Source organism: Acidithiobacillus albertensis (assembly GCF_001931655.1).
Classification (GTDB): Bacteria; Pseudomonadota; Gammaproteobacteria; order Acidithiobacillales; family Acidithiobacillaceae; genus Acidithiobacillus; species Acidithiobacillus thiooxidans.
The window spans coordinates 1,294,598-1,351,948 of record NZ_MOAD01000001.1 but is presented as its reverse complement, the minus strand read 5'-3'; the positions used below and the strand labels follow the sequence as shown (position 1 = coordinate 1,351,948).

General features: G+C 50.5%; 59 protein-coding genes and 1 tRNA gene (2 of these 60 only partly in view). 19 read left to right on the top strand and 41 right to left on the bottom strand.

Annotated features, from left to right (window positions below):
• The 3 genes from BLW97_RS06965 to BLW97_RS06955 all read right to left on the bottom strand — a co-directional run.
• Positions 1-1,037: the start of a YbcC family protein gene (locus BLW97_RS06965; RefSeq protein WP_075322760.1), read on the bottom strand. It extends 1,372 nt beyond the left edge of the window; the window shows 1,037 of its 2,409 coding nt (coding positions 1-1,037); it begins with the start codon at positions 1,035-1,037; its stop codon lies off the left edge, out of view.
• Positions 1,037-2,728: a proton-conducting transporter transmembrane domain-containing protein gene (locus tag BLW97_RS06960; RefSeq protein WP_075322759.1), complete on the bottom strand. Its 1,692-nt coding sequence runs from the start codon at positions 2,726-2,728 to the stop codon at positions 1,037-1,039. The genes BLW97_RS06965 and BLW97_RS06960 overlap by 1 nt, the downstream gene beginning before the upstream one ends.
• Positions 2,729-2,850: 122 nt before the next feature.
• Positions 2,851-3,849 (bottom strand): LysR family transcriptional regulator, encoded by a 999-nt coding sequence (locus tag BLW97_RS06955; protein ID WP_075322758.1) that lies wholly within the window; start codon positions 3,847-3,849, stop codon positions 2,851-2,853.
• Positions 3,850-4,561: 712 nt separating this feature from the next.
• Here BLW97_RS06955 and BLW97_RS06950 point away from each other — a divergent pair.
• Positions 4,562-4,831: a hypothetical protein gene (locus tag BLW97_RS06950; RefSeq protein WP_075322757.1), complete on the top strand. Its 270-nt coding sequence runs from the start codon at positions 4,562-4,564 to the stop codon at positions 4,829-4,831.
• A gap of 147 nt (positions 4,832-4,978) precedes the next feature.
• On the top strand, positions 4,979-5,233 hold the full coding sequence (locus BLW97_RS06945; protein ID WP_075322756.1) for a hypothetical protein: 255 nt from the start codon (positions 4,979-4,981) through the stop codon (positions 5,231-5,233).
• A gap of 63 nt (positions 5,234-5,296) precedes the next feature.
• Here the strand turns inward: BLW97_RS06945 and BLW97_RS19040 are convergent, their stop codons facing one another.
• The 7 genes from BLW97_RS19040 to BLW97_RS06910 all read right to left on the bottom strand — a co-directional run bounded on the left by BLW97_RS19040 (position 5,297) and on the right by BLW97_RS06910 (position 13,549).
• The gene (locus BLW97_RS19040; RefSeq protein WP_010639027.1) at positions 5,297-5,515 is read right to left on the bottom strand and encodes a phage integrase; all 219 of its coding nucleotides are present in this window, start codon (positions 5,513-5,515) and stop codon (positions 5,297-5,299) included.
• Between the two features lie 571 nt (positions 5,516-6,086).
• Positions 6,087-6,162: transfer RNA gene (locus BLW97_RS06935), tRNA-Lys, on the bottom strand.
• 55 nt (positions 6,163-6,217) lie between these two features.
• Complete coding sequence (locus BLW97_RS06930) at positions 6,218-6,643, bottom strand: Fur family transcriptional regulator (RefSeq protein WP_010639029.1); 426 nt, start codon at positions 6,641-6,643, stop codon at positions 6,218-6,220.
• A 69-nt stretch (positions 6,644-6,712) separates the two neighbouring features.
• Complete coding sequence (locus BLW97_RS06925) at positions 6,713-7,804, bottom strand: NAD(P)/FAD-dependent oxidoreductase (RefSeq protein WP_075323602.1); 1,092 nt, start codon at positions 7,802-7,804, stop codon at positions 6,713-6,715.
• 20 nt (positions 7,805-7,824) lie between these two features.
• Positions 7,825-11,376 (bottom strand): translocation/assembly module TamB domain-containing protein, encoded by a 3,552-nt coding sequence (locus BLW97_RS06920; protein WP_075322754.1) that lies wholly within the window; start codon positions 11,374-11,376, stop codon positions 7,825-7,827.
• Complete coding sequence (locus BLW97_RS06915; RefSeq protein WP_341465659.1) at positions 11,376-13,103, bottom strand: autotransporter assembly complex protein TamA; 1,728 nt, start codon at positions 13,101-13,103, stop codon at positions 11,376-11,378. Before BLW97_RS06915 ends, BLW97_RS06920 begins: the two co-directional genes overlap by 1 nt.
• 185 nt (positions 13,104-13,288) lie before the next feature.
• Positions 13,289-13,549 carry a hypothetical protein gene (locus BLW97_RS06910; protein WP_075322753.1) on the bottom strand — a complete coding sequence of 87 codons (261 nt, stop codon included), beginning with the start codon at positions 13,547-13,549 and terminating at the stop codon, positions 13,289-13,291.
• Between the two features lie 167 nt (positions 13,550-13,716).
• Between BLW97_RS06910 and BLW97_RS06905 the strand changes: the two genes are divergently transcribed.
• Positions 13,717-14,124 (top strand): hypothetical protein, encoded by a 408-nt coding sequence (locus tag BLW97_RS06905; RefSeq protein WP_075322752.1) that lies wholly within the window; start codon positions 13,717-13,719, stop codon positions 14,122-14,124.
• 499 nt (positions 14,125-14,623) lie between these two features.
• Positions 14,624-14,767: a hypothetical protein gene (locus BLW97_RS19765; RefSeq protein WP_207650567.1), complete on the top strand. Its 144-nt coding sequence runs from the start codon at positions 14,624-14,626 to the stop codon at positions 14,765-14,767.
• A 249-nt stretch (positions 14,768-15,016) separates the two neighbouring features.
• On the opposite strand, the gene BLW97_RS06895 is transcribed toward BLW97_RS19765, so the two are convergent.
• From BLW97_RS06895 to BLW97_RS06845, 12 genes are all read right to left on the bottom strand, one after another.
• On the bottom strand, positions 15,017-16,012 hold the full coding sequence (locus BLW97_RS06895) for a glycosyltransferase family protein (RefSeq protein ID WP_075322750.1): 996 nt from the start codon (positions 16,010-16,012) through the stop codon (positions 15,017-15,019).
• A gap of 266 nt (positions 16,013-16,278) precedes the next feature.
• Entirely contained in the window at positions 16,279-16,482 is a 204-nt protein-coding gene (locus tag BLW97_RS06890; RefSeq protein WP_075322749.1) for a hypothetical protein, read from the bottom strand.
• 5 nt (positions 16,483-16,487) lie between these two features.
• On the bottom strand, positions 16,488-17,681 hold the full coding sequence (locus tag BLW97_RS06885) for a zonular occludens toxin domain-containing protein (RefSeq protein WP_075322748.1): 1,194 nt from the start codon (positions 17,679-17,681) through the stop codon (positions 16,488-16,490).
• Positions 17,682-17,687: 6 nt separating this feature from the next.
• Positions 17,688-17,999 carry a hypothetical protein gene (locus tag BLW97_RS06880; RefSeq protein ID WP_075322747.1) on the bottom strand — a complete coding sequence of 104 codons (312 nt, stop codon included), beginning with the start codon at positions 17,997-17,999 and terminating at the stop codon, positions 17,688-17,690.
• Positions 18,000-18,008: 9 nt separating this feature from the next.
• Entirely contained in the window at positions 18,009-19,322 is a 1,314-nt protein-coding gene (locus BLW97_RS19400) for a virulence factor TspB C-terminal domain-related protein (protein WP_158025140.1), read from the bottom strand.
• Between the two features lie 95 nt (positions 19,323-19,417).
• Positions 19,418-19,714, bottom strand: a complete 297-nt coding sequence (locus BLW97_RS06870) for a hypothetical protein (RefSeq protein WP_077218283.1) — start codon at positions 19,712-19,714, stop codon at positions 19,418-19,420.
• Between the two features lie 48 nt (positions 19,715-19,762).
• Positions 19,763-20,008 (bottom strand): hypothetical protein, encoded by a 246-nt coding sequence (locus tag BLW97_RS19035; protein WP_143214861.1) that lies wholly within the window; start codon positions 20,006-20,008, stop codon positions 19,763-19,765.
• Positions 20,009-20,333: 325 nt separating this feature from the next.
• Positions 20,334-20,624, bottom strand: a complete 291-nt coding sequence (locus tag BLW97_RS06860) for a hypothetical protein (protein ID WP_075322745.1) — start codon at positions 20,622-20,624, stop codon at positions 20,334-20,336.
• 149 nt (positions 20,625-20,773) lie between these two features.
• On the bottom strand, positions 20,774-22,039 hold the full coding sequence (locus BLW97_RS06855; RefSeq protein ID WP_075322744.1) for a phage/plasmid replication domain-containing protein: 1,266 nt from the start codon (positions 22,037-22,039) through the stop codon (positions 20,774-20,776).
• Positions 22,032-22,208: a hypothetical protein gene (locus BLW97_RS19395; RefSeq protein WP_158025138.1), complete on the bottom strand. Its 177-nt coding sequence runs from the start codon at positions 22,206-22,208 to the stop codon at positions 22,032-22,034. Before BLW97_RS19395 ends, BLW97_RS06855 begins: the two co-directional genes overlap by 8 nt.
• A complete protein-coding gene (locus BLW97_RS19030; protein ID WP_075322743.1) occupies positions 22,205-22,432 on the bottom strand; it encodes a hypothetical protein in 228 nt (75 codons plus the stop codon). The genes BLW97_RS19395 and BLW97_RS19030 overlap by 4 nt, the downstream gene beginning before the upstream one ends.
• A 207-nt stretch (positions 22,433-22,639) precedes the next feature.
• On the bottom strand, positions 22,640-22,912 hold the full coding sequence (locus tag BLW97_RS06845) for a hypothetical protein (RefSeq protein ID WP_075322742.1): 273 nt from the start codon (positions 22,910-22,912) through the stop codon (positions 22,640-22,642).
• Positions 22,913-23,098: 186 nt separating this feature from the next.
• Between BLW97_RS06845 and BLW97_RS06840 the strand changes: the two genes are divergently transcribed.
• Positions 23,099-23,560 carry a helix-turn-helix domain-containing protein gene (locus tag BLW97_RS06840; RefSeq protein ID WP_075322741.1) on the top strand — a complete coding sequence of 154 codons (462 nt, stop codon included), beginning with the start codon at positions 23,099-23,101 and terminating at the stop codon, positions 23,558-23,560.
• Here the strand turns inward: BLW97_RS06840 and BLW97_RS20405 are convergent.
• The 5 genes from BLW97_RS20405 to BLW97_RS06815 form a co-directional block, all read right to left on the bottom strand.
• Positions 23,474-23,743 (bottom strand): DUF3293 domain-containing protein, encoded by a 270-nt coding sequence (locus tag BLW97_RS20405; protein ID WP_077273104.1) that lies wholly within the window; start codon positions 23,741-23,743, stop codon positions 23,474-23,476. The genes BLW97_RS06840 and BLW97_RS20405 overlap by 87 nt on opposite strands.
• 94 nt (positions 23,744-23,837) lie before the next feature.
• Positions 23,838-25,364: a D-alanyl-D-alanine carboxypeptidase/D-alanyl-D-alanine endopeptidase gene (gene dacB / locus BLW97_RS06830; RefSeq protein ID WP_075322740.1), complete on the bottom strand. Its 1,527-nt coding sequence runs from the start codon at positions 25,362-25,364 to the stop codon at positions 23,838-23,840.
• A 24-nt stretch (positions 25,365-25,388) separates the two neighbouring features.
• Complete coding sequence (locus BLW97_RS06825) at positions 25,389-26,600, bottom strand: MFS transporter (protein WP_235180042.1); 1,212 nt, start codon at positions 26,598-26,600, stop codon at positions 25,389-25,391.
• A gap of 58 nt (positions 26,601-26,658) precedes the next feature.
• A complete protein-coding gene (locus BLW97_RS19990; RefSeq protein WP_010642850.1) occupies positions 26,659-27,213 on the bottom strand; it encodes a c-type cytochrome in 555 nt (184 codons plus the stop codon).
• Positions 27,214-27,260: 47 nt separating this feature from the next.
• The gene (locus BLW97_RS06815) at positions 27,261-27,551 is read right to left on the bottom strand and encodes a hypothetical protein (RefSeq protein ID WP_010642852.1); all 291 of its coding nucleotides are present in this window, start codon (positions 27,549-27,551) and stop codon (positions 27,261-27,263) included.
• Between the two features lie 233 nt (positions 27,552-27,784).
• Here BLW97_RS06815 and BLW97_RS06810 point away from each other — a divergent pair, with 233 nt between their 5' ends.
• Positions 27,785-28,897, top strand: coding sequence for a fatty acid desaturase (locus BLW97_RS06810; RefSeq protein WP_075322739.1), 1,113 nt, complete (start codon positions 27,785-27,787; stop codon positions 28,895-28,897).
• On the opposite strand, the gene BLW97_RS06805 is transcribed toward BLW97_RS06810, so the two are convergent.
• From BLW97_RS06805 to rfaD, 3 genes are read right to left on the bottom strand one after another with little or no spacing between them, the layout of a single operon-like run.
• Complete coding sequence (locus tag BLW97_RS06805) at positions 28,898-29,311, bottom strand: hypothetical protein (protein ID WP_075323599.1); 414 nt, start codon at positions 29,309-29,311, stop codon at positions 28,898-28,900. It lies immediately after the preceding gene.
• Entirely contained in the window at positions 29,301-30,311 is a 1,011-nt protein-coding gene (locus BLW97_RS06800; RefSeq protein WP_010642857.1) for an NAD-dependent epimerase, read from the bottom strand. The genes BLW97_RS06805 and BLW97_RS06800 overlap by 11 nt, the downstream gene beginning before the upstream one ends.
• Positions 30,311-31,300, bottom strand: coding sequence for an ADP-glyceromanno-heptose 6-epimerase (gene rfaD / locus BLW97_RS06795; RefSeq protein WP_075322738.1), 990 nt, complete (start codon positions 31,298-31,300; stop codon positions 30,311-30,313). Before rfaD ends, BLW97_RS06800 begins: the two co-directional genes overlap by 1 nt.
• A 157-nt stretch (positions 31,301-31,457) precedes the next feature.
• Between rfaD and BLW97_RS06790 the strand changes: the two genes are divergently transcribed.
• Positions 31,458-33,446, top strand: coding sequence for a monovalent cation:proton antiporter family protein (locus BLW97_RS06790; protein WP_075322737.1), 1,989 nt, complete (start codon positions 31,458-31,460; stop codon positions 33,444-33,446).
• Positions 33,447-33,552: 106 nt separating this feature from the next.
• Positions 33,553-35,523 (top strand): acetate--CoA ligase, encoded by a 1,971-nt coding sequence (gene acs, locus BLW97_RS06785; RefSeq protein WP_075322736.1) that lies wholly within the window; start codon positions 33,553-33,555, stop codon positions 35,521-35,523.
• Positions 35,524-35,738: 215 nt separating this feature from the next.
• Here the strand turns inward: acs and clpB are convergent, their stop codons facing one another.
• From clpB to xseB, 7 genes are read right to left on the bottom strand one after another with little or no spacing between them, the layout of a single operon-like run.
• Positions 35,739-38,336 (bottom strand): ATP-dependent chaperone ClpB, encoded by a 2,598-nt coding sequence (gene clpB, locus BLW97_RS06780; protein WP_075322735.1) that lies wholly within the window; start codon positions 38,334-38,336, stop codon positions 35,739-35,741.
• Positions 38,337-38,376: 40 nt separating this feature from the next.
• Complete coding sequence (locus BLW97_RS06775; RefSeq protein ID WP_075322734.1) at positions 38,377-39,543, bottom strand: MFS transporter; 1,167 nt, start codon at positions 39,541-39,543, stop codon at positions 38,377-38,379.
• Between the two features lie 3 nt (positions 39,544-39,546).
• A complete protein-coding gene (aroC, locus tag BLW97_RS06770) occupies positions 39,547-40,638 on the bottom strand; it encodes a chorismate synthase (protein WP_024893760.1) in 1,092 nt (363 codons plus the stop codon).
• Between the two features lie 3 nt (positions 40,639-40,641).
• The gene (gene folE2 / locus BLW97_RS06765) at positions 40,642-41,436 is read right to left on the bottom strand and encodes a GTP cyclohydrolase FolE2 (protein WP_024893759.1); all 795 of its coding nucleotides are present in this window, start codon (positions 41,434-41,436) and stop codon (positions 40,642-40,644) included.
• Between the two features lie 40 nt (positions 41,437-41,476).
• Positions 41,477-43,351 carry a 1-deoxy-D-xylulose-5-phosphate synthase gene (gene dxs / locus BLW97_RS06760; RefSeq protein WP_075322733.1) on the bottom strand — a complete coding sequence of 625 codons (1,875 nt, stop codon included), beginning with the start codon at positions 43,349-43,351 and terminating at the stop codon, positions 41,477-41,479.
• Positions 43,348-44,268, bottom strand: a complete 921-nt coding sequence (locus BLW97_RS06755) for a farnesyl diphosphate synthase (protein ID WP_075322732.1) — start codon at positions 44,266-44,268, stop codon at positions 43,348-43,350. The genes dxs and BLW97_RS06755 overlap by 4 nt, the downstream gene beginning before the upstream one ends.
• Before the next feature lie 3 nt (positions 44,269-44,271).
• Positions 44,272-44,508 (bottom strand): exodeoxyribonuclease VII small subunit, encoded by a 237-nt coding sequence (gene xseB, locus BLW97_RS06750; RefSeq protein WP_024893757.1) that lies wholly within the window; start codon positions 44,506-44,508, stop codon positions 44,272-44,274.
• 138 nt (positions 44,509-44,646) lie between these two features.
• Between xseB and BLW97_RS06745 the strand changes: the two genes are divergently transcribed.
• From BLW97_RS06745 to BLW97_RS06735, 4 genes are all read left to right on the top strand, one after another.
• Positions 44,647-45,867, top strand: a complete 1,221-nt coding sequence (locus BLW97_RS06745; RefSeq protein WP_075322731.1) for an MFS transporter — start codon at positions 44,647-44,649, stop codon at positions 45,865-45,867.
• A gap of 68 nt (positions 45,868-45,935) precedes the next feature.
• Positions 45,936-46,805: an energy transducer TonB family protein gene (locus BLW97_RS06740; RefSeq protein ID WP_242947727.1), complete on the top strand. Its 870-nt coding sequence runs from the start codon at positions 45,936-45,938 to the stop codon at positions 46,803-46,805.
• A 17-nt stretch (positions 46,806-46,822) separates the two neighbouring features.
• A complete protein-coding gene (locus BLW97_RS19630; protein WP_010639056.1) occupies positions 46,823-46,996 on the top strand; it encodes a hypothetical protein in 174 nt (57 codons plus the stop codon).
• The gene (locus BLW97_RS06735) at positions 46,989-47,423 is read left to right on the top strand and encodes a DUF3429 domain-containing protein (protein WP_010639058.1); all 435 of its coding nucleotides are present in this window, start codon (positions 46,989-46,991) and stop codon (positions 47,421-47,423) included. Before BLW97_RS19630 ends, BLW97_RS06735 begins: the two co-directional genes overlap by 8 nt.
• A 15-nt stretch (positions 47,424-47,438) precedes the next feature.
• On the opposite strand, the gene trxA is transcribed toward BLW97_RS06735, so the two are convergent.
• Entirely contained in the window at positions 47,439-47,816 is a 378-nt protein-coding gene (gene trxA / locus BLW97_RS06730; RefSeq protein WP_010639060.1) for a thioredoxin, read from the bottom strand.
• 130 nt (positions 47,817-47,946) lie between these two features.
• Between trxA and xseA the strand changes: the two genes are divergently transcribed.
• A complete protein-coding gene (gene xseA / locus BLW97_RS06725) occupies positions 47,947-49,296 on the top strand; it encodes an exodeoxyribonuclease VII large subunit (protein ID WP_075322729.1) in 1,350 nt (449 codons plus the stop codon).
• Between the two features lie 50 nt (positions 49,297-49,346).
• On the opposite strand, the gene BLW97_RS06720 is transcribed toward xseA, so the two are convergent.
• Positions 49,347-49,640 (bottom strand): hypothetical protein, encoded by a 294-nt coding sequence (locus tag BLW97_RS06720; RefSeq protein WP_010639063.1) that lies wholly within the window; start codon positions 49,638-49,640, stop codon positions 49,347-49,349.
• On the bottom strand, positions 49,627-49,926 hold the full coding sequence (locus BLW97_RS06715) for a BrnT family toxin (RefSeq protein WP_010639066.1): 300 nt from the start codon (positions 49,924-49,926) through the stop codon (positions 49,627-49,629). The genes BLW97_RS06720 and BLW97_RS06715 overlap by 14 nt, the downstream gene beginning before the upstream one ends.
• 194 nt (positions 49,927-50,120) lie before the next feature.
• Between BLW97_RS06715 and BLW97_RS06710 the strand changes: the two genes are divergently transcribed.
• The 6 genes from BLW97_RS06710 (at position 50,121) to BLW97_RS06685 (ending at position 55,812) form a co-directional block, all read left to right on the top strand.
• Entirely contained in the window at positions 50,121-50,633 is a 513-nt protein-coding gene (locus BLW97_RS06710) for a peptidylprolyl isomerase (protein WP_024893752.1), read from the top strand.
• Positions 50,602-51,411 (top strand): UDP-2,3-diacylglucosamine diphosphatase, encoded by an 810-nt coding sequence (locus tag BLW97_RS06705; RefSeq protein ID WP_242947725.1) that lies wholly within the window; start codon positions 50,602-50,604, stop codon positions 51,409-51,411. The genes BLW97_RS06710 and BLW97_RS06705 overlap by 32 nt, the downstream gene beginning before the upstream one ends.
• 33 nt (positions 51,412-51,444) lie before the next feature.
• Positions 51,445-53,904, top strand: a complete 2,460-nt coding sequence (locus tag BLW97_RS06700) for a cation-translocating P-type ATPase (protein WP_024893750.1) — start codon at positions 51,445-51,447, stop codon at positions 53,902-53,904.
• A gap of 65 nt (positions 53,905-53,969) precedes the next feature.
• Positions 53,970-54,188, top strand: a complete 219-nt coding sequence (locus tag BLW97_RS06695; protein WP_024893749.1) for a hypothetical protein — start codon at positions 53,970-53,972, stop codon at positions 54,186-54,188.
• A complete protein-coding gene (locus BLW97_RS06690; RefSeq protein ID WP_075322727.1) occupies positions 54,172-55,005 on the top strand; it encodes a hypothetical protein in 834 nt (277 codons plus the stop codon). Before BLW97_RS06695 ends, BLW97_RS06690 begins: the two co-directional genes overlap by 17 nt.
• Before the next feature lie 33 nt (positions 55,006-55,038).
• Positions 55,039-55,812: a sulfite exporter TauE/SafE family protein gene (locus BLW97_RS06685; RefSeq protein ID WP_031572846.1), complete on the top strand. Its 774-nt coding sequence runs from the start codon at positions 55,039-55,041 to the stop codon at positions 55,810-55,812.
• 26 nt (positions 55,813-55,838) lie between these two features.
• Here BLW97_RS06685 and BLW97_RS06680 read toward each other — a convergent pair whose 3' ends face one another.
• Positions 55,839-57,351, bottom strand: partial view of a 2-isopropylmalate synthase gene (locus tag BLW97_RS06680; RefSeq protein ID WP_024893747.1) — the 3' portion only. It continues 188 nt past the right edge of the window; the window shows 1,513 of its 1,701 coding nt (coding positions 189-1,701); the start codon falls outside the window, past its right edge; it ends in the stop codon at positions 55,839-55,841.

Here is a 57,351-nt window from a genome sequence, read left to right as displayed (position 1 = left end):
GGCAAAACACCCTCAAGATGCCGCCGAAACACTTCCGAACGGACATCAATACAAAAGGCAGCCTGTACCTGAGCTTTGCTCTGGGATTTTTGCGCCGGTGAGCGACGAATTTTCGTTGCCACCTGTCGACGGTAGGCTATTTCCGTTGCGCGCAGCAGCACTTCTCCCCGCTCGGCATTGGCATTATCCGCAGTTTTGTTGTCAACAATCCATCCCTCAATCTGTTTCCGCCAACGCTCGATGATCTTGGGTTGCGCTACCTGACGCAGAAGCGCTTCCCAAACCATGCGGATGGTGAGTAAATCAGCGAGATCCTCTTGCTGATCGCCTTGCAATTCTGCCTGCCAAAGCAGATAACGACACCAGCTGGCCCAGCCTCCAACGGATTTCAGGAGTACCAGTAAATAGGCCTCTTCTGCAGTTGTTGGAATGGCCAGATGTTGCAAGGCCCATATTCTCGCCTGTGCCGCATCGGCTGGCATAGCGAGCAGCCCGGGACGAATTTTTTTGAGTCCTAAAGGACCCAGGCTACGATCCGTAAGGGTGTATTGCCGCCAAGTCGCATAGAGTCCCAGCCGGTTGTCCTTGGGAAAACTCCACAAGGATTGCCCCCGATCATAATAGGCCGCCAAAAAGTGACTGATCTGCTCTACCACGTACTGTGAAATGGAAGCATGTCCCCGACGATCCATTAATTCCGGCAATCGCGGCAGGCGCATGGGTAATTCGGGATCTTCCCGGAGATAGGCTCTCCAGTCTCCTTCGTCTGTGGACTGGCCCAGATCTTCTGCGGCCTGAAGAATATCGGCCATATCCAGCTTGCCCGTTTGCAGAAGATCTGCATACCAGCGTCGATCCATCAATACCCGCTCGCCAACCGTCTCCTGAAGCTGTGCGGCTACCTGCGAAAAAGGTTGGTCGGCGAACCCCCAATAAGGATTGACGGCTACAAAACTGTCCAGGGGCCAGACCGGAGCAATCCGGCGCATCACTCGATCAAAAAGTTGTTCGGTATTTACTGTATTGCTTGTATTCATTAGATGCCTCCAGACTTTTCAGGAATATTCTGGTTTTGTGCGATGGTTTGTAAGGATTCCACGGCAAGATTTTTGCGCGGGAGTTGCACTCTGACGCGTTCGGACCAAAAGCGATGCGAAATCTGCTCTACCCAGTAATCTGTATATAACCCATTGTAAAGATGGGTAAACAGGATCATCTGCAGATTTTGAGGCAACAATCTGCGTCCGGGACCCTGTAACCAGCTCAGTATCAGAAACCCTATGGCCGTCAAGGCAACCAGTGCGAGGTAGGAAACCGATACAACGGGCAAGGAGCGGGTCAGATTTGAAGTGAAACCCCACACAAAAAGTGTATGCAGAACCAGATAGGTAAACCCCATGCTTATGGCAACGATTAAGGACGTAACCCGATCAGGCATCGTGCTGAACAGAAAGCCCCTGATCATGATCTGCGAGATAGCTATGGCGACAATCATCACCAATGCGAACCAGGTCGGATTTTGGAGTGGATTTTCTCCGAAAAGCCATGCACCTCCCCCGGCAATCAGCGCTCCCAGCACCGTCGCCAATAGCCATGAACCCATGCCGGGTATTTTCTTGCCCCCGGTTGGTACTTGCCGCAATTGATCGGTGACACTGCCCGAAGACAGAAACGCATGCGCCTTGTAAAGCGAGTGACCCGTCAAGTGCAGCAATGCCAGAGGGAACAGGCCAAGACCCAATTCCAGTGACATGAATCCCAGTTGCGCCGTAGTTGACCAAGCCAGCATGGATTTGATGGAAGTCTGGGTAGTCATGACCAGCGAGGCAATAATCACCGAAGCAAGGCCCATGAAACCCAGTAAAATCAGTGCATCAGGAACGCGTATCAAGAGCGAACTGGTGCGAAGGGCTATAATGGCACCACTATATACCACGCCCGCGTGCATCAAAGCGGATACCGGGGTCGGTGCCTCCATGACCTGAATCAACCAGCCTTGAAAAGGAAAATGAGCGCTTTTCAGAATCACTGCCATCACAATCAACCAGGCAGCCAGCTGCAAAGCCCAGGGAATACTTTCCGAGTGCTCCACAAAGTAACGGATGGAAGCAAACTCGAGGCTGCCAACTTGCTGCCCGATGAGCAGGGTAGCCGCCGCCAGGGCCATATCGGCGGCTCTGGCAAAAAGCGACTTTTTATGGGCGGCCATGATCGCTTTGGGCCGGTCAGCGTAAAACTTCAAGAGCTTGTTCAGGCTGAACCCCATGATGATAATGCCCAGGGTAAACAGGCCGATATTTCCTGAAACCACAGCGATCAGAAAAAAACCGCCCGTAAGTGCAAGCAGGCGAAAAAAACGGGCTTGATGAGGATCGCCATCCAGATAGCCGACGCTGTACTGCGCAATCATGACAATCACGAAAGACACCAGAGTGGCCAGGAGCAAGGTCAAACCATTGACGGCAATTGACAAGGGAAAATCAAAATGCAGAACGGCAAGAGGAATTTCCGTGATGATCAGATCACTTCGTGCGCCCCAAAAAAAACCAATATCTGCAGCTATTGCTATCGCCAAGGCGGAGATCGCCGCCCAACGTACGCGGTAACGATAAGACAGAGCGGATTGTCTTGTCGTCCGCGCATTGGGAATGGCGGCTACAATCAGTCCGGCAGGCAATGCTGCCAGCAACGCTCCTGTAAGCCAGGGAATGGAACCTATTGAAAACATACTTACCTCCAGGGTTCAAATAACCGAGGAAGACAGTAATAAAATTTTAATATTTATTCTAATTTAATATATAAATTATATATATTTACTTTTATAAATATATCAAGTCCGCGCGGAAATTGTTAGAGATATCGAGCCAGTTCAGGCCATAACTGCACGAGACGATTAGTAATGAAGGGTTCCTGAGAAACAGAGAAGTCCAAAAATTTTCCTGCTGTTAGGGAGAGTTGCCGGTTTCGGGGATAGACCAAAAACCATTTACGCATGATGGGAAACTGTTCCGTCTCGAGGACCTCAATGGGGCCACTGGTTCCTTCCAGTGCCAGTGAATGAATGGAGAGAATGGATATTCCCAGACTGCTTGCTACAGCATGCTTGATCGCTTCATTGCTGCTGAGCTCCATAGTGATCCGGGGCCGCAAGCCTTGTTCCTCAAATAGGCGCAAGTAAGCATGCCGCGTTCCTGATCCCGGTTCCCGGATGAGAAAGGGAGTTTCTGCAACAGCGTGCAGTGGGACAGGTTTTTTTTGACGGGTAAGAGGGTGTCCTCGCGGTACCATGACCGTCAGGGGATTCAATGCAAAAGGAATAGCCTCTACATCAACCTCGTTGTCGGGTACCTGTCCCATGACATAGAGATCATCTTCCCCATTCTGGATGCGTTGAATGATTTCATCGCGATTGCTGACTGTCATGGCAAACTCGATCCCGGGAAATTGCTGACCGAAAGCCGCCAGTAGCTCCGGAGCAATATATTTGGCAGTAGTCACCACGCCCAAGCGTAATTTTCCCCGACGTATTCCCTTGCGATCAGCAAGTTGTGTTTCCAGGTTTTCAAAAGTACGAAATAGCTCCCGGCAGGCTGCATACAGATCCTGACCGGCATCAGTGGGTCGAATTTCTTTTCCGCTTGATTCAAATAAAGGAAGCCCTATCGCTTCTCCTAGTTTTTTCATTTGCAAGGAGATGGTTGGCTGTGCCAGAAAGAGCTCATCCGCTGCCTTGGTAAAACTTTTCATGCGAATAACCGTAGAAAAAATCTGCAATTGCCGAAAAGTCACATGGCGCAAAAGCGAATGAAAGGATCGCGATTTTTCTTCTTGATTTTGCTTGTTATTCATAAATAAACCTATGCGCTCCCTAGATGGATTCTACCTTGATATATTAGCTTCTTTCAATGCGAATGTTGTGAGACTTTTTTGATGTAATGTAGGCTTCCAAGACCGCAAGCCAAAATTTTCAGAAAGAATTTCAAGGGGATCAGCTTAGTGAAGTCGTGCTATACTCTCCACGGGAACCGCATCAAACCGTGCAGAATCCTTTCTGCGTATGCTCAATATAATCCATATAAGAAAAAAACTACCTGTTTAAATACCTCTGGCAGATTCTGATACGGTCATATTGTAATAAATATTACTATGCTATCGAGCAAACATCAGCAAGCAGTTGATTAAAATTTTTATGTACGGCAATCCTCCTGATACGAACGACTGCTTTCAGTCTGGGCCTGCCCTTGGTTGGAAGAACTGCAGAGCAGCCCAATCAGGCCCTGTCCAGCTAAAAGTTTCACAAAGCTTTTACCATTTCACTCCCAACCCGAAAAGTATCAGCACACACTCCCTGCAGAAATTCATCGTCCAGACCAGACTATGGCGCAACAAATGCAGTCAGCGTTGTAGACATTGATGACAGAAGGAGGAGGGAGCTTTCGATCTGATTTTTTGTATAACCAAAAAAACAAAACCGCATGCTGCCATAGTACAGGACATCTGAAAAGAATGTATATATTTGATATGCTACAGACTACTGTCATTCCACAAAAAGGAGGCTGACATGACCGCATCCCACAAAGATCAACTCCTCGCACTTGGCGAAAAACTCAAACAGGACGTGGAAGCCGCTGGTAATAAGCGTTCAGATGTTTTTCTGTCCATCTGGAATGGCATTGAACAAAATCTGCTGGACAAAGATTTCGACCCGATGTCCGCGCGTGATCCAAAAACGCCCGTCGAACTGAGCCTGCGCGAAGGCTTGGTGGATATCGGACGTTGCTATCTGGCAGAGGATGACCGTCTGCCCAATGACGTGCAGGTTTCCGAATAAACAGCGCTGCGGCATTGGATCTGTTGGATGCGCCCTGGTTTTATCCAGTGCTGGGCAATCACGATGCCATGCTACGTCCACCGGAATGGAGCGCGTAACGCTGGGAAATGTGCCCGTGCTCTAAAGAAATAAGGGGAGAAAATACACATGGATATTGCCTTGGAACAGGCCTTGCGGCGGGATTATCCCGCACTGTACAGCCACTACCGGGAAAATCATTTCTGGTGCGAAGACGGCTGGTATCCATTGCTTTGTGCTTTGTCACAGACGCTGGAAATCCACGCTCAAGAGCATGGCATCCGTATTCACGTCCATGAAGTCAAACAGAAATTCGGGACAATGCGTTATTATTACGGCTATGATGGCGTGTTGACAGACCGGCAGAAACATGCCCTGTTTTAGATCGTCGAAGAATATGAGAATCGCTCCCGCCGAATTTGTGAGCACTGCGGTTTGCCGGGCACCTTATTGGTCCGTGACGGTTACTGGTATGTGGCCTGCCCGGAACATGCCAGGGGTGGACTCACGCCCGCAGGCAAACCGGACAATCGACGCCAGCTCTGGATTGATGGACTGACAGGCGGATAGTGGGCGGGATTCTTCGTCATCCACTAAGCGACGGTCACGGCCTTGGGGCAATTTGGGCTTGCGCACTAGTTCAACAGGATTGATGAGGGATGCCATGCGCCACTCATTATGGGCAACCTCAAACAAATGAGAGAGTAGGGCAAGGTGCAGCCGTATCGTATTCGCCGCTTTACCCTCGGATTCCATTTCTTTAATGGATGCCGAGACATCTTGACCAACAATGGAAGCCATAAAGCGACAAGCAATTGGTCGGGCCTGCCATTGTCGAGCAAACCCTCGTTCACGGCGACCGTCGCCATTTTTCGTCGGTATGATGTCTTGCGCGTATCGCTCAAGACACTCCTTGAGCGTGGTGCTTTCCGCTTCGCTACGGTCTCTCCAAACCCCACGCACCATTTCGGATTCGGTGATGGTGGCCCATCCTTCCGCTTCTTTCCGTGTCCGAAAGGTTTTGTACTGAGCAGGGAACCCCTTTTTACGGACAGCAACCTACCAGCCGATATGCTCACCTTCTCTGTCATAACTTGGAATGATAGATGCCATATAGCCTCCCGCAATGAGTATCTAACGAGAGGTTAAACCAGACTGGACTGTGGTGCAATTACGGTGCAAATTCGATATGGCAAAGAAAAAAGGCTTAGATAAAAGTCTAAGACTTTGTTTTATTTGGTGGGTTGTGAGGGGATCGAACCCACGACCCGCTGATTAAGAGTCAGCTGCTCTACCAACTGAGCTAACAACCCAAGGAAAACGCATTATAAGGATTTAGAAAAGGAAGGCAAGAGGCGGCTAATCAATCTAATGGGCCACGCGTTGACGGAGACGGATGACGACCTCGACATTTTCCACTTCGGTTTCAGCGGGTATGTCAGGAAGCTTACTGATTTGCAAGGAGCTTGCAGGAATATCCTGTAATTGGCCGGTATCCACATGATAGAAGTGGTGGTGCATGGACACATTGGGATCGTAGAAGACCTTACCTGGTTCTACAATGACTTCACGAACCAAGGAGTGGTCTGCAAATAAACCTAATGTATTGTACACTGTAGCCTTGGAGACCACGGGATAATCTGCGTTGACCCGCTGCATGATTTCTTCAGCAGAAAGATGGGCACAAGAAGAGAAGAGGGCATAGCCAATCTCCACACGCTGGCTGGTGGGATTAACACCTGCATCTCGTAACGTTTCCAAAACACGCTGCTTATTCCAATCCTGATTGTCCATGTATGGTCCCTCTATAATTCTAAACTGGGTATAATTGTAGCTTTATCTAGTTACCAGGGGAAGACCTGATCAAGTCCCTTTCTGATAATGTGTTGCTGGAGCATAAGGGGTGGCATCAATGGGAGGGGCCTTGTCGGTGAGCAGGCAAGTAAGTATTTCTGCTGTTGCGGGTGCATTGGTGAGGCCATAACGAAAATGACCCGCAGCAACATACAGGCCGTTCCAGCCGGGTAGGGGGCCTATATAGGGAACACTCTCAGGGCTGCCGGGTCGCAGTCCCGACCATTGTCTGATGATGCTGGAACTAGTTAGGCCAGAAAGCTGATCACGCGCAAAATTCCACAAGGTTTGCCGTGCTAGCGGCGTAACAGACTTGTCAAATTGCACGTTCTCACTGGTGCTGCCAGCTAGAATGAGACCATCCTGTCTTTGTACCAGGTAGTGATTATCTTGCATCAACATGGAATCAAGCATACCTGGAGACCCCTGCAGCAACAGCATTTGGCCACGTACCGGATAAATTTGCAGATGAATATCAATTTGTTCAAGTAATTTTCCGGTCCATGCTCCAGCTGTCACTATAGCCTTGTCTGAAGCGATAAATCCCTGATTGCTTTCCACGCCGAGTAGTTGTTCATTTTTGCGTTTAAAGCCCGTAATTTCAGTTTGTTCAATGAGTTTGATATCAAGCTGTCGACAGCGTTCAGCCAGGGCAGATAGCAAGCGAGGATTCCGAACCTGTGCCACCTCAGGGCACCAGAGGTTTTTTTTGGTTGTAGCTTTGCCGCCAGAGACTTGCCAGTTCAGGCCCCAATTTTGTCCCCAGTGGCTGACATCAACTGGAAAAACTTCATTTTCTCCCTCAATAATGCGTAACCCGGACAAGGCCCACTGCGGATCAATATTGGTGAGAGAAGCTAACTCCGAAGAAAGAGCACGTTGAAGTGACATACTATAAAACGACAGTCGAAGAAGTTCCGGGGGATAATGCCAAGGATAAAGAGGACTGAGAATGCCACCGCCAGCCCAGGATGCCTCCCTGCCAATTTGTCCCTGATCCACAATGGTTATGGCAAAACCTTCCTCAGCAAGCCGAACGGCGACAAGCATGCCAATGACTCCAGCCCCGATCAGGACGATGCTTTCTCGTTTTTTCAGCACCAAAAAGGCTCCATGGTGAGTTAAAAATCTATCCGATAAAATATGTTTGCACCATTCTGGGTGCCATTTTCAGTTTGTAATTCTATATGCTTACTAACTCGATAACGCAATCTGGCAACCGTTCCGTTTCCCATCACCGATTGGCCTACGCTCAGATATAAATCTGGCGTCAAATAATGGCCCAAGGTAACCATGGCTCCAGACAAACCTTGTTGACCATTAGAGGTTACGCCAACATCAATACCACTATTACTCAGACTATTTCCGAAAAGCGCTGCACGACTGGCAGAAAAGAGAGTGCCTGCCGCAGCCGAAAGTAATTCATCCTGATTACCCAGACCACTTGAAGGCGTGCCGAGAAGTAGATAAGACAAAATATCGGCCTGAGACATGGATGGATTGGAATAGAGATTCACTTGTGGTACCTGCAAAGTCCCCGTTACCTGAACACCAGCTTTTACCGGCGTATTATCCACGGCAAAGCTGTCAGAGTTTTTGATGGTGCGTACTGCGAGTACATCGAGATTAGCCTGACTGGCGGCCCCATGAAAGTTGATTGAGCCTCTTTCAAAATCAAGGCTATGGCCATAAATATCATAATGACCATTGACCATACGCAATATTCCTTTTACAGCAGGACTATGTCCATCCTGCATCCTGACATCCAGGGCCCCAACCAAATCGGCACGTAAGCCACTAATGAAGACTTTGGCATCGTTACCCAGAGTGACCTGCAAATTCACACTTAGAGCAGGACCTGCATTATTTTTCTTGATATTTTTAACAAAAACAACATCACTGGACGGTTTTGGTCCGTTAAAATCTGTGCCGAGAATACGCAGGCGATTCGTATGAATGGCACCCCCAATATTTATTTTTTGTAAGGTGCCATCAATATGAAGATCGGGACTGACAGCCGCCTGTACTTGAGGAAGATTCAAAGCCGTAAATGCATGGCCAGCTATGTGTAGGGCAAAATGTGTTTCGGGTCGCAGGTAGATGGTACCGTTTCCTGAAATATGACCTGTTCCCGAAGTTGCGTGCATGTCACTGATTTGCAGCTCTTGACCATTGCCTAGCAGTTTGGCCCCGACATCTTGTAAATCGAGCCCGGCTTGAGGAACATACAAACCAAGACCTTGTAACTCAGCAGTGCCGTGCCATTTGGGATCTGCCCAGGTTCCGGTGATATCTCCTTCTATATTACCACTACCTTGGGCTCGCATTTTCAGGGCTCCGATAGGCAAAGCCGCAAAAAGAGGAGCCCCCAGTTTTGCCTGAACAGTCGCTTGAATTGCTGCTTGCTCATTCCAACGCCAGGGCAGGGCGAGGGTAACTGGACTATGCAGGTGTATTTGCGCAGAGCCCCAATTTTTTGGCAATTCCAGATATGACGTTAAGTTTAGATTTTTGGGTTGCCAACGCACCTGGCCGCTGAACTTCTGCAAATCAATGGATTGAGATACGTTATCAGATAACCAATGCAACTGGGTTTTCTCAAAATTCCAATTACCCTCAGCATGACAAACACCATGACATTGTGCCTGTAAATGGGTATTTAAATATCCATCAAGAGATATATCATTATTTTTTTGTTTAATATCAAGCGGAAGAGATGAAATATTCAAATTTAAACTGGCCAGGTTTTGCGCCGGGTTATAAAACCCTTGAGCGCCGATCTTTGATCCATGAGAATCATTGAATACGAGTGGAGTGATTCGAATGACACCGGAATTCCAGGATAATGTCGAGGGATGCTCCAGTTGCCAAAATCCGAGGCGCTTGCTTTGAAAATGGCTTTGATTTAATAAGAGATTCCAGGTTGAATGAGAATGTTGGACTAAACTATCCAGAGTAAATTGATTACCCGCTGATTGTGCTTTAACGTCCATTCCAAAGTGCGCCAGAGTACCATGAGCTTGTGATTGCAGGTTGATCAGATACTGTTTGTATTCTGCGCCTTCGATATGCAGATTGGCTAGCAGCTTATTGTTAGTAAGAAGAGAGGCCTGGGCATCAAGTTTTCGGATTGCAATGCCTGCATAGAGCACTTTATGGGCATGTGCTTTTATACTACCCACCCAGTTCTGATTGGCCTGCGCAATCCAGCCATGAGCACTTGTTGAACCACGGGCATCAGGAGTCAACATTTGCCAATTGTCAACATTCAAAGAAAATGACAGATGTTTCTGCAAGTTACCAGAAGCAGTGACGGTTAACCCTGACCCACGAATATTCGCCTCTTGCAAATCCCACTGATTTCCAGAGAATTTCAGATCAGCATTACCCACCAGATTGGTTTTATATATTTGACTGGGTAACACCTGCAATTGGATACGCCCATTGATGTTTTTTGCTGCTTGCGCAGCATTTATGATCATATTACAGGACAACTGGCCGGGAACAGTAGAAAAAATACGTTGATTTTGTAAACCTCTAAGCCGCAATTCACCCTGTACATTTATCAACGGTTGCCAATCTATTTTTAACTTTGCAGGTAGCAGTTTGGCACCGAGCATATTTCCCGTATAATCATATTGTAGGCCGGTACTGCTTCCTTCAATATTCCCTTGAATGCCACCAAAACTTGGCGATCCATTCATCGCAAATGCACCAATATAATGATTAAAATTCCCATGCAGGTGCAATTTAAATGATAAAGGGCCGGCCGTTACAGACTTCGGTATGTCTTTGACAGCGATGTTGCTCTGGTTTCCATATATGGAGAAGTCACCAGCGCTATTCTCTGGAAGGTCTATTTTCCAGAATCCGGTGGTGGTTGTACTGAGAGATGGATTTTTTAACTCCATAGAATTCAATAAAATTTGGTGCGGAGCTATCCGAATCAGGCTGCTGATACTACTCAGTGAATTTTTCTGATTAAATAGTAGCTTAATTGGCCCACCAAATGTATTGGTGCTTAAACCATGCCACGCCGCACTCCAACGGAGGCTAGTATGCGCAGGAGAGGACTCAATCCAGTCCCCCGTGGTGGTGAGGCTGCGTTTTTCCATTTGGACTTGCGCAGAAAATTTCAACTGGCCAGTGGAAAGATCTGATAAAAGTTCGTTAATATGGATATTCCCATGATTCCATGAGATATTTTTAAGAGTGCCACTCCTTAATCTAAACGCATTTTTCTGTCCTTGCCACACCTGTAATTTTTCAATAGTAGTTGGCCCAACATGTATTGCGATGAATCGTGACCACAGCGGTACAGCTGGCCAAGCAAGATTCAGGTTACTTGGTTTTGAGGAAGATTTTGGTAAATATAGTTGACCATTAATAATTTTAAGGTCTACAACGTCAAGCTCTCCCCATAATAAATGACTAGGATGCAATACCCATTGTAAGTTCTGAGCAGTAAAGCGGGAAGATCTACTGGACCAGTTCAACTCTGATATTCTTAAACCATCCATTAAAGTTCCACTGATTTTTTTTGCACTTAAATGTGGAACTTGGGCCAATGCCCAGTGTGCACCGTTGTTGGTATTCAATAACCAAAATAGTCCAGAAAAAATAATCCCTAAAGTACAGATAAAAATCAAAATAGCCAGGTTTCTGAAGCGCATCACAGGCTAAATCCCACTGAAAAAGCAATTCGTACAGCCGGAGCCTTAGGATTCACTAAAGGATGTGCCAAATCAAAACGAATAGGCCCGACTGGAGAATACCAGCGGAACCCAATTCCTACATCCTGAAGTACGTGCACATTCGAGAAGCTGTTAAAAGCATTACCCGCATCATAAAAAGCAACAACTGCCCAATTTTTGCTGACAAAGCGTTGAATATTGAAGCCAGCGACAGCCAGTAATCTGCCACCTTCCACTGCTCCATCGCTATCTACCGGACCCTGTGACTGAAAGGCGTAACCAGGAAGACTGTTTTGTCCACCTGCAAAAAAACGCAAGTTGGGCGGTAAATCACTAATGGGGCCATTCAACCACATCGCACCCACTTTGGCTCTTGTACCTATGACCCATTGCCGATTAATTCGTACATTCCAGCTGCCACGGGCACTGAATCTTACAAAATTAGCGGTGCTCCCCCATACTTTACTGGCGCCCTCGGCGCGAGCCGTCAGCGAGTAACCGGATATAGGCCGTAATATATTGCGGAAATCCTGGATCGTATATTGTAGGGAAGGGTAAATATAAAAACTGTTATTCACTTCATCTGCGACCGTATAGTTAGCTTGCTCAAAATTAACCAGAGCTTCCAGGGAGGTGGTTTTATTGCGGCTATTATCATCGCGCAATGACCACTGTCGCCCAACACTTGCCAGCATCTCATTACTATCGTAAGCAGTGAGCGTTTGATTCTGATAACTGGCTTGTGCAATATATTCGGATCCTATATTTTTTCCGATAGGCCACTTATAAAGTATGCTGACGTTTCGGTTAAGCTGCGCCGCCAAAATAGAGACGCGCACATGCTGAGCTTCATCAAAAGCATTGTAATTATCATAAATCAATGCTGCATTAGGGCCAATATCTGTACTATAACCAGCACCAACCTTAATATGTTGTGCTGGCATACTTTTCAAATTAATGCTGACAGGAACGAGATTGTTTTTTTCTGCATTCAACTCGCCCTGAACCGAGATATCTGAAAAACGATCCGCGTTACGCAAATTACTTTGGGTAACCGCCAAGGCTGCCGGTGCGTACCAGTCTCCTTCTTTAAAAGAAACATAACGCTCAACAAACCATCGAGGATAATGCTCTGCACCATGGACAGTGATAGAACCAAAACGAAAACGAGGTCCGGTATTTAACCATAAATAAATATCCGACCAAAATTCTTTTTTATCGATTAATATTTCATGGCGAGTATATTCTGCCTTGGCGTAGCCTTGTCTATTTAACGCTTCCAGTGCTTTACCTTTCCACTCTTCATAATCGACTTGATTAAGCACAGCCCCATCTTTTATTGGAAAAGCCTTGTAAAGATGGATTATGGATGGGGTATTACTGCCTGTTCCGGATTTTTGGAGGTCAATTTTACGAACAATAATTGGCTTACCCAGTGAAATTGAAAATTGCAACAGATAATTTTTTGGACTGATAATTTTTTTACTGATTTTCCATGTTGCGTCGTAGTATCCATAGGCCTGTAATGCATCTTTGAGCCGAAGGTTGGCAGACATTTCTGTTTCTTCAAGGCGGTCCGCCTTGTCGTCAATGGTCACGGGGGGTAAGGCTTTGTTCAGCTTTTCTGCCATGGAAGTAGGAACATCCTCAAAGCCAAAATGAACCACGTCCGCCAGAGCCGGGAACGAAAAAAATCCCAGCAACAAGACAATTGCCCCCCTGGATCTTGACGAGGCACGACTTTTAGCTTTTGAATAACGCTTTGTTCTTGAATTTGTTTTTTTCAGAAGCCCCCCTGCATCTCTATGTGCTGAACTTACCTTGTCGATCTTAATGATTCTAACATGATTTTCGGCAAATGCAGGGGAGCGCGAACAAGCTCTGAAGGAAACTATTTCTCTCTATCGAAAGGAGAGGTATTTTGGTGGATTTCCCGATACTGGGTGACCACAATGTCCTGATTGGTGCTTTTGCGCATTTTCCGTTTTTGCCACCAGAGGAAAATCATGCCGCTTGCACCTAAGATCGCCACCGCAATAAATGCGAAAATGGCGAAAAAAAACAAACCAATCAATAAGACCATACCGACCATGACGGTCAGCAAACGCACCCACCAAGGTGCCCGATTGCCGGAAAAAGAGTAGTGTGTCATCGCGCTCCCTCTGAAATTAATCTGTTACTTTGTGTGACCATGATCCCCGTTTGAAGTTCATTTCATAATTTAACATAATAACTATTATGCGCAGCGTCATATATTGGCTTAACAACATATTCGACTATCTACAAGGTGCCCTATGTTAGCCAAGAGCATCAAGACGCATGGAGCGAAGTCAAAGCATACGAGTCAAACAGTTCGGTAACGTCCTGCAGATCATCCTTGAAATCCCTTGGAACGAAGTCCACGGCCAGAACCAATGGAAAGCCTACCTAGAACAAAAAGCCGCAGAGGCGCCGCAAAAATCAACCCACTGGCAAGACCTGCAAGCAAAAATCATCCAAACCTTCAAAAGCACAAACAACATCAGCGCGACCGCAAAACTCTGCAAGTGCAGCTATTTCACCGCGAACAATATAATCCGCAAGGAAAAATCACGAGAGAACCGCGACCGTAGGCAATCCGCCATCAAGGAAGCAAAACACCTGGCAGAAACCCACGTATCAACCCGAGACATAGCGCGAATCATGGGCAAATCACCCGAAACCATCCGACTATGGCTCAAATCCTGAAACACAAGATGTAGTAACCTGGCCAGCGGGCAGGACCACAACATATAGTAAAAAGCGCAGCTCACACAAAACCAGATCACAACCTGAAAAGAGGCTGTTACGCCCGGCCATCGACTGAACACATTCACCAGCGGGGCGGGCTTTCATCGACTCGGCCACCGTTCCCCCCATTAGAGCACGCGATAACCACGCTTTCCGCCCTTCCCTCTCGGTAGGGTTTGCCAAGGGACAGGGGTTGGTTGGAGGGAGTGGCCGGGCAAGCCCGGAAGAACGCCGTTACCGCGTAACACCAATTCCGCGACATGTCGCAAAATAGGGTCAGCGAACAGTAAACCGCGAAATTGCCAGATTAACCCAAACATCAGGCGCGGCAGAACCCGAACTCCTGGACTCTAAATCCACCAAACGATCAGCACGCACTACGTCGCCACCACACAGCGCCAAAAGATCAGGATAACGGCGGCAATAATCAAAGCGCGGAACCGGCGGAGCCGTCACAGTGGCAGGACGCGAAGGAGGCGCAGGAGGCGCAGGCCGTGGCCGAGGTCTGGGCGTAACAGGCGAAGAACGAGGCGAAGACTTCACCCGCAGCACTGGCGACTTCCCCCAGCGCGGACCATTCCGCAAAGAATACCGAAGATAACGTTTAAACAGGAAGGCGGCGACAAAAAAGGCCAAGAAGAGCACCAAATAAAGCCACCGCGGAAAACCTGACATAAACGGAAAAACCAGCATATTCCCTACCCTCCCCAGTTTGCAGGCCTTATAGATAGTTGATAGGGGCGGAAGGTACAAGGCATGAATTATATTCACTTGGCACAGTATATGCTTAATAATAGCAAGAGTCGTGCCAATGAATACTATTCACTATAACCACAAGACGGCAGGGGTTTTAGCGCGAAAGGCCCCAGGCGGAGGCCCACGCCAAGGCGCGACCATCCATCAACCAATGATCGTGAATAGCCTGGCGCAGTGCATCACCCTGCGTGGCCAGTGCATCACGATCAGCGACGGCTGCAACAATGGCATCAATCCACGCATCAAAACGATTTTCTACCCGGGTGACCGGCAAGTCATAGTCAAAGGCACCGACACCAGCAGAGCAGATCACCGGATAACCCATAGCGCCCAACTCCAACAAGCGCAAGTTGGACTTGGCGTCATTGTAGGGGTGGACCTCAAGCGGAGCGACCGCAAGATCGAGGTCAAGACTGGCGAGCTTGGCAGGATAGTCTGCGATAGGAACCAGCTGATGCGCCTCAGCGGCATAGCGCCGGAGCACGTTAGGGAGCGCAGCGAGAAAAACCCAATCGACCAAGTGCGCGGTAGCCTTAACCACAGGATACAGAATCTTGAGATCGCCCAGGTGGCCCGTGGAACCAGCCCAGCCAATACGCAACTTGTCACCGTGACGACGACGGCCAGACAAGGACGCCCAGGGGACATTAGGCAAGGCATTTGTGCAGACCATCACGTTAGGGGCGTACTCCCCGTAGGCCTCGGCGAGCTTGGGAGTAGATACGACTAATCTGTCACAGTGACCAATGGCGCGCTTGAGCCGGTCCCCAACATCACGATGGAAAAGGGACGCATATTTATTATCACTAGGCATATCCGTTATCAGGTCATCCAATTCATAAACGAAGAATGCCTCTGTTTCATTCCGCATAGCCTTTAATCGTGAAATTTGAACCTCTTCAATAAGCCGCTGGAAAACCACCACATCAGGATTAAGATCAGCCAAGGTCGGACTGTCCAGGAAATACATGGACTCAACGCCTTGAACCAAGCCGGAACGCTGCAACACATCCAAAGGCCAACGGACCCGATAATTACCACAACCATAACGATCCGAAGGATGGGCCAAAACAAAAGGTAAAGAAGTCATGAGAAACCCTCATATATGGCACGATTTTTATAGAGCAATTAGCGTGCCTGTCAATAATCATGCCAGTATAAAACAAGGACGCGGTCAGTCATTGGCGCAATAGAAAGGAAAACAGCGCATATGCCGCATTGTGTCATGTGTACGTATCCAATGATCGCCGGGACCCTGATCAGTCTGATGATCAAGATGTTGCCATAACGCCTCGGAGGGAGCGCCCGATCCAGCACAACCGGAAAGCGCCAAGACCAACAAAAGGACAGAAAGCTTCACCATCGCCGCATACCTCCAAAGAGCAAGCGCCGGAGCAAGCCCAGCACAAACATGATCAGGAAAACGCCACCGATGACCAAGACAGCAAGGCCAACCGCATTAGTAGGTGACAAGTCACGAAATACCCGAAAAGCCGCAGCATAAGCGACGCCACGCACCACGGCAGAAACCACCAGATGACCGAGCCAAAGCGTCATCATGGCAATCAACCCCCAATCGGCAAACGATGAGCAGGTAAGAGGATGGAGTGATGATGAACAGGCGATACAGAAGGAAGGACAGAAGAAACAGAATGCTGGTAAGAAAGACCACCAGAAAATTGTGACGATGCAGAGGAAGAATGCAAGGCGGGAGAGCGAAAAGAACCGGAGGAAGGCTGAACATCAACAGGGCGCTGGGCAACATAACCACCACCCCAGCGGCAGACCTCCAAGCCCTCAAAGTTAGAACAGCGAATAGCAGGGACGGTATGCACATTGCCACCCTTAGAAGTGATAATCCAATTACGAACACCACCAACAACAATATCACCGACAACGCGATATTTATTAGAAATATCAGATAATTTAGTAGCTTGTTTATTGCGAACATGCAAAGAATAAGCATCAAAGTGAGACAAAGGACGATGAAAATAAGGGGTAGCAGGATGATGACCGGGAGAAACAGCATGAGCAGCAGCAGAAGTCAAAGCAAAAGGGCCAGAAGCTACAGAAGAGGCCAAAGAATGATGTGCAGCTAAAAATTGCTTCATGGGTTTAGAACTATTAGAAGCAAAGTGAGAGATAGCATAGTAAGTATAAAAACCAGCACCACCAATCAATAAACCAATGGCAGGAATACCAAACTTGAACCATTTAGGGACACGGGGCTTTTTAGTATGGACTTGAGCAGAGCGATACAAATCATAAACATCCTTAGGATACTTAAACATAAACTTACGAGACAACTTACGAGCGCGAGGGTCCTTAGGATCATCTTGAGCTTCATCCCATTCAAAAACAGAAGAACGGCCTTTGAGGCCCCAAACATTAACCAAATGTTGATGATCAGAAACGAGACGACGAAGATGAGCATCAATCAACATGGGATATTGAGTAGTCATAAAAAGATCAAGGCCAAGATGGCGATGAGTTTCAGCAGCAGAAACGTAATCAGGAATAGGATCACCAGGACGACGAGGACGGAAAACGGCTTGAGCTTCATCAACAAGAATAAGAGAACCATAAGGACACTTAGCCCAATCTTTGGGGTCATCCAAAGGAAGCCATTTATCAGAAGGAACAAGACCTTCGACACCATAAACATAAATAAGACGAGAACCATCAGAATGAGCAAGATGATCATTTAACATTTTAAGCGTTTTGCCAGCACCGGGAGCACCAGTATAAAGACCTAACATAAAACCTCACTTAGCATTAAAGAAGAAAGTACGAGCAGCCATGATAGTAACGCGAACAGAAAAAGCAGCAAGATATAATTTAATAACAAAAGTAGCACCTAACAACTGAGCAATAGCCAACATATCAGCAGGCAAAGAATGATAACCAATAATGACAGATGACAAATCAGACTGAATAGCAGAAAAACCAGTATAAACACCAATACCAACGGTTAAAGAGGCCAAAACAGCAGGACCAATAGAGGCGATGAGATAACCAAAAGCAGATAAAAGAAAAGGGCCTAACCACTCGGCGAAAGCACTAATAATAGCACCCATAAAAACTCCCTAACGGAAAATGACAATACCAGCACCAACAGCACCCAAAGACTCAACATAAGGACGGACATCAGTAGCCAAGGTACACAAAGGAGTTAAAGGGATAGTAAAAGCAGTACCGAAAGCGGTATAAGAAAGGGGATCAGGACAAACAGAAAAAGACTGAGTAGGCATAGCTAAATTCAATGCAAAAGGAGTAGGAGCAACAGAAGAAGTAGTAGCAGCAGAAAGAGGCGGAGGAATAAAAGAACCCAATTGAGGGGGGGTGGCAGCAGTATCAGTAGTATTATTAGTAGTGGTACAAGAACCGGCAGAAGTACAAGTCTGAGTAACAATATTAGTGGTTTTAAGTACTTGAACCTCTTGCGGTGGAGTAGGTGTAGAAAACTTATAGGAAGGGGTTGATGTAGTAGTCGTAGTTTGACCTGTAGACGGATTAGTTGAAGAAGTAGTCGAAGGGGAACCAGTCACAGTAGTAGGATTAGAAGGAAGATTATAAGAATAAGGAACAGGAGTAGATAAAGGAGCATTACCATTAGCAAGATCATTAGCCAAAGAAATTTGATCAGCAGGAGAAGCACTTAAAGTAGGGGCAACATTAGTAGCAAAAGATGAGGGGTTAGCTTGAGCCCACTGGATGGCCTGAGAAGGAGTTTCAGAAGAAGAAGGAGTATTAGAAGGGGTAGCAGTACCAGTACAAGTAGAAGCAGGATAAGAAGAAAGGGTAAAAACGTAAACATCAGTACCAGAATCACAAGAAACAGAATTACCACTTAAAGAACAACTAGAAGAAGGGTAAACACTCTGGAAATAAGACAAGGCAGCAGACATAGAACAAAAACGAGCAGAACCACCGTTTTCAAGATATTCATAACCGGGAGCAGCAGAAACAGAGGCAGAAGCAGAGTCAAAAGCATCAAGTGCAAGCGAACCGACCAAAGACAAAGCCAAAAAAGCAGCACCATAAGGATTATCAGGAACCATTAAAGCCTTAGCACCATCAATCAAATCACCAAGAGACAAACCACGGGAAAGACCAACACCGTCAAGAATTTCACCAGTAGCACCATCAATAGTCAAAGGACCGGGAGAAACAGACTCAATAACACCATTACCGGCAGAATTTTCAGCAAAAGAAGAACCGGGATTAACATTGCCAGAAAGATGAGGACCCTGAGGATCATACACCTTATAGACATTACCAGATTGACCCAAACGCCAAGAATAATTAGGGGTGTCGAGAACAGCAAAGGCAGGTAAAGAAATTAAACAGAGAGAACCAAAAACAGCGCCAGCAATAAAGTTACGAGGTAAAAAGTCCATATGTCCACCAAAGCCCCCGAAATAAAAAAAAAAGAAAGAAAGAAAAAAGGGGTAGGGGGAGACTTCGTCTTTTCCCCCCTACCCCTCCGCCCCTATTAACCGAAGAACATACCCTTGGCCCACTTATAAACCACAGCAAGACCAGCCAGGCTGATCAATGCTACACCAATGGCACCAATGGCAGTGTCACCACTAGAGGTAAAACTGGCAGCGGCAGCAGTTGCAGCAGTACCGGCACCACCAGAAGCAAAAGCAGTGGCAGCAGAAACCAGCGAGCCGATGGCAACAGCAGCGGCAACGCGACGGGGGGACGCATACTCAGCAATCAAACCGAGGGCACGTTCACGGGCAGAAGAACGGGTCATAACAGCAACTTCTTTAACATCATCCATAAATCACCTCTCATCTATCAAAACCCGGGGGACTGCCCGGCCAGCTTGTCACCGATTCATGAAGAACCGGACCACAAAACGATATAAAGCAGCCAACATCAAAACGGTAATAATGGCAGGTGCAGCAATATCAAACTGACTCTCAGTAATGCCACCGATACCATAAACCGGCACCCATGCAGATGAACTACAGCTATAGGTAGTTACAGAGGTAGTAGAAGACGTTACAGCGGAAACATTAGTGCACACATTAAGAACAAGCGCACCTGAATCACCATCACCGTCACCGTCCATATAAAACCCCTAAAAACAAAGTGGAAAGATAATCAATGATCATAGTAATGAGCCTGCTCATAATCGTCCTCAGTGCCATCGCCCTGCCCTTCAGATTCAACATCAGAATAAGCATCATCAGATGAAGACAAAGACCAACCAGGAAGAGCAGAACCACCGGAGGTAGGAAAAGCACCCTCATCCGTACCAGGACAAGAAGACGGAGAACCATCAACAGTCCAGGAGGCATCGAAAGACGGGTCAGCATAAAAACCACACCGACCGGACACACGATCCAGCAAGGAATGACAAAGAGCACGAAGAGGGGCAAACATGACAGGACCGACTAACTATTCACGGCTTGGGGTTTATGATCTGACTTCACCATGCGGGTGTTAATCAGATTAATCTGTAAAGAACCCTTACGGTCGACTTCAAGGTAATATTCAACCTCATAGTCACCGGGCTGGACGGCCAGTGCTTCATTACGACGCATAACACTGGTCTGGAGGACACGAACGCCTGGGCCTTGCTCAAGGTCATAGGGCTGTTTGAAAAGCTTCTTGATTTGGGCAGTAGACTTATCGGTAAACTCGAAGGATTCAACGGGATAAAAATGGGCAAACGCTTTAGGCATGGCAAAATCTCCTGAAAAAAGGTTATAAAACCGCTATTGGCAAAATAAATTGCCCGAAAAAAACAAGCTCAAAATCAGTACCCTACAAGTGCTAGTTCGGCGTACCGGAAAAGGGAGCGCTGTTAGTAGCTCCCCTTTCCCCTACCCCGTCAGCCTGCCCGGCGAAACACCTCTTGATGCAGCCGCTCAATCACAGACGGCAGCGCGAGCGTATGCGCACGCTCTACGAGGTCAAGACGCTCACGAGGGGGCTTAAATTCGATCACGTTGAACGCGGAGGGGGCCTGACGTACCAGGGCGGCACCATCCTGCAACATGGCGTCAGAGACCCCCGCACGGCCCAGCAAACGACGATGGGCATAGAACTGAGTTTTACCGACGCTCTGACGGGCGGCAGAGAAGCCGCACTGACGTACGGAGTTGTAAAACTGAAAAGCCGCACGAGCAGCACCGGGGGTTTTAGCGAGGGAAAGGAGTTCCTTGATCAAAGTGTCATCAGCCATGGCAACCTCACGAGCAAATAAGTGGGAGAATTCGGACTCCCAGACGGAACGGATATTGAGCAGATCGGCTAGGTAATCGACGGGAAAATAAACGATGGGGGTTTTAGAACGGGTGCTAGAAAGTGGCGTAAAGCCTAAACGATGAAGGTACAAGGCCGCATTGTCAGCGAGCAGGCCCATTTGATCGGCGGCAAAGAACTCAGGGAGCAGGCCAAGCCGGACCGCTTGCCGGGACAACCAAGAGGCACGAGCCTGACACTCAAAACGGGCGATGGGCTGGAAATCTTCGACCAACGCTTCAAGCGTTTGCGGATCCATACTTAAACACTTGGGGGGATGGGCCTTAAGGTCGGCACCTTTGCAGTAAATCTTGCCGACCTTGTAGCGACTACCTAGACCTTGATAGAGGGTGCGACCAGACGGGGCGGCATGAATCGCCATTTGCTCATCATCAGCGCGAACATCGACAGAAGCGCGACGCTGGCCACGCTGGACACCGGCGACGGTATCAAACCAGCTCTCAAGAGCGGGACGGGTACCGAAATCATAGCTATGGGTAATGTCCAGGCGGGCAACATACCACTTGCCAGCGGCAGGCCAACAATCGAGACGAAGCACCACACCGAAGACAAAATCCACCAGGCGCGAGGCCGCTTCGCGCAGGGTGCAGGGACCGTCCACGTTGTGGCCCTGGTAAACCTTGGGCGAGGCCTCCAACGTGACGCGGGAGCCGACAACCAACGAAAAGCCATCGGCCCAACTCGGCATATTCAAACCAGTGCAAAGCGACCACTTTTGAACATCACCAGTGAAGTCCGTTTGCACCAGTTTGTTCATCTGAATTTGCATCCAGCGAAGAGCATCAGACGTAAAATAATCAGCGAGAATCGTAAGGCGGAGGGTATCAATCATGGGGATTACCCCGACCGGCAAGACGATCAACAAGACGGATAAGCATGGACAACAGCGCGGCCAATGCGTCATAGGTCAGCAACGCGGCAAATGCACCGATAAAAACCGCCCACATAAGGGCAACAGACAGAGATTCAATCTCAGCGTTAGAAGAAAATGAGGGAATCACAGGCCACCCCCAAACGGGCGATACTCATGCGCATGGCAGTAATAACTGACCATCACCGGACGAGGGACATGGACAGAACCGATGGAATAGCGCGCCAAAACGGCAGTACATTGGCCAAAAGAACCGATGACATGCCGAAGATGCAGGCAATTACCACAACGCAACGGGGCGCGGCCTGGTGAGGAGTGGGGGGAATCCTGGATATGCCAATAGGGAGTAGTCATAAATCCCCCTCCCCCCAAAATATCCAAATAAGCACAGCGAAAAAGGCACCACCAACAATGGCCGCGAAATGGTAGGGCGTCATAAAACACCCCCTGCCCTACCCCGCAAGCGACGATGAGAGAAAAGCCAAAAACAAACGAGGACAAAATAGAAAACGCACAGGACGCGGAACACAAAACGTTGGTCTGGAGTCGAAAGGATGGGAATCACCAGACACCCCCAGCCACCATAAGGGAGTCATCCACATACGCATCCATCATTCTGTAGAACTCGAGGTCCAACCAGTTACGGACCAGGTAACCAGACAGACGAGACTTGTAAGCCTCCAAATGAAGAAAGCACGGCCAGCGGCGAACATGGCCAGCATCACAGACACCGAACGGCAGGACGGCACAACCCAGCACGGCAGCAGGGAAGTAGAAAGCGCATTGGACACACTGCGCAGACAGAATATGAAACGGTTTATTCTTTATAATCATTTGTCTATCTCCTAAAAAGGGGAGCCGGGGAAGGCTCCAAACCCAGGGGCGACCTAGGACCGCAACAGGAAAATCTACTGATCATCAATTGACGATGATCAATAACAAATAGGGAAACATACCAATGAATGATTGTCAATAGATCAGTAGGCGACTAATCTAAAAAAAAGAATCTGGAGGTGAGCTATGGAAAACAGGGAACTGATAGAAAAAGCGCAAGAACATAGCGGCGCGAAGAGCATGACAGAACTAGCCAAAAAGATAGGAATGAACCAAAGCAGCCTCAGCTTACTAGCCAGCGGAAAGGGCGAACTGTCCGACGAAACCTATATCAAACTCGCCAAGCTGGCCGGAGTGGACCCGGCAGAGGTGCTCATTGAGAAGCACGAGCGAAAGGCAGGCCCGGAAGCGCGGGCAGTGTGGGCGCGTATCAATGCTGCAGTATTATCCAAAAGCGCGGTTCTGGGATTAGGCGCGATCTTACTGCTACCAGCCCCGAAATCACACGCAGACAATCCAAATTTTTCGTTCCCCACAATAAACATTATGCGAACCAAAATATCAAACATACACCAGCCATACACGTCTTCCATCCAGATAGACAAAAGCCTTTTGTCCAAATTGACGAGCAAGCTTGACTGCCGCTGACTCATTCATAGTAAACACCATCAGACTTTCCTCCCACCACGCATCAACACCGCAACAGGATCGTAAAAATCGATAGCCGTTTGCATCCAACAACCTGACCAAACGACGTTGTCTTATTCTGTTTTGCCATGGACTCAATGGCTCTGACTGGGGATTCCAGGCCGTAATAATTGCGGCACGCACTCCATAAGCCGGGCCACCGATATGGAGGTTAAGCTGACCGGGAATCAGATAATGACTGTTTCGGTAGACCGAATCCAAAGCATCTGCGGCGAGTTTATGAGTCTCTTGAAGGCGATAATTGGCTTTTCCCCAGAATGATGTCCCGCACGACTTGGTCCACCCGGGCTCTGGCCTCAGCGTCCGTGCCCTGGAAATGATCGACCATAATCGCAAAGACATAAGCTTCCCCTGACTTATTGCGGAGTAATCCGGCGAGCGTGATTGCATTGCGTAAAGTTCCTGTCTTGGCTCTTATGGTGCCTTTTGGCAGATCAAGAAAACGATGCCTTAAGGTGCCATCTACTGCCGCAACGGGCAAAGAATCACGCCAGATCTTGCCCCAGGATTGCTGATAAGAATACGCCAATGCTGACACTAACTCTTTGGCACTAAGGCGATCTAGCCGCGATAAACCGGAACCATCCACGAGTTGAGAAGACCCATTGTTCAGTATGCCTGATTGTAGTAACCAGTTATGTAATCCCTGCATGGCAGAGGCACGACTGCCATCACCTCCTCGACGCAAATCCGCATCTCTCAGTAAAACCTCTACATGCGTATTTTCACTGACTTTGTTGGCTACTGTTATCTCTTCTGCAAGAGATGGTGACACTCTTTCGGCAAGAACCGTAGTGCCTGGATATCTGCTACGCCAAGCACCTGGAGACCTTGGGCGACGATCAACGCTGATTGTCGGTCCAACCACTATCCCCTCCTCTTCTGCAGCTTGCCGCAGGGCTAAAGCTGCAAAATAAGGTGGATCGGGTTGAGCCAACAATGCAGAAAAATTTCCAGTGTTGGCACGTACGCTACCAATAAGCTGATATTGGTTTCCGGATTGAATGAGCTGGACAGGTCGTTCTTCTCCGTGTTGACCAACGGTTTGCACCTTGTTAATGATGACATTCAGTGGATCAGGCGTAATTTTTACGGTGGCGAGTCTACCCGCCCGGCGTGCGGGAAGCAGCTCAACACTGACCATGGCGTCGTTGAACATCAATGCGCTGACCGGTGCTCCAAACCAGAAACGCTGATCATCTGCTGTCCAACCTGGTATATGGTGATCTTCTGGAAACTTTCCAGCATCCACGACCATACCGTCGGGAGCATAACGAACGCCCCGTGCGTAGAGACTTTTGGCGATGCTCCGCATCGGCAGCATAGGATCACCGCGCTCGGTTTTTTTGACAAACGGAAAATGACGACTGGAAATGTCAGGATCTCCATCACCCAGCACAATCAGTGGTCCAATTACTGTGCCGGTCGATTCAACTGTTCCTAAAACCAGAGTATGTTGTCTGGCCTCCGCCCCTAATACCTGCAAAATATAGGCTGTGGTCAACAACTTGGCCGTCGATGCAGGCAATTGACTATGCGTAGCTTCCTGATTCAGCAAAAGGTGGGCATCATGAATGCTGCGCAGTGCAATACTCCAATGCTCGCCATTGGCGCTGGACTCATTATTTCCATTAGTTTCCGCCTGACTGACTCCGCACAGTCCCAGCATCCCCAAAAATAAACCTAAACTAATCATGTCTAACAACCAGTCTGATGTTTTTTCCTTCAACCCATTAAGCAACATGTCTAACGCTCCTTTTTGATTATTTTATATTGGGGATTTCTTGTCCTGATAGAGCTTGTCCGGCATCCCTATTGCCAGTAAAAGGCTGGGGATCGCGGCCACAAATGCCAAAAGAAAAAATTCGACGAATCCAACTTTTGCTGCAAGAAAACCACTAAAACCTCCTACTACGGTGGCCGCCACAGACATCAAAGCCGAACCGATGGCAAAATGGGTGGCTTGATAATTTTCCTGACAGCGTTGCATTAAAAAAACCATAAGTACAGCCGTACCCAATCCGGCTGAACCTTGTTCAAAGGCAATGGTGACGCCCACCCACCAGATAGATGGATCTGCCCAGGCCAGCCAGGCATAGGCTGGTATGGCCAGAGACTGAATTAAGGTAAGCGGAAAAAGGGCCCTTTTTAAACCCCAACGCGAAATAATGAGACCACCCAGTAATGCCCCTCCAATACCAGTCACCGTACCGACACTGCCAGTGAGAATTCCGCGCGCAATTAATCCGTAACCCAGATGGTTCAGGAAAGGGGTAACCATGGCGAACATCATGGCATCCCCGGCTCTAAACAAGAGAATGAAGGCCAAAGCCCAAACAATGCCAGGCTGCGCCAAATAGGTTTGAAAAGCTTCACGTACTGCTGCCCAACGATGACCTTGATGTTGCGTATTGGCGGGAGGCGGCTCTGGCAGTATCCATTTATGAAAAGCAGCCAGTCCCCACATCATGAATGCAGCAGTCAAAAAACAGACTGTCCATGATATCCATCCCGCTAAAATGACGAGTGCGCCATTTCCTACGAGCATCGCCACCCGATAAGCGGCCACCCTAAGCCCGGAAAAACCTGCCTGATCAGCCGTATCAAGGGTCTGAATATAATAACCATCGACGGACATATCATGTGTTGCTGACATAAAAGCCATCAGAATAAAAATTTTTGCGGCCAGATCCAGATTAAGATGCTGTGCGGGCCATATCAGCAAGGCGGCTACAGCCCCTAAAATCAACTCCATGACTACCAGCCAGCGTTTTTTATTCCCGAATAAATCAATGACCGGACTCCAGAATAGTTTCAGATTCCAGGGCAGTCCAAAAAATGAGAGCAAGCCAATAACCTGAAGACTGGCACCAGCATAAGTAAAAAACTGCACAGAAACCTGTTGCACCAAAGAATAGGGCAGTCCTTCGGCATAGTAAGTACTGGCAATCCAGGATAGTTTTTTAAATTTTATAGCCACAGCATTTTCCATATAAAAAACCCCCGCTGGGCGGGGGTTTTAACGGGCCTGAAAAATGTCAGGCTGATTTCGGCGGAGCAATAGGCTTTTGCGCCAGTACCCAGGCAGCCAACTCTTTAGCCTGAGCCGGTGTCACGCTTTGTGCTGGCATCGGCATTCCACCCCATACACCCGATACACCGTGTTCAATGGCATGACTCAGGGTGTCAACCGCCTTGGGATTACCCTTGTATTTATAGGCAACCCAAGCAAAAGCCGGCCCAACAACCTTGGCTTCCACCTGATGACAGGCAAAACAGCCCTTGGCTTCTGCCAAGGATTTTGCTTTAGCCATCTGATCCGTATTCATAGTAGCCGCTGATGCAGCCACTTTCACAAAGTGCCCGCTCCCTCCCTGCACATCAAAACTGGATGGCGAGGTGGTAGATCCAGTGCTGTCATCACTTTGGGTAGATCCAGAACCCTGGTCACTACTCATGGCCGAACTGGTAGCAGAGCTATCACTGGGCGCGGTGGTGGACTCTTCCTTCTTGGCACAGGCAGCAGCGAGAGTTACCACGCTGGCAAGTACCAGAAGACGCATGACTGGGTTGATATTACGTACGTTCATCATAAATACGCCTCCTCCATTTTCTGGTTATGGACTACCCTTGTAACAACTTAGTCTGTAGAGGCTCCGGAGCTGTCGCTGGCAGCCGTATCCGAAGAATCGGCACTGCTGGTGTCAGCCGCAGCACTGCTGTCGGGCGCAGCTGATTCCATAGGCGCAGCGGCAGCACTGGTGTCAGTGCTGGTCGTGCTTGCCGGAGCAGCAGATTCCGTCGTGGTGGTCGCACTACTATCCGCTGCAGCAGTGGTGTCTTCTTTCTTGGCGCAGGCAGATGCCAGAGCAATGGCGCCAGCAACCAGAACAATACGGGCAATAGGTTTGATCTTAGCGATATCCAACATTTCTTTCACTCTCCTAATAGTTAATACAGGATGACAGCTTCAGTTACACATCATTTATAGCGCAAATGACCGCACCATGTTAGCACTAATTTTTCCCATGCCAAATACCGGTACCGCCCGCTGGACGGGTAGCGAGCTCCAAGACTGGCTCGCCCGGATACTCAAAAACACTTGGTGATCGCGATTTATTATGTATAATGATGTACTATTATATTTATATAGGAGCGACTCCAATGGAAGCAGATCCGAAAAAGCTATATGATGCATTGAAATCGCTGAAAATTCAGACAGTTCGTCAAGCTATTCGGCCGGAATGCTATCAGCGTGATATCAGTAAGGCTTTGTTCAGTTATGCTTTTGACGCTGTGCTTTATCTAGCGGCGATTACCGGCATATTGCTGATTCATCATTGGTGGGCTCAGTTGCTGCTCGGTCTGGTGGCGGGATCTGCGGTTGCCTTCATGTTTGTCTGGGCCCACGATGCCGCACATGGCGCCTTGTTCGAAAATCGGTACCTGGCCGAAGTCTTGGGCACGCTGTTCATGTTGCCTTCCTTCAACATGTATCGCCTATGGGCTTTTGGACATAATCGCGTGCATCATGGGTTTACCAGTCTGAGCCCCATTGACTGGATCTGGAAACCATTAACCCCCCAGGAATATCGCCAAAAAAGCATCTTTCAAAAATGGATATATCGTCTGGAGCGGAGCCCCTATACCTGCGCTTTGCATTATCTGCTGCGCGTATGGTGGCCCGGAATGGTGCGTTTCAAGGCAGACCAGAAAAACAGACGCGCTTTTACCTTAAGTAAAATCATGACTGCACTGTTTTTCCTGGCGTTTTCGGCATTCTCCTGGTGGGCGGCAGGTCCGTTGGGTTTTATCGCAGCGGTGCTGCTCCCCTTTCTGGTTTTCAATTACTACATTGCCCTTTTTGTTTATCTGCATCACACGCATCCTGACATTCCTTTTTTTATGGAAAAAGAAGAATGGAGTCAGAGTGTTGGCCAACTATATTGCAGTACGGTCGTGCGTTGTTCAAAAATCAGCGAGATGCTTATTCATAACATCCTGATTCATGCGCCGCATCATGTAGATCCGCGTATCCCCTATTATCATCTTGAAGCAGCTTATGAAGACCTGCGCTCGGCCTATGGTATCTACCTACATGAAATGCGCTTTAGTTTTAGATCCGTGCGCCGGATATTCAGCACCTGCAAACTCTATGATTATGACGCAAAGCAATGGATGAGCTTCCGTTCCGGACGCAGCTGGATTGAACAAAAGACCTCTGAGATCAGTGCCTCAACCGGTGCCGGTGTTTATCCCGGAAAAACAGCTTACTGACTATTCGTCGTCTGCATAGACGTTCTGCTTTGCATGCAAATTATCCGTAGCGGTGTTCAGAGCCTGAAGATGCAAAATCTTCAGGAGCCGCATGACGATCGGGTAAAGAAGAACAGCAGATACTGCCAGATAGACAATGCCCGAGTACAAAGCGAAGGCACTGGCAAACAGTTTTGCGGCTGTCCCATGCAGACTGGACACCGGACCCATGCCACTGAGAATCATGCTGGCATTGAGCAGGCTGTTGATCCAATTGATTTTCCCCAGAAAATGGTAACCCAGGATACCGACCCCCAAAGAGATGGTCATAAAACCCAAACCAATGGCGGTGTAGCGGAGCTGGTGCCAAATAAACTCCGTTCGACTGCGCAGACGGATGCTTTGCAGATGAAGTGGTTTATACCTATTGGGCATTGCCATAATACCGACGGTACCAGTCCACAAATTGCTGCAATCCTGCACGCAAGGGCGTGTCCGGAGCGAAAGCGACGGCCTCCTGAAGCGCAGAGACATCCGCGTAAGTAGCCACCACATCGCCATCCTGCATGGGCAGCCATTCGATTTCTGCTTTTTTATCCAGACACTCTTCCAGCGTTTGAATAAAGTCCGTCAGGGCTACTGGTGTATGATTACCGATATTGTGTATCTGAAAAGGCGCGGCACTGGATGCCGGATCCGCAGGCCAGTTTGCCTGTGGACCGGGGATTTTCGGAACAAGACGGGTGATCCCTTCTATAATATCGTCAATATACGTAAAATCCCGCTGCATTTTTCCATGATTGAATACCGGAATTTTTTCACCGGCAAGAATTTTGCGGGTGAAGCTGAAATACGCCATGTCCGGCCTTCCCCAGGGACCATAAACGGTAAAAAAACGCAGACCCGTACAGGGAATGCCATACAGGTGCGCATAACTGTGAGCCATCAACTCCCCTGCCCGCTTGGTGGCCGCATAAAGGCTGACTGGATGATCAACCGGATCGTGAACACTGTAAGGGAGTTGACTATTGGCTCCATATACAGAGCTGGAAGACGCAAAAAGCAGATGCCCGACTTTTTGTGCCCGACATCCCTCAAGGATGTGCAAGAAACCGGTCACATTACTGTCCACATAACTGTGTGGAGCCTGCAATGAATAACGCACACCAGCCTGAGCGGCCAGATGGATTACCACATCAAAATGCGGTCCCGCAAAAAGTGTTTCCATAGCGGAGCGATCTGCCAGATCGATTTTTTTAAACTGAAAAGCTGGATGACCTTCCAGTTGCGCGAGACGATCTTTTTTGAGGTTAGGATCATAATAGTCGTTAAGATTATCAATCCCCTGCACAATCCATCCATCGGCCAGCAAACGCCGCGCCAGGTGAAACCCAATGAATCCGGCAACGCCGGTGATAAGTACCCGCGTTTCCATCATTGGTCCCGTTCAGCCAGCCAGTCGATGTATCGTTCCACTCCCTGTTCTACAGAGAGAAAGGTTTTGCTATAACCGGCAGCGCGTAATTGGTGAATATCTGCCTGTGTGAAACTTTGATATTTACCATGCAGTGCTTCTGGCATGCTGATATAGCGAATGGTTTGAGATTTTTGCAGGCCGGGAAAATCGTGAGTTTCCTCACCGGCCATGCGCCGCATACTGTTGACTACGGTGACAGCCACATCATTGAAGCTTTGAGCCTGCCCTGTACCCACGTTATAAATACCACTGCGTGGATGATCCAGAAAGTGCATATTGACGGACACCACGTCATCTACGTGAATAAAATCTCGCCGTTGCTCACCATCCGCATAACCGGCACTACCTGCGAACAGGTGCACGTGCCCATCCAGCCGATATTGCCTGTAAAAATGCATAGCCACAGAAGCCATACGGCCCTTATGAAACTCCCGGGGACCATAGACATTGAAGTAGCGAAATCCATGTACCGGGGCTTTCAACTCATTCCACATACGCCGTAAATACTGGTCAAACTGAAACTTGCTGAAACCATAAATATTCAGGGGGGATTCGGCCTGGCGTTCTTCCGTAAAACTCCCGGTCATACCGTAAACAGAAGCACTGGATGCATACAGAAAAGGAATATTGTGCCGTTGACACCAATGCAATAATGCTTTGCTGAAAGCATAATTGTTTTCCATGACATAACGACCATCCGTGGCCATGGTATCGGAACAGGCGCCTTCATGGAAAACGGCTTCAACGCCTTGCAGCTGATCACTCCCAATCAACTCCAGAAGACGCTCAGCTTCCATGTAGTCGGCAATTTCCAGATCGGTGAGGTTGAGAAACTTGTCAGCGCGAGTCAGGTGGTCGACCACGAGAATGTCTGAAATACCCTGTTGATTCAGTGAACTAACAATATTGGCGCCGATGAATCCAGCTCCGCCCGTGACAATATACATGCGCGATTCTCCTTTTCCGGTTATGATAACAGAAAGTGGGCAGCTGCCGAACATAAGCCCATATCCCTTTCGGGGAGTGAAAATACTCAGTCGACCCTACCTATGAAAACCACGCAAGCGCCATGACCAGAATCTGGCGTGTTTGCTAAGGAGACCTATGCACGATCAGGGACTGCTAATCATCATCTTGCTACTCGCTACAGGCGTGATCCTGGTGGGGGTGCTGCGCTTTTTGCAGTTGCCCGCAGTTTTTGCCTATCTACTGACCGGCGTCATTCTCGGGCCGCATGCCCTTGCTGTCGTGCCCGATCTGGCCAGCACCCGTCAACTGGCAGCATTTGGTGTGGTGTTTCTGATGTTCAGCATTGGGCTGGAATTCAGTCTTTCACAATTCATGAGCATGCGACGACTGATTTTTGGTATGGGCGCTGCCCAGGTTTTGCTTACCAGTGTTATTTTTGTGGGTATTGCTCTGATTATTCCGCTTTCCTGGAAAACCGGCGTGATTCTCGGGGGCATTCTGGCCATGTCATCTACGGCCATGGTAATCCGTGCCCTGGCCGAGAAAATGGAAATGCAGTCCCGTCATGGCCGCATAGCGGTCAGTGTGTTGCTGTTTCAGGATTTGGCCGTGGTTCCCCTGCTGATTCTGATTCCGGCACTGGCAGGGTCCGCCAAAGAGCTTCCTCATGATCTTGCCATGGCTGGTCTTAAAGCGGTGGTGGTGTTATTGGTGTTGCTGGTCATTGGCCGGCCGATAATGCGGCCCTGGTTCCAGTTGATTGCCAACCGCAAATCTACTGAGTTGTTCATGCTCAATGTGTTACTGGTGACCCTGGCGCTAGCGTGGATTACGGAACAAGCCGGGCTTTCTTTGGCTTTGGGCGCATTTGTAGCGGGCATGCTGATTTCCGAAACCGCCTATCGCTATCAGGTGGAAGCTGATATTGCGCCCTTTCGCGATATTCTCCTGGGGCTGTTTTTTGTCACCATCGGGATGTTGGTGGATTTGCCCGCCTGGTGGGCGAATATTGGCTGGGTGCTCATCGTTTTATTGCTGATTGTGTTTCTAAAAGGCTTTCTGGTGTGGGGGCTGAGCCGATTATTCGGTTATGAACCCGGAGTGGCATTACGCTCTGCCATTGTCCTTGCACAAGCGGGAGAATTTGGTTTTGTATTGCTGGCACTGGCCAATCAATACCAATTGTTACCCGCGCATGTGTTGCAGCCGGTGTTGGGCGGTATGTTGTTATCCATGATGTTGGCACCCATTCTGGTAGAACGTAATGGCTGGATTGCGCGCAAATTGGTGGGAAGTTACCGCAATCATCGCGATCAGCAACTCACTGAAATACGCGCCGCTGATCTCAAGGCCCACGTGGTGCTTTGTGGATATGGCCGGGTTGGTCAAAGTGTAGGCCGGGTACTTGAAGAAGAAGCTATTCCTTTTATTGCCCTGGATCTGGATCCGGTGCGGGTCCGTCAAGCGCAGTCTGCAGGAGAGTCCATATTTTATGGGGATGCCAGTCGACGTGACGTTTTGCAGGCGGCGGGGATTTTCTCGGCGCGCGCGGTGGTGATCACCTATGCCAATGTGGCGTCGAGTCAGCGGGTTCTTTCCATAATCAAAGAGCTAATACCAGAATTACCGGTGGTGGTCCGTGCTCATGACGACAGCCAACTGGAAAAATTGGAAGCCGCCGGAGCCGATGAAGTAGTGCCGGAGGTAAACGAAGGAGCATTGATGCTCGCTTCTCAGACCTTATTACTCATCGGTTTCCCCATCAGCACCGTATTACGTCGGGTCCGACGTTTTCGTCAGGAGCGCTACCAGTTCTTCCGGGGTGCGTTCTGGGGCGGTTCTGAACCCGGCGAAGATCAGGCTTCGGCGCGACTGGCTTCTATCCCTTTGGGTGAAACCGCTTTTGGCTTGCGCCTTAGCCTTCGCGAGTTGAATTTGACCAGTTTTGGCGTGTCTGTGGTGGCCGTGCGGCGGCACGGTATTCGCGGGCGTGATCCGGCTCCGGATACCGTATTGAAATCTGGAGATGTACTGGTTTTATTTGGTAGCCCCGCAGCACTGACCAAAGCCGAACTATATGTTCTTGAGGGTAACACTGCACAGGAAACTGCAGTCACCGCATAAGTTTTCAAGCTGGCCAGTAGCCGAATAGTCCAAGAACGCTTTTCTCTATGCTATGTTAAAGTATTATCTGAATATGCGGACCACACAAAAAATTTGAGAGTGATTTATGAATAATGCCATTGATTCCAGTCTGTCCGAAAACCGCCTTTTCGCAGTACCCGCAGATTTTGCTGACCAGGCAAACCTGACGGCAGAAGATTTTGCAGAACTCCAGCAAAAAGCAGCACACGATCCTCAGCAATTTTGGGCTGATCTGGCCCGCCAGCATCTGGACTGGGACACGGAGTTCAAAACGGTACTGGACTCCAGCGACGTGCCGTTTTATCGCTGGTTCAGCGACGGCAAGCTCAATGTGACCCATAACTGCCTGGATCGTCATCTGCATGGGGCACAGCGCCATAAAGCGGCACTGATTTGGGAGGGGGAAGCCGGAGAAGTCCGCACCTATACTTATGCGCAGTTGCACCGGGAGGTCAGCATTTTTACCAATGCGCTCATCCATCAGGGTGTCAAAAAAGGCGATCGGGTCGCCATTTACATGCCCATGGTCCCGGAGGCCGTTGTGGCCATGCTGGCCTGCGCCCGTCTTGGTGCCATTCATACGGTAGTATTTGGCGGCTTTTCTGCTGAGGCGCTTAAAGATCGCCTTGAAGATACGTCTGCCGTGATGCTTATTACCGCAGATGGGGCCTGGCGTGCTGGCAAAAAAGTGCCGCTCAAGCAGCATGCCGATCAAGCATTACTGCGTGAACACGAACATTCCGTGAAACGGGTCATTGTCCTGCGCCGAACCGGTGCGGACATCAACATGCAGGAAGGGCGCGACATCTGGTGGGAGGAAGCTGTTTCCAGACAAAGTGCCGCCTGCCCTGCTTTGCCCATGGCTGCAGAAGATCCGCTGTTTATTCTCTATACCTCCGGTAGTACGGGCAAACCCAAGGGCGTTTTTCACAGCAGCGCCGGTTATTTGCTCTGGACTATGCTGACCACCCGCTGGGCTTTTGATCTGAAGCCTGAAGATGTGTACTGGTGCACGGCAGATGTCGGCTGGATTACCGGACACAGTTATGTGGTGTATGGCCCCCTCGCCAATGGCGCAACCATTTTCATGTACGAAGGCGCGCCCATGTATCCCCAGCCCGACCGTTTCTGGGAAATGATAGCCCGCCATGGAATCAGCGTACTATACACGGCGCCTACGGCTGTTCGGGCTTTCATGAAAATGGGCGATGAATGGCCGGCCAGACATGATTTGTCAAGCTTGCGCCTGCTGGGTACCGTCGGCGAACCGATGAACCCTGAAGCGTGGATGTGGTATTCCCAGCAAATTGGTGCGGGACGCTGCCCCATTGTCGATACCTGGTGGCAAACTGAAACCGGCGGCCACATGATCGCGCCACTTCCCGGCGTCACCGCCAACAAACCCGGCTCCTGCGCCCTCCCCTTACCCGGTATCAGTGCCCGGATTGTGGATGACCAGGGAGATCCTGTTGACGCTCCCGACGCTGGGGGTTATCTGGTGATTGAGCAGCCCTGGCCGGGCATGTTGCGTGGGGTCTGGGGGAATCCGGAGCGTTACATTGAAAGTTATTGGGCCAAATTCAATAACCGCTACTATGTAGCCGGTGACAGCGCCCGTAGGGATCAGGACGGTTATTATTGGGTCATGGGCCGCATTGACGATGTGCTCAATGTTTCTGGACATCGCCTGGGCACGGCCGAAATAGAATCAGCCCTGGTCGCCCATCCGGCAGTGGCAGAAGCTGCTGTGGTAGGGATTCCCCATGAAATCAAGGGAGAAGCCGTTTGTGCTTTTGTTATACTGAAGCATCAACATCAAGGGGATGACCGGGATGAACTCGGTGCGGCATTACGGGTGCAGGCCACTGAACTGATTGGCGCCATTGCCCGGCCGGATGATATACGTTTTACCGACGCCCTGCCCAAGACCCGCTCGGGCAAAATAATGCGCCGATTGTTGCGCTCTATCGCACGGGGCGAGGATGTAACGCAGGACATCAGCACCCTGGAAGATGCGGGTACCCTGCAGCAACTGGGGGCTCAGGACAAACGCTGAGTTCTGCGTAAGCCTGAACACGGCGGATGGCTTGGAAGCTTTTTGCTCCAACGTCCCTTGCCTGTTGTTCTAAGGCTCATCCTGCTGTCAGGAGAGAACTCGCCCTTTGGGCTCAAACAGCTCTCCTGACGGGCGCAGGATTTCACCAAGAACAACAACGGCGCGGGCCAAAGTCGCGGCAAAGCTTCCAAGCCATCCGCCGTGTTCAGAATAAATCAGTGCAGGCGACGCGGGGTGAAGGTGAAATTGTCACCTTCAAGCATCACTTCAATGATTTCACCCGGACTAAAATCCCCGCGCAGTAAACGCTGGGCAAGCGGGTTTTCAATTTCCCGCTGAATGACCCGTTTCAGGGGACGTGCTCCATAAACCGGGTCATATCCCACTTCAGCAAGACGGTCCAATGCCCCCTCACTTAACAACAAATCCATATCCCGCTCTTTCAGGCGCGCCCGCAATGCGCCCATCTGGAGACTGGTGATTTCCCGCAGTTGCACGGCTGTCAGCGGATGGAAAATGACCATCTCATCAATACGATTCAGGAATTCCGGACGGAAATGATCCTGAACCACGTCCATGACGGCGACGCGCATAGCGTCATAATTGCCGCTACGGCTGAACTCCTGAATCCGGTCCGAACCGAGATTGGAAGTCATGACAATGACCGTATTCCGAAAATCTACTGTGCGACCCTGCCCATCCGTCAAGCGACCATCATCGAGCACCTGCAAAAGGACGTTGAACACATCAGCATGGGCTTTTTCCACTTCATCCAGCAGAACAACCGAGTAGGGTTTACGCCGCACCGCTTCGGTCAAATAGCCGCCTTCTTCATAGCCGACATATCCGGGCGGGGCACCAATCAAGCGCGCTACCGAGTGCTTCTCCATAAATTCACTCATATCAATGCGGACCAGTAGGTCTTCACTGTCGAACAGGAATTCTGCCAATGCCTTGGTCAATTCGGTTTTACCCACCCCAGTAGGCCCAAGAAATAAAAATGAGCCATTGGGTCGACGTGGATCAGAAAGTCCTGCACGAGAACGGCGAATGGCATTGGCAACTGCAGCCACTGCCTCGCTTTGTCCCACTACCCGCGCCTGCAGGCGTTCTTCCATTTTCAACAACTTTTCTTTTTCGCCTTCGAGCATTTTCGAGACGGGAATACCTGTCCAGCGGGCCACGACCTCGGCGATTTCTTCTTCACCGACTTCAGTGCGCAGCAGAGTCAGTTTTGTCTGCTTTGCGCCTTCGCCTTGAGTTTCAGCCGCTTTGATCTGGGCTTCGAGGGCCGGAATGACGCTGTATTGTAATTCTGCCATGCGTTCCAGATCATTGGCGCGACGCGCTGTATCCAGATCCACGCGTTTGCGGTCCAGTTCTTTCTGAATTTGCGAAGTGCCTTCGATGGTCAGTTTTTCACCTTTCCAGACTTCTTCCAGATCCTGATATTTTTTATCCAGATCATTGATTTGCGACTGTAAAATATCCAGTCGCTTCAGGCTTGCTTCATCTTTTTCTTTTTCCAGTGCGACCCGCTCAATATTCAACTGAATGATTCGGCGTTCCAGTTCATCCAGTTCCTGAGGTTTGGAATCAATTTCCATTTTGATACGCGATGCTGCTTCATCCATCAGATCAATAGCTTTATCGGGAAGGTTTCGATCTGGAATATAGCGGTGCGATAACTGGGCAGCCGCCACCAACGCCGGATCGGTAATGCGTACCCCATGATGGGCCTCATAACGCTCCTTGAGGCCCCGCAAAATGGCAATACTGTCTTCGACACTGGGCTCATCCACCAGCACCCGCTGGAAGCGACGTTCCAGAGCCGCATCTTTTTCGATGTATTTGCGATATTCATCCAGGGTAGTGGCGCCAATACAGTGCAGTTCACCCCGTGCCAACGCCGGTTTGAGCATATTGCCCGCATCCATGGAACCTTCAGCCTTACCAGCCCCTACCAGAGTATGAATTTCATCAATGAAAAGAATGATTTTCCCTTCACTTTTTTCAAGATCTGTTAAAAGGGCCTTCAGACGTTCTTCAAATTCACCCCGAAACTTGGCGCCGGCAATCAAGGCTCCCAGATCCAGGCCCAAAAGGCGCTTGTCGCGCAGGGATTCCGGTACTTCGCCATTGACCATACGCAAAGCCAGACCCTCAACAATGGCCGTTTTGCCGACGCCCGGCTCACCAATCAACACCGGATTATTCTTGCTGCGTCGCAACAATACCTGAATGGTGCGGCGGATTTCATCGTCGCGCCCAATGACCGGATCCAGCTTGCCCTGTCTAGCTCTTTCGGTGTAATCAGTGGTGTATTTTTCCAGCGCCTGACGTTGTTCTTCAGCATTGGCATCGTTGATTTTTTCGCCACCATGAAGATCATGGACGGCCTGTTCAAGATCCTTGCTGGTGGCTCCTGCAGCTTTGAGCAAGCGTCCGGCCTCGCCCTTGTCTTCCAGCAGGGCGAGCAGAAAATGCTCGGTAGAAATGAAGCTGTCTCCGCGTTTCTGACTGATTTTATCGGCCAGATTGAACATATTGTTCAAGTCACGACTCACCTGTACTTCGCCGGGCTGACCATGTACTTTGGGCATGCCTTCCAATGCGCGACTCAGCTGATTGCGCAGGGCATCCACCTGCACACCAGCTTTGGCAAGTACCGGACGGGCAACCCCCCCCTCCTGATCCAGAAAAGCGATCAAAAAATGAATGGGTTCAATTTGTTGATGATCCTGAGCGAGAGCAAGGCTTTGGGCATCCTGAAAGGCCTGTTGAAATTTGGTGGTCAATTTATCGGTGCGCATGGTAAAGCTCCATGAAATAAACGTTGACCATCACATGGGATCAGCTGGTCTTTTTTTCAAGGGTAGGGGATCCCCGCAATCCTTTAATCAGAAAAACACTGGCCAGCAAGGCCACCAGACCGGCCCCGGCAAAAGTCAGCTGCCCACCCCATTGGGCCCAGGACCAGCCTGCGGCAAGGGCACCCAAGCCGCCGCCCAGGCCATAAACCATACTGGCATAAAGCGCCATGCCCCGGGCCCGCAAGGCTCCGGGAAAACGCTCAGATACCCAGTGTACAGCGGCCAGATGAAAAGCTGCATAACTGGCTGCATGCAGACTCTGGACAAGCACTATCCAGAGTAAGCCCGGCCACCAGGCAATTACGCCCCAGCGCAGCGCAGTCAGAAAAAAGGCGGCCGTAAAAACCAGTGGCACACCAAAGCGACGGATAAAACGATCTCCCCACCAGAAAAAGGCTACTTCGCAAAGCACGGCAAAACCCCAGAGCATGCCGACGCTACTGCTGTTAAGCCCATGCGCCTCGGCATAAATCGAATAAAATGCATAATATACGCCGTGACTGGCCTGTTCGAGCAGGCCCGCCAACAAAAAAAACCAGAGCCCGGCATCCCGCAAGACCGGACTCATGCGCGGACGCAGCTGATGTGACGGATGGGTCTGGATTCCGTAGGGCAAATGACGGCTTACCCACCAGGCAAGCACTAAAAACACGAGGATACCGGGTAAAAATGCGCGCATTCCCCAGTTGCTGATGAACACCCCCATTCCCAGGGACAGGGCAATAAAGCCTAATGAACCCCACAAGCGGATGCGACCATAAGCGGCCGAGCGACGCTGCGCCCAGTCCATCGTGGCCGCATCCACCAATGGCAACGTTGCGGCCCAGAAAAAAGAAAATGCCAAGGTGATAAGCAGAATGACCAGGAAATGACCGGCGCTGAATTCCAGTGCCAGAAACCCGGCAGCGGTGAGCAGAGTCCCCAGCATCACAATCCGGCGGCTCCCCCAGAAGTGGGATAACCACCCCCAGAGATTAGGCGCCAGAACTTTACTGAATTGCACGGCAGCAGTGAGGATGCCAATGGCCAGCGGCGTTTGGCCCTGCGCATGCAACCAGGGTCCCCAGTAGGGCATGAACGCACCCAAGGCGCAGAAATAAACAAAATAGAAGGCGGCCAGCCAGCCCCCTTCCCGTTCAATGCCCATTATTTATGCAGAAATAGGGGGAAGTGGAGACTGTACGTCTCCATTCTGGGCGCGCTGGCGCATCCAGTGATCCATCAAAGTCAAAGCCAGCATGGCTTCAACAATGGGTACCGCACGAATACCTACACAGGGGTCATGGCGACCGGTGGTTACCACTTCCTGTGGCAGACCATGAATATCAATACTTTGACGAGGGATACGGATACTGGAGGTAGGTTTGATGGCCACCGAAAGCGTCAGATTCTGACCGGAAGATATTCCGCCCAGCACTCCGCCGGCATGATTACTCAGAAAACCGTCCGGGGTCAGCGCATCGCCGTGCTGACTGCCGCGCTGCTCGACTACATCAAAACCATCCCCCATGGCCACGGCCTTCACCGCGTTAATGCTCATCATGGCCTTGGCAATATCAGCTTCCAGGCGATCAAAAACAGGTTCTCCCAGTCCTGTCGGCATACCTGTAACCCGGGCATCGACGCGGGCACCGATGGAATCACCTTCCTTGCGCAACGCATCCAGAAATTCTGCCATTTGTTCTGCAGCGCTGGCATCTGGACAAAAAAAGTCATTTTTGGAAATTTCAGCAGCATCAAACGACTGGGCCTTCACAGTTCCCATCTGCGCCATCCAGGCAAGGATTTCCATGCCCAGTCGATCTTTGAGAAATTTACGGGCGACGGCGCCCGCAGCAACGCGCGTCGCGGTTTCGCGAGCCGATGAGCGCCCCCCGCCCCGATAATCCCGTAATCCGTATTTTTGCAAATACGTATAATCTGCATGACCCGGGCGAAACAGATCCTTGATTTTACTGTAATCTTGGGAGCGTTGGTCGGTATTGCGAATCAGCAGGCCGATGGGTGTTCCCGTGGTCACTCCTTCGAATACGCCCGAGAGAATTTCTACCTGATCTTTTTCCTGACGTTGAGTGGTATGGCGCGATTGCCCCGGACGGCGCCGATCCAGATCACCCTGGATATCTTCCGGTGCCAGGGGCATTCCCGGCGGGCAACCATCAATAATACAGCCAATGGCCGGTCCATGACTTTCGCCAAAGGTGCTCACCCGGAAACACTCCCCAAAACTGCTGCCAGCCATGAATTATTTTTCCATTTCGATCATGGCGTAAGCCGAATGGTTATGAATGGATTCAAAGTTTTCCGATGACACCGAAAACCAGCGCACTCGCGGATCTTCCTGCAGACGCAGGGCCACATCCCGAACCATATCTTCGACGAATTTGGGATGATCATAAGCATATTCCGTCACATGCTTTTCATCGGGACGCTTCAGTAAACCATACAATTCACACGAAGCTTCAGCCTCAATTAAATCAATAAGATCCCGAACCCAGATAGTCTCCTGGCTGCGGACATGCACCCAAACATGGGCACGCTGGTTGTGCGCCCCGTATTCTGAAATGCTTTTTGAACAGGGACAGAGGCTGGTTACCGGCACCATGACTCCCAAGGTTAATTGATAGCCTTTCGGGGTAATTTCGCCAATCAATTCCACCTCGTAATCCAGCATGCTTTTGACACCGGAAACGGGTGCCGCTTTTTGCACGAAAAATGGCAGACGCATTTCGAGTCGTGCCGAATCCGCTTCGAGGCGTGTGCACATTTGCTCAACAATGCCCCGAAAAGCTTCGACACTGATCGGCGCTTCCTGGTTATTGAGTATTTCCATGAAACGCGACATGTGGGTACCCTTGAGATGAGCAGGCAGACTGACATACATGTTACACAAGGCAACACTGGGTTGGACTGCTGCATCTCTGTCCGCAATCTGCAGGGGGTGCCTGACGGCACGAATACCTACCTGCTGAATGGGAATGGCACGGGGATCTACCCGACCCTGAACATCTTCAAGAATCTCTGTAGCGCAATTCCTCACGCGCACCTCACTTTGAATAGTGGACCAATTTAGTCAGATATTACGCGTGACCCGGCTTCCGGGCAAGAGAATCCAGCAAAGTACGACCTGCTGCTGTGATTCCAGAAGCATCCAGCCCCAGTTCAGCAAGCCACTGATTGGCATCTCCCTGCTCAATAAACTGATCGGGAAGCCCGAGAATGCGCATAGGAACTATTTGCCCCTGGTTCAACAGGTATTCCGCCACAGCAGAACCCGCGCCACCGGCAATCACTCCCTCCTCTACGGTGAGCAAAGCCTGATGGGTCTGGGTCAACTCCTGGAGCAACTCTTGATCTAATGGTTTGACGAAGCGCATGTTAATAACTGTGGCATCTAACGCTTCTCCAGCCTGCAAAGCTGCTGCAGCCCGTGTACCAAATGCCAATATGGCCAGTTTTTTTCCGGAGCGGATTACCTCAGCCTTGCCTAGTGCTACGGTCCGCTCCAGGTTTTTATCCAGTTCCAGCCCTACGCCAGTCCCACGCGGATAGCGAACCAACGCCGGACCGGGATAAGCAAACCCGGTATTGAGCATGTCGCGCAGTTCCTGCTCATCCTTGGGTGCCATGACCACCAGATTGGGAATGCAGCGTGCATAGGCCATATCAAAGGCACCCTGATGGGTAGCCCCATCGGCGCCCACCAAACCGGCCCGATCAATGGCAAACAATACGGGCAGATTCTGAATGGCGACATCATGCAACAATTGATCATAGGCGCGCTGCAAAAAGGTCGAATAAATGGCCACGACCGGATGGATGCCATCACAAGCCATGCCTGCAGCAAAAGTCACGGCATGCTGTTCGGCTATGCCGACATCATAGTAACGTTCCGGATAAAGCTGCTCAAAACGCACCAGGCCCGAACCTTCGCGCATGGCCGGAGTAATGGCGACCAGACTGGATTCTGCAGCCCCTTTGTCACAGAGCCAATCGCCAAAAACTTTGGTGTAGCTGGGCGGGCCACCCGCCTTTTTGGCCATTTGCCCGTCACTCTGATTGAAAGGGGTGACACCATGATAGCCGCATGGATCCTCTTCGGCTGGTCCGTAGCCTTTGCCTTTTTTGGTCATCACATGCAAAAGACGTGGCCCTTTAATTTTTTTGAGATTTTCCAGGGTAGGAATGAGGGCGTCCAGATCATGACCGTCTATAGGTCCAAAATAATTAAAGCCCATTTCCTCAAAAAGAGTTCCCGGAGTAACCAACCCCTTGACACCTTCCTCAGCTTTTTTAGCCAGCTCGCGCAGCGGCGGCACCAGACTTAGTGCCTGCCCGGCACCATCACGCACGGTATTGTACAAACGCCCGGAAAGGATACGGGTGAGATACTGGGAAACCGCACCGACGTTGGGAGAAATGGACATTTCATTATCATTCAGGACCACCAGCAGGTTGGCGTCCAGTACACCCCCATTATTGAGGGCTTCATAAGCCATTCCGGCGGTCATAGCACCATCGCCGATAATAGCAACCACTTCGCGATCATTTTTTTTCAGTTTCGCGGCTACCGCCATGCCCAGTCCGGCGCTGATTGAGGTACTGGAATGACCAGCCCCAAAACTGTCGTAAGGGCTTTCATCACGTTTGAGAAACCCGGAAAGCCCGTCTTTCATGCGCAGTTGGCCAAAGCGGGGTCCCCGCCCGGTCAGAATTTTATGCGGATAGGCTTGATGACCTACGTCCCAGACCAAGCGATCATCGGGTGTGTTGAAAACCGTATGCAAGGCAACCGCCAGTTCCACTGTACCCAGACAGGAAGACAAATGCCCGCCGGTCTGACTCACGGTTTCCAGGAGAAATTGGCGCAACGTCTTGGCGACACCCTTTAACTCAGTGCGAGACATTCTCCGCAATTCTTCGGGCATGGGAATGCCCTTCAACAAGTCCGTCATTTATTCCGCTCTACAATAAGGCGCGCCAGTGCGCGCAGATGATCCGCCTCATGCTGCAAGGACTGCAAGGCAGCAAGAGCCTCTTCCAGAAGCCGTTGGGCGTAATTCTGGGCTTCTTTCAAGCCCAGCAAGGTGATAAAACTGGGTTTGTTACGACTACGATCTGCGCCTTGCTGGGCTTTGCCGGTTTGTTGCAAATCACCGATTTCATCCAGAATGTCGTCCTGAACCTGAAAGGCCAGCCCAACCCGATCCGCATATTGTAGCAGCATGCCGCCCTGCTCCGAATTTTCTTCAACGCCTGCGGCACAAAGAGCCAGTTGAATAGCGCAACGAATCAGCATTCCGGTTTTATGCAGATGCATTTGCTCAAGAGCTGGCAAAGCCAGCTCATGGCCAACCGCCGCAAGATCAATGGCCTGACCGCCAACCATACCCCGAGAACCGGCTGCCAGGGCTAATGCCGCCAGCATGCGAACTTGCCATTGAGGATCAACGCCCCAATCCGGCTCGGACAGGGCGACAAAAGCCTGGGCCTGCAAACCATCACCCACCAAAATGGCCGTGGCTTCATCATAAGCTTTGTGGCAGGTCGGTAACCCCCGCCGCAAATCATCATTGTCCATGGCCGGGAGATCATCATGGACCAGCGAATAGGCATGAATCATTTCCAGGGCGGCAGCAGGGCGATCGAGTTTTTCCGGGGCAAGGTCCAGACACAGTCCGGTAGCATATACCAGAAGCGGCCGTATGCGCTTGCCGCCACCCAAGGTGCTGTAACGCATAGCGCCGTGCAGACGGGCTGGTAAAATATGTTCGTCGGGCAGCAAGCTTTGTAAAACAGCTTCTATGCGTCGCACAGCATGCTGACGAAATAACGCAAAATTCTGAGTGGTCTCCAGGGCTTCCAGGGTCATTGATTATTCATCCTGAGTCATTGGGGTGGCGTTCTCTCCCAGCAGTATTTCCACGGTCTGGCGCGCCTGCAGTAGTTGTGATTCAGCACGTTTGGCAAGATCCATACCCTGCTTGAACAGAGCTACCGAATCTTCAAGGCCCAGCTGACCACCTTCCAGACGGCGAACCGTAGCTTCGAGGGCATCAAGGGTGCTGGCGAAATCTGCGGGCGTGTCTGCAGAAGAGGGTTCGTTATTCATGTCTTTTTCCATGTTTGCCAATTAAACACTAGGCCCCATCCTCGGGGCAAGCGCAAAAATTTAATTTCATACTGGACGGTCGGTTAATTGGACACTAATATTTCGTCTGGTTTTCCATTCCGAAAGGCTCTTCTCTCCATGTCCATACAAAAGACAGCGCAGATAAACACCCTGTCAAAGCAGGAAGGCACCCGCTTTGACGTGCTTGGTGCCATCAGCGTGTCACATTTCCTCAATGATAGCATTCAATCGTTGATGTTGGCGGTATACCCATTATTCAAAAGCAATTTTGACTTGAGTTTTGCCCAGATCGGGTTGATTACCCTGGCTTACCAGCTGACGGCCTCCATTATTCAACCACTGGTCGGGCGTTATACAGATGGACATCCTCTGCCTTTTTCGTTGCCTATTGGAATGGTATCCACCTTTGCGGGTTTATTGTTACTCTCCATTGCACCCAATTATCTGATACTCCTGCTTGCAGCCGCACTGGTGGGTCTGGGTTCATCGGTGTTTCACCCTGAATCCTCGCGGGTGGCGCGAATGGCTTCGGGTGGTCGTCATGGCCTCGCCCAGTCCATTTTTCAGGTGGGGGGTAATGTTGGCACCGCCGTTGGTCCGCTGTTAGCGGCATTTATTGTCATGCCCAATGGCCAGCACAGCTTGTCCTGGTTTTCCCTGGCCGCCCTGTTGGCCATTGTGATTCTGACTTTTGTGGGGCGTTGGTACCAACATCAGCATCGCCATCCGAAAAAGCACCGTACCGAAGTGCGCGAAGCGCTGCTTCCGGCAAAACTGGTCAAACGCAGCATTATCATTCTGGTCGCTCTGATGTTTTCCAAATTTCTTTACCTGACCAGTATCAGCAGCTATCTGATTTTTTATCTGATGCAACGTTTTCACATTGCCACCCAGGAAGCCCAGTTGCATTTATTTATTTTTCTGGCGGCGGTTGCCGCTGGAACCTTGATGGGTGGACCCATTGGTGACCGCATTGGTCGCAAGAAGGTCATCTGGGTTTCCCTTTTGGGAATCGCGCCTTTTACCCTGGCCCTGCCCTACGTCGGCCTAACCATGAGTGCACTATTAACAGTGGTCATTGGTTTTCTGCTCGCTTCGGCCTTTCCGGCCATGGTGGTTTACGCCCAGGAGCTGGTTCCCGGTAAGGTTGGTACCATTTCAGGATTGTTTTTTGGCCTGGCTTTCGGTCTGGGTGGGGTGGGTGCTGCGGTTCTGGGTGAGCTCGCGGATGTCTGGAGTATCCAGGTGGTTTACCAGATTTGTGCGTTCCTGCCGCTGCTGGGCTTGCTTGCAGCATTGCTTCCGCATATTCCAGCACCGCACAAAAGCGCGCATTAACCGGCTTTACTCGTGGCGGTTGATAGGACAAGCTAAGCACTGCCGCCCGCCTTGCGCGGGCATATTTCATGAGCGGCACTGCCGCGAGGTTAGGACGATTGGCCTTCGCTGAACAAAAGTTTTACTTTTTGATTCCTGATGAAAAACCCCATTGGAGTGAAAGTCTGGCTCCGTGGTTGGTGGTTTCAGCAATCTTGGTGGCCCTCGCCCTGTTTTTACTGATTCATGTCCAGAAGCCCAAAATGCAGGCATTGCACAACCAGACTGAAGTCAATAAAACTTTTCATATTATGCCGTTACCCAATAAGGCCGTGACACCCAGTCCGGTAAAACCGCAGGTAATCCCTCATCCCCGGCCAGTGGTGAAACCACACCCGGTGAAGCCGCAGCTGCGACCAGTACCAGTACCCCGACCGGTGCCACGCCCCGTACCACACCCGGTATTTCATCCTCGTGCGCTGCCGCAAAAACCGCAACCTGCTGTTTCTCAGGCGCCATCCACCCTGCAAAGCATCCAGCCCTCAGGTCCACCCCATATCAATTTGGGAAGGCTGCAGGAACAAATGGACCAAGCCGCGCGTGAAGCTACCGCCAGCCCGCCTTTACCCAAATTCGAGAACCCCAAAGGACCGGTAGCCGATTTTTACATCGCCGGCTGGATTCAGAAGCTGGAACGCATTGGCGATCTCAATTATCCCGGCTCTATGGTGGGTCAATTGAAAGTTAAGGTGGTGCTCAATCCCCAGGGCGGACTGGAGCGCATCATCATGGTCGATCCTTCCGGCAACAAGGAACTGGATGCAGCGGCTGAGCGCATTATTCGACTTTCATTTCCCTACATGCCTTTTTCCAAGCAACTGGCAGCCCAAACCCGGAAAATTGAAATTCCGCTGAATATGCATTTCATGGGTGTGCGCCATGTGCGTGCCTTGTATTGATTCATGAGGAGAACTCTTTGAAAAAACGTAAAGTGGGTCCACTGTTGTTCGCGCTGTTTCTGGTGCTCTGGGCAGCTGCCATGATTGCGCTTGTAGTCATTGGTTTTACCAATATTCAGCCGAAGGGTATTGGTAGCGCAGCTTCTGCTCCCAACGCCTCATCTGCACTCAAGGACGGTCATCATGGATAGCATGCGTATGGCGAAAATACTCGGTTGGGCAGGAATTATTCCCCTTATTCTTGCCAATCTGGGATTCTGGAAAGGTTACGGTGTGGTGGCTTTGACTTTGGGTAATATGTACGCCGCTATTATTCTCGGTTTTCTTGGTGCCATTCACTGGGGCCTGGCCATGAACCGTGAACACAGCGATGACGCACCCATGTTGATGATGTGGAGTGTTATTCCGGCATTATGGGGGTTTTTTGCTTTATGGTGGTCAGCACCCGTAGCGCTGGCCCTGCTGATTCTGGGCTTTATCGCACAGTGGTTCGCCGATTATCGTATAAATAAGCGCTTGAACTTGCCAAATTGGTTTTTGCCGTTGCGCAGCGGCTTGACTGCGGCAGTTATTAGCCTGCTGGGATTACTGCTACTGCAGTTATACGCCGGTTTTTAGGCCGGCGTGAACGTCTCAATGACTGGTATTTTCGCCCTGTTGACTGGCGATTTCCTCACGGACTTTATCCATATCAAGTGCGAGTGCCTGCTGGATAACTTCTTCCAGCGCGCTGGCAGGTAGCGAACCAGCCTGGGAAAAAATACCAATCTGCTGACGAAAAATGGTCAATGTGGGAATGGAACGAATCTGGAAGGAAGCACCCAGTTCCTGTTCCACATCCGTATTTACCTTGCCAAAAACAATATCCGGGTATTTTTCGGCTGCAGCCTCAAAAGTTGGGGCAAAAGCCTTGCAAGGCGCACACCAAGGGGCCCAGAAATCGACAATAACCATGTCATTTCCGGTAACTATTTGTTCAAAGTTTTCCTGGGTAAGTTCCACTACAGCCATGCTATGTCCTCTCGTAAACAGGATTGCGCAGAATCGCGCGCGGCAGACGGGACCATCCCGAATGACAGTAAAGTGTTATATGCTGACCTTAAAGCGCAGGGCAGATGGGGTCAAGGGATGAGGTCAAGACATGCGTATTTCTGAAGAATCTATGCCGGTACTGTCAGTCAGTGCACTGAACAGTACGGCCCGGGAAATTATTGAAGGCAATTTTCCGCTGTTACGCGTCGAGGGTGAAATTTCCAATTTCAGTGCGCCGGGCTCTGGCCATTGGTATTTTTCTCTCAAGGACAGTCGCGCCCAGGTACGTTGCGCTATGTTTCGGCAACGAAATTTATATAGCCGGGTGCAACCACGAAACGGCTTGCAAATTCAGGTGCTGGCACAACCTACGCTCTATGAGGGTCGGGGTGAATTTCAGCTGATTATTGAGCAATTGCAAGAATCCGGCGAAGGTGACTTGCAGGCGCGTTTTCTGGCATTAAAAGAAAAACTTGCAGCCGAAGGGCTTTTTGAAGCACATCTAAAGCGTCCACTGCCCACATGGCCACAACGGGTGGCCGTGATCACTTCGGCAACCGGTGCAGCCCTGCACGATATCCGGGCAACCCTGGCCAGACGCTGGCCATTACTCAGCGTACTGGTTTATCCGGTACTGGTTCAGGGGGATCAGGCTGCCGGCCAGATTGTCGAAGCCTTGGGGCGCGCCAATGCGCGCAGCACCGAAGATGTGCTGATTCTTGCCCGTGGTGGTGGCAGCACGGAAGATCTCTGGTGTTTCAATGAAGAAATGGTGGCCCGTGCCATTCGCGCCTCGCGCATTCCGGTAGTCACCGGAATTGGTCACGAAATTGATTTTACCATTGCGGACTTTGCCAGTGATCTGCGCGCGGCCACTCCCACCGCCGCTGCCGAAGCAGTCAGTCCTGATCGGAACGAGTGGTTGCCCAAAGTACAGGCGCAACATTATCAACTTGAAAAGCTCATGCTCAGAAAGCTGCAGGATGAATCCCAGCGCCTCGATTTTTTGCAAATACGCCTGCGCCATCCTGGAGAAGGTTTGGATGCGGCCCAGCGACGCCTGCAACTCGCTCGTGAGAACTTGACTCGAGCCATGGCCTTGCAACTGTCATCCCAGGCGCAGCAACTAGCCTATCTCCAGGAGCGACGGGCGCGTCAGGATCCAGGACAACGCCTGCAAATTCTGGAAAAGCAACTGCGCGAAAGCCAGAAAAATCTGGGAACCGTCATGCTCGATATTTTGCAGCGAGCGGACCTGCGCCAGCAACAATCTACGTCTGCACTGCGCTTGCTGGATCCTCTGGCAGTATTGCAAAGAGGCTTTGCGGTAATACGGGATACATCCGGAAGAGTTATTTTCGAAAGTCAGAGCACCCATCCCGGTGAAAAACTGGTAGCTACCCTGGCGAAGGGCAGTATCAGTTGCGAAGTCACGAAATGTGAATATGAAAATCTATGAGTTTTCACGTGATTTTTACGGCAGCCGAATGAGCTTTCTAACTGCCGACGTTAGGACAAAGAAATAGTCTCTTCTTTTACGGCCTCATCCAGCAGTTCTTGAGGAACTCCGCGCTTTCGCAGTGCTGAAAGTAGTCGAGCCGTAGCCCCAAAGCTGAAATGTGCTTCATCTTTCCGCAGTCCCTCACTGACATAGGCTTTAAGTAAGGGTTGATAGCCGCTAAACCCTTTCTGTGGAGCTATTTCCTTGAGAGACTCCACCACATCTACCGGAATCCGCAGAGTTACCGTAGTCATGGGACGGTCTTTGTTTAACCGAGTTTTGATGCGCTCAGGAATACTCATAACTTTGCCTCTCTTCATTCGTTAATTTACGGGCTGAAATAATACGGATAAATTCATTCTCTGTTTCAATGTGGACCACAAACAGACCATACCCTGACATGCTCCAACCTATGGCTGCATCACGTGTTTCATGATGGCTACTGGCATCCACCAGACGAAACAAAGGGTCGAAAAATACAGTTGCCGCCTCTTCGAAGGTTACTCCGTCATGCTTTCTGGAGTTGATGACGGCCTTCCTGTCGTCCCAGACAAAAGATAACCCAAGCAATTCGTATTTAACGTCCATGCCATGGATTTTATGGCGACGATTTACTTTGTCAATACACTTTCCCGGATTCTGAGGGCTGGTTTCACTTGGATACCGTATGCGAGCTATCGACAAAAGCTAGGCTGACGCTTTACTCTTCCCACTCGCTGCCGCTGACCCAGTGGTGAATTTATTCTGAACAGGGTGGATCCCTGCAATTCCGAGGAGTCTTCATGACCAATCCACAAGTCGTACTGCATAGCAACAAGGGCGATATTGTCATCGAACTGGATGCCGAAAAGGCCCCCAACACGGTCGAAAACTTTTTGAGCTATGTTGATGAAGGTTTTTTTGATGAAACCATTTTTCATCGGGTCATTCCCGGTTTCATGGTTCAGGGCGGCGGTTTTACGGCAGATATGCAGCAGAAAAAAACCCATGCGCCCATCCAAAATGAGGCGGAAAACGGTCTGAAAAATCTGCGCGGAACCTTGGCCATGGCCCGCACCAATGATCCCCATTCAGCCACTGCCCAGTTTTTCATCAATCTGACTGATAATGATTTCCTGAACTTCAAAGCCGCTTCTGGCACAGGTTGGGGTTACGCGGTCTTCGGAAAAGTCGTCAGCGGCATGGAAGTAGTGGACGAAATCGCCAAAGTGCCTACCGGCAATAAAGGCATGCACCAGGATGTGCCCAAAGATACCGTCACCATTGAAAAGGGCGAGCGTATCGCTACGGCCTGACATGCCCTATCTGGATGTGGATTTTGAAGACGGACCGATCTGGTTCATTTCTGATCTGCACCTGAGCCCCCGGCAGCCTGACCTGACCCGGCTTTTTCAGCAGTTTTGCGAAACCCGGGCTAAAGAAGGGCGGGCTGTTTTTATTCTCGGGGACCTGTTTGATTACTGGGTCCATGCCGATCAATCCCGGGAAAGCGCCTACGCCGAAGTGTTTGCGCACCTGCAGCAATTGGTTGCAGCAGGTATTCGGGTCTATGTGATGGTTGGCAACCGGGATTTTGCCTTGAGCAAAAACTTGCTCGCGTCCTTTGGCCTTATTCCTATTCCCGACCCGATGGCCTTGCGCCTGGGTACCCAGTATATCCTGCTCACCCATGGTGATCTGCTCTGTACTGATGACCGCCGCTATCAGCTTTTCCGGCGGGTGATTCGCCATCCCCTGATTCGCCTCAGCGTCGGTAATCTCCCCTACTCCTTCTTGCAAAAATTGGCGACCGGTCTGCGGCGCGGAAGCACCCGCGCCGTCCAGAAAAAATCCCTGAATATTACCGACGCTCATCCTCTGGCGATCCACACGGCACTGCGGTACGGAATTGCGGATCAGCACCTGGAGCAGGGTTTTGATGTGCTCGTACATGGGCATACGCATCGCCCCGTCTGGGAACACACTGACGACGGCTGGCGGATGGTGCTGGGTGCCTGGAGCCCGGATGCAGCCTGCATTGGACGTTGGGCGGCTGGTCAGTGGTCGCTGGAAAAAATAACGCGCATCCCTTAGGCTTCAGTAACACTGGATGAGAGCAGAAATGCCATGGAAAAACGCGGACTCAGTACTGAAGAAGCGGTTTTACTGCAGCAGCAGTTTGGTCTCAATCAATTACCTGCTCCAAGCCCAACGCCCTGGTGGCGAAGACTCCTACAACAATTTAACAACTCTCTGATTTTCATACTCAGCATTGCCGCTATTTTTTCAGCAGCCCTTGGTCACTGGGTGGATAGTGGCATCATCGTCGCTGTGATTCTGATCAATACTATGCTGGGCTTTATTCAGGAAAACCGCGCAGAGCAGGCTGTTGCTGCCCTGCAGTCGTACCTGATGGAATATTCGCTGGTACTTCGCGATGGTCATTGGCAAAAACTGCCCTCCGCAAATCTGCTGCCTGGCGATTGGGTACGGATTGAAAACGGAGAGAGAATAGCGGCAGACCTGCATATTCGTGAAGCACATCAGCTTCAGGTCGATGAATCCTTGCTGACAGGCGAATCGGTTCCTGTGGATAAACAGCCGATCAACGACAATGAACTAGGTGTGTTGCATGCCGGAACCATGGTCTCGCGGGGTTCCGGTGTGGGTGAAGTCTTTGCAATTGGTGGCGCAACGTCCATCGGTCATATTCAGAAGTTGCTGGCGCAAACCAAGGCTGGTAAATCGCCATTACTGATAGGCATCAATCAGTTATCCCGATGGCTGGGGCTGGGCGTATTCCTCCTGGCTATTATCGCTTCCCTTATCGCCTGGACGCATGGTGACAGTCTCGAATTTGCAATCCTTGCGGCCATCAGTCTGGCTGTGGCTATTATTCCGGAAGGTCTTCCCGCAGTTATCAGTATCAGTCTGGCCCTCGGTGTCCAGCGTATGGCGCAAAGGGGCTCCATCATCCGCCAATTACCCGCAGTAGAAACTCTCGGAGCCGTGACGGTCATTTGTACGGATAAAACCGGCACTCTGACCGAAAACCGCATGGCCGTAGAGGACTTGCGCCTGACCCAGAATGATCCCGAGAGCTTGCACAGGGCGCTGGAAAACATGCTGCTCTGTAATGACGCAGAAATATCTGACGTCGGACAGGGTAGCGGCGACCCGTTGGAACAGGCGCTTATACGCTATGCACACGGCGAGGATGGCGCATTAATCCATTATCAAAAACGCAATCCCCGCCTGGATACACGTCCTTTTGACCATGAAAGCCCTTACATGGCGACCTTGCATGCTGATCGCATCGCCATCAAGGGTGCACCGGAATTCGTGTTGCAGCACTGCTTTCAAGAGTTGGATCAGACGGTCGGTTTCTGGGAGGGGGTTATTTCGGAGATGGCGAATCTGGGCCTGCGTACTATTGCTCTTGCCGAAGCGGATATATCTCGCTGGTCTTCTCTGGATCAGGGGGGCTGGCGCTGGTTGGGCGTCGTTGCTCTGCTCGATCCACCGCGACAGGCAGTACCGGCGGCAATTGCAGCCTGTCGGGGAGCCGGTATCCGGGTGATTATGGTTACTGGTGATCATCCCCGCACCGCAGCGACTATTGCCCGCCAGATAGGTCTTGTGGATGCTGGTTCTGTTCGGGTAGTTGATCATGGGCAATGGTTGGCCGCTTCGCCTGCAGAACGTCAACAATTGGCGCGTGAGGTGAATGTATTTGCCAGGGTACAGCCCACTGACAAGCTGGAGCTGGTAAAAACGTTGCAAGACGAAGGGGAAATCGTCGCGATGACGGGAGATGGCGTTAATGATGCTCCGGCATTGCGTCGTGCCCAGATTGGGGTGGCCATGGGGCTTTCAGGTAGTACCGTTGCTCGCGAAGCCGCCGCCATGATTCTTGCCGATGATGATTTTGCGCATATTGCCTGCGCTGTGGCAGAAGGCCGTCATATTTATAACAACATCCAGCATACCGCACTGTTCATGCTGCCCACCAATTTTGCCCAGGGCATGGTGATTTTTCTGGCGGTTATTTTCAGAATGATTTTACCCATTACGCCCTTGCAAATTTTGTGGATCAATACGGTGACTGCCATTACTTTGGCGCTTGTTTTTGCTTTCATGGGCGCTGATAAGGCCTTGATGCAGCAATTGCCAAGACCCATTGCTCAGCCCCTGCTTCCTGGAACTCTCTGGATCCGCATTACGTTAATGACCCTTTTTTTGGTGATGATGGTATTTGCGATTTTTAAAACAGGCATTGCTTTTTATGATGTTGTGCATGCCCGCACATTGGCCGTGAATGGATTAATGGCCATGGAAGGGGCTGTACTTCTGGCGATGTATGGATCCTGGCGGAATGATCGCGGTGACTGGATATTGATTATCAGCCTCGTAGTCATGATCCTGCTCCAGGCTCTATTTTCGCAGTTACCATTTTTACAGCTTGTTTTTCAGACTACATCCCTGTCGTTAAACGATATCGGTATTATTTTTCTCACAGCCCTGCTGGCCTGGCTGGCAGCACGCCTGATCTTGCACCCGCTGCAAACTTTCACTTTGAAAAGCTGAAATCTTCATCCATGCCCGGATCATGCTAGACTAGGTCCAGTTTCTGGAGAATTCAGGAGATATTGATGAAAATAGAAAAAATACATGGCCAGGCCAAACGGCCAAAACCGCGTCTGGGTGTTCACCCTACCCGTATCGAGAAAGACCAGACGGTTTACAACCGCAAGGTCAAACATCGTGGCAATAATGGTCATCAGGGAGAGGGGCATACCGTGACGATGCGTCATCGTCAGCGTATGCCCCTTTCTGCTTCCACACTATGGAATAATGGCTGCATCGCTTAAACCACAGCCCGTTGAATCCGGCTGGCTGCTGCGCTGGTGGCGGGATTCCCTGATTCTGCTGCGTGCTTCGCCCCGGTCTTTTGCGCTGCTTTATCTGGTGCTGTTGCTACTGAATATAGCCTGGCAACCACTTGTACTAAGTATTCCCATCTCCTGCATTGTCATGGCAATTATATTTGCCGTCGCCATGGCGATTCATCAGGGCAGTACACAGTTGACCGACGTAGGCCGCAGCATTCGCGACGTACCCTGGTGGCCCCTCTTGCGGCTCATCCTGGAAATAGCCCTGCTGGTTGCGGCATTGCTGATGCTGATGCTGATATTCCGGCATTATCTGCAGAGTATATTCAGTCAGGATCATATTTCCTCAGCGGCGACTTTGCACAATCTGAAATCTGCCGACTGGCAAAAGCTGCCGGACTGGTTGCGTTCGCTCATCACCAATGCCCTTGGTACCGCACAGACCATGCTGGGTAATGCATTTTTGCTGCTGTCTGTTGGCGTCATTGTCACGGGTATCACCCAGAGAGGTTATCTGGCCCTGCTGGCAGGATTCCAGGCTGTGCTGGCCAATGTGCGGGTATGGCTGGCTTTCTTGCTGGCAAGCCTGCTGCTACAGGGGGTCATCACCTTCATTTCGGCGCGCCTGCATACTTATGCTGCGGCACTGCTGGTATCCCTGGTTGGGGTTGCCTTATTGATACTGGTTGGGCTGTACGGCTGGTGTTTTGTGCGCGAGACTTTCGGTCTGCCTGGCGCTCAGGTAGCCAAACAGGCAACAGCCCTCGCCCGAAAAAATGCGGCAGCGCATGCCTGAAATTTTTTTGCTGATCCTATAAAAATCATCCCCATGATGTTTCTGAACTTTGCCGATATGGGCCTTGGACTAGCCGCAGGACTTGCAGGCTTTGTCGATGCCGTTGTGGGTGGAGGTGGACTGATCCTGCTGCCCGCTCTTTTTGCAAGCTTTCCGCAAGCTGCACCGGCAACACTGCTCGGTACCAACAAGGCGGGCGCCATCTGGGGTACTGGGGCCGCCTTCTTGTCTTATGTCCGGCGCGTGCGCATCCCCTGGAAAACCGTTATCCCGACTGCGCTGGCGTCTTTGACAGGTTCATTGATCGGGGCGGATATGGTCACTCGTATCAATGGCGACGACTTTCGCCGCGCCCTGCCCTTTGTGCTTGCTGGCGTATTGATATACACCCTCATGAACCGACAGCTGGGTCAGGTGCATGAACCCCGCTTTACCCAAAAGACCGCCACCTTTCTGGGCATAGCTGGTGGATTGCTCATCGGCTTTTATGACGGCTTTCTGGGTCCTGGAACCGGTAATTTTCTGGTTTTTGTATTTATTCTCGTATTTGGTTTTGATTTTTTACATGCCAGCGCCAGTGCCAAAATGGTCAATTTCTCGTCAAATTTTGCGGCACTGGTTCTGTTTGCCAGCAAAAATCATGTGCTCTGGCATCTCGCCCTGTTTCTGGCTATGTGCAACATGCTGGGCAGTCTCATGGGTACCCGCATGGCAATGACGCATGGAACTACTTTTGTACGCCGCCTGTTCATTGTTGTCGTGCTGCTCCTGATTGCGAGAACGGCCTGGGAGGCCTTTGGCGGATAGTAGATCCATTTAGCCTCCCTCCTTGCTCATCCCCGTTTCTGCGCATCGTTCTGATGAAGACGAACCACCGCTCCCGCCTTACCAATGGCACTCAGCACAGACTGCAAGGCGGCTTCGGTGGTGTCTTCACCAAAAGATACTGCTGAAGCGGTTCCAGCGGATTCCACACTGACCCGGGCGCAGGCCATGGCGCGGGCACCAGTCCCGGCTCCCAGGGCGTGCTGATCAAATTGCTCCACTTCGGCGTAAATCCCAGCACCCTGAATCAAGGCATCTACCAGCGCCCCTACGGCCCCACTCCCCTTCCCTTGCAAAATGCGGGGATGCGCCTCTGTGCCCATGACCACCGAGGCAATGACCTTTTCACCTTCACGCTGCAAGCGGTAGCGTTGCATCTGCCAGTCGCCATTGCGCTTCACAAAATGACTTTCAAACAAGGCATATATTTGCTTCGCCGTGATCTCGCCGGATTGCTCTTCAGTCGCTTTCTGGACAACGGCACTGAATTCCTGAGCCAACCAGCGCGGCAGGGAAATACCATAATCCCTTTCCAATACATGGCTGACTCCGCCTTTGCCGGATTGACTGTTGATGCGCACCACCGCTTCATAGTTGCGGCCCAAATCGGCAGGGTCGATGGGCAGATAAGGCACCTCCCAAACAGCCGCATCCTGTCCCTGGCGGTGATTGATGCCCTTGCGAATGGCATCCTGATGGCTGCCGGAAAATGCGGTATACACCAGTTCACCAAACCACGGATGGCGGGGAGAAACCGCCATTCCCGTGCAACGGGTGTAAATTTCGCTGATGGCCTCCCCCATGGACAGGTCCAGCTTCGGATCAAGCCCTTGAGAATACAAATTCATGGCCATGGTAAGAATGTCCATATTCCCGGTACGTTCACCATTCCCGAAGAGGGTTCCCTCAACCCGGTCAGCACCCGCCAACACCGCCAATTCTGCGGCAGCCACCGCACAACCCCGATCATTGTGGGTATGCACACTGATTTTAACGTGCTCCCGTCCCCGCAAATGGTCGCAAAACCATTCAATCTGATCTGCAAACACGTTGGGCATGGCGGATTCTACTGTAGCCGGCAAATTCAAAATAACCGGCTGACCCTCTTCAGGATGCCAGACGGACATCACGGCTTCGCAGATTTCAACGGCATAGTCCAATTCCGTATTGCTGAAACTTTCGGGGGAATACTGAAATGTCCACCGGGTCTCCGGGAAACGGGCCGCTCCGGCTTTTACCCACTCGGCACCGCGCACGGCAATAGCCTTGACGCCCTCTTTATCCAGACCAAACACCTGTTCACGCTGCGCCGGACTGGTCGAGTTGTATACATGCACAATGGCGCGCTGCACACCTTGCAGGGCCGCATAACTCCGCTCAACCAGATTTTCTCGGGCCTGGGTCAAAACCTGGATGGTCACATCCTCAGGAATCCGTTTTTCCTCAATGATTTTGCGGACAAAGTCAAAGTCGGGCTGCGAGGCGGCGGGAAAACCCACTTCGATTTCCTTGAACCCCATC

Excerpts from the sequence above, each read along its gene's own strand:
- xseB (WP_024893757.1), bottom strand. The coding sequence starts at position 44,508 with ATGAATAACGAACCCTCTTCTGCAGACACGCCCGCAGATTTCGCCAGC.
- BLW97_RS06790 (WP_075322737.1), top strand. The coding sequence starts at position 31,458 with ATGCACGATCAGGGACTGCTAATCATCATCTTGCTACTCGCTACAGGC.
- BLW97_RS06700 (WP_024893750.1), top strand. The coding sequence starts at position 51,445 with ATGGAAAAACGCGGACTCAGTACTGAAGAAGCGGTTTTACTGCAGCAG.
- BLW97_RS06930 (WP_010639029.1), bottom strand. The coding sequence starts at position 6,643 with ATGGACAATCAGGATTGGAATAAGCAGCGTGTTTTGGAAACGTTACGA.
- BLW97_RS06905 (WP_075322752.1), top strand. The coding sequence starts at position 13,717 with ATGGAGCGAAGTCAAAGCATACGAGTCAAACAGTTCGGTAACGTCCTG.
- BLW97_RS19990 (WP_010642850.1), bottom strand. The coding sequence starts at position 27,213 with ATGATGAACGTACGTAATATCAACCCAGTCATGCGTCTTCTGGTACTT.
- BLW97_RS06815 (WP_010642852.1), bottom strand. The coding sequence starts at position 27,551 with ATGTTGGATATCGCTAAGATCAAACCTATTGCCCGTATTGTTCTGGTT.
- BLW97_RS06745 (WP_075322731.1), top strand. The coding sequence starts at position 44,647 with ATGTCCATACAAAAGACAGCGCAGATAAACACCCTGTCAAAGCAGGAA.
- BLW97_RS06845 (WP_075322742.1), bottom strand. The coding sequence starts at position 22,912 with ATGATTATAAAGAATAAACCGTTTCATATTCTGTCTGCGCAGTGTGTC.
- BLW97_RS06710 (WP_024893752.1), top strand. The coding sequence starts at position 50,121 with ATGACCAATCCACAAGTCGTACTGCATAGCAACAAGGGCGATATTGTC.
- BLW97_RS06960 (WP_075322759.1), bottom strand. The coding sequence starts at position 2,728 with ATGTTTTCAATAGGTTCCATTCCCTGGCTTACAGGAGCGTTGCTGGCA.
- xseA (WP_075322729.1), top strand. The coding sequence starts at position 47,947 with ATGCGTATTTCTGAAGAATCTATGCCGGTACTGTCAGTCAGTGCACTG.
- BLW97_RS06805 (WP_075323599.1), bottom strand. The coding sequence starts at position 29,311 with ATGCCCAATAGGTATAAACCACTTCATCTGCAAAGCATCCGTCTGCGC.
- BLW97_RS06855 (WP_075322744.1), bottom strand. The coding sequence starts at position 22,039 with ATGATTGATACCCTCCGCCTTACGATTCTCGCTGATTATTTTACGTCT.
- dacB (WP_075322740.1), bottom strand. The coding sequence starts at position 25,364 with ATGTTGCTTAATGGGTTGAAGGAAAAAACATCAGACTGGTTGTTAGAC.
- rfaD (WP_075322738.1), bottom strand. The coding sequence starts at position 31,300 with ATGTATATTGTCACGGGCGGAGCTGGATTCATCGGCGCCAATATTGTT.
- aroC (WP_024893760.1), bottom strand. The coding sequence starts at position 40,638 with ATGGCTGGCAGCAGTTTTGGGGAGTGTTTCCGGGTGAGCACCTTTGGC.
- BLW97_RS06885 (WP_075322748.1), bottom strand. The coding sequence starts at position 17,681 with ATGTTAGGTCTTTATACTGGTGCTCCCGGTGCTGGCAAAACGCTTAAA.
- BLW97_RS06740 (WP_242947727.1), top strand. The coding sequence starts at position 45,936 with ATGAGCGGCACTGCCGCGAGGTTAGGACGATTGGCCTTCGCTGAACAA.
- BLW97_RS06920 (WP_075322754.1), bottom strand. The coding sequence starts at position 11,376 with ATGCGCTTCAGAAACCTGGCTATTTTGATTTTTATCTGTACTTTAGGG.
- BLW97_RS06810 (WP_075322739.1), top strand. The coding sequence starts at position 27,785 with ATGGAAGCAGATCCGAAAAAGCTATATGATGCATTGAAATCGCTGAAA.
- BLW97_RS19030 (WP_075322743.1), bottom strand. The coding sequence starts at position 22,432 with ATGACTACTCCCTATTGGCATATCCAGGATTCCCCCCACTCCTCACCA.
- BLW97_RS06880 (WP_075322747.1), bottom strand. The coding sequence starts at position 17,999 with ATGGGTGCTATTATTAGTGCTTTCGCCGAGTGGTTAGGCCCTTTTCTT.
- BLW97_RS06735 (WP_010639058.1), top strand. The coding sequence starts at position 46,989 with ATGGATAGCATGCGTATGGCGAAAATACTCGGTTGGGCAGGAATTATT.
- BLW97_RS06945 (WP_075322756.1), top strand. The coding sequence starts at position 4,979 with ATGGATATTGCCTTGGAACAGGCCTTGCGGCGGGATTATCCCGCACTG.
- BLW97_RS06685 (WP_031572846.1), top strand. The coding sequence starts at position 55,039 with ATGATGTTTCTGAACTTTGCCGATATGGGCCTTGGACTAGCCGCAGGA.
- BLW97_RS06955 (WP_075322758.1), bottom strand. The coding sequence starts at position 3,849 with ATGAATAACAAGCAAAATCAAGAAGAAAAATCGCGATCCTTTCATTCG.
- BLW97_RS06860 (WP_075322745.1), bottom strand. The coding sequence starts at position 20,624 with ATGCCTAAAGCGTTTGCCCATTTTTATCCCGTTGAATCCTTCGAGTTT.
- BLW97_RS06800 (WP_010642857.1), bottom strand. The coding sequence starts at position 30,311 with ATGGAAACGCGGGTACTTATCACCGGCGTTGCCGGATTCATTGGGTTT.
- BLW97_RS06715 (WP_010639066.1), bottom strand. The coding sequence starts at position 49,926 with ATGGACGTTAAATACGAATTGCTTGGGTTATCTTTTGTCTGGGACGAC.
- BLW97_RS19040 (WP_010639027.1), bottom strand. The coding sequence starts at position 5,515 with ATGGCATCCCTCATCAATCCTGTTGAACTAGTGCGCAAGCCCAAATTG.
- clpB (WP_075322735.1), bottom strand. The coding sequence starts at position 38,336 with ATGCGCACCGATAAATTGACCACCAAATTTCAACAGGCCTTTCAGGAT.
- BLW97_RS06690 (WP_075322727.1), top strand. The coding sequence starts at position 54,172 with ATGGCTGCATCGCTTAAACCACAGCCCGTTGAATCCGGCTGGCTGCTG.
- BLW97_RS06755 (WP_075322732.1), bottom strand. The coding sequence starts at position 44,268 with ATGACCCTGGAAGCCCTGGAGACCACTCAGAATTTTGCGTTATTTCGT.
- acs (WP_075322736.1), top strand. The coding sequence starts at position 33,553 with ATGAATAATGCCATTGATTCCAGTCTGTCCGAAAACCGCCTTTTCGCA.
- BLW97_RS06910 (WP_075322753.1), bottom strand. The coding sequence starts at position 13,549 with ATGACACACTACTCTTTTTCCGGCAATCGGGCACCTTGGTGGGTGCGT.
- BLW97_RS06720 (WP_010639063.1), bottom strand. The coding sequence starts at position 49,640 with ATGAGTATTCCTGAGCGCATCAAAACTCGGTTAAACAAAGACCGTCCC.
- trxA (WP_010639060.1), bottom strand. The coding sequence starts at position 47,816 with ATGGCTGTAGTGGAACTTACCCAGGAAAACTTTGAACAAATAGTTACC.
- BLW97_RS06695 (WP_024893749.1), top strand. The coding sequence starts at position 53,970 with ATGAAAATAGAAAAAATACATGGCCAGGCCAAACGGCCAAAACCGCGT.
- BLW97_RS06775 (WP_075322734.1), bottom strand. The coding sequence starts at position 39,543 with ATGGGCATTGAACGGGAAGGGGGCTGGCTGGCCGCCTTCTATTTTGTT.
- BLW97_RS06870 (WP_077218283.1), bottom strand. The coding sequence starts at position 19,714 with ATGGATGATGTTAAAGAAGTTGCTGTTATGACCCGTTCTTCTGCCCGT.
- BLW97_RS06950 (WP_075322757.1), top strand. The coding sequence starts at position 4,562 with ATGACCGCATCCCACAAAGATCAACTCCTCGCACTTGGCGAAAAACTC.
- BLW97_RS06895 (WP_075322750.1), bottom strand. The coding sequence starts at position 16,012 with ATGACTTCTTTACCTTTTGTTTTGGCCCATCCTTCGGATCGTTATGGT.
- BLW97_RS19035 (WP_143214861.1), bottom strand. The coding sequence starts at position 20,008 with ATGGACGGTGACGGTGATGGTGATTCAGGTGCGCTTGTTCTTAATGTG.
- BLW97_RS19400 (WP_158025140.1), bottom strand. The coding sequence starts at position 19,322 with ATGGACTTTTTACCTCGTAACTTTATTGCTGGCGCTGTTTTTGGTTCT.
- dxs (WP_075322733.1), bottom strand. The coding sequence starts at position 43,351 with ATGACGGACTTGTTGAAGGGCATTCCCATGCCCGAAGAATTGCGGAGA.
- BLW97_RS06890 (WP_075322749.1), bottom strand. The coding sequence starts at position 16,482 with ATGATGACGCTTTGGCTCGGTCATCTGGTGGTTTCTGCCGTGGTGCGT.
- BLW97_RS06840 (WP_075322741.1), top strand. The coding sequence starts at position 23,099 with ATGGAAAACAGGGAACTGATAGAAAAAGCGCAAGAACATAGCGGCGCG.